This is a genomic window from Anaerococcus sp. AGMB09787 (assembly GCF_022808955.1).
Taxonomy (GTDB): domain Bacteria; phylum Bacillota; class Clostridia; order Tissierellales; family Peptoniphilaceae; genus Anaerococcus.
In genome coordinates, this window is record NZ_JAKZEY010000003.1 from 1 (window position 1) to 54,571 (window position 54,571).

41 protein-coding genes, 2 pseudogenes and 1 riboswitch are annotated in these 54,571 nt (G+C 35.9%); of the genes and pseudogenes, 7 read left to right on the forward strand and 36 right to left on the reverse strand.

The annotated features are described in order from the left end of the window. The coding region (locus MUN42_RS01495) for a hypothetical protein (protein ID WP_243342511.1) at positions 1 to 4,161 on the reverse strand (4,161 nt) is incomplete at its 3' end. Between the two features lie 227 nt (positions 4,162 to 4,388). Here MUN42_RS01495 and MUN42_RS01500 point away from each other — a divergent pair. Continuing rightward, on the forward strand, positions 4,389 to 5,096 hold the full coding sequence (locus MUN42_RS01500; protein ID WP_243342512.1) for a GntR family transcriptional regulator: 708 nt from the start codon (positions 4,389 to 4,391) through the stop codon (positions 5,094 to 5,096). A gap of 16 nt (positions 5,097 to 5,112) precedes the next feature. Here MUN42_RS01500 and MUN42_RS01505 read toward each other — a convergent pair whose 3' ends face one another. The 20 genes and pseudogenes from MUN42_RS01505 to dpaL all read right to left on the reverse strand — a co-directional run bounded on the left by MUN42_RS01505 (position 5,113) and on the right by dpaL (position 32,575). After that, positions 5,113 to 6,282: a M20 family metallopeptidase gene (locus MUN42_RS01505; RefSeq protein ID WP_243342513.1), complete on the reverse strand. Its 1,170-nt coding sequence runs from the start codon at positions 6,280 to 6,282 to the stop codon at positions 5,113 to 5,115. Between the two features lie 10 nt (positions 6,283 to 6,292). After that, positions 6,293 to 7,276 (reverse strand): molybdopterin-binding protein, encoded by a 984-nt coding sequence (locus MUN42_RS01510; protein ID WP_243342514.1) that lies wholly within the window; start codon positions 7,274 to 7,276, stop codon positions 6,293 to 6,295. Further along, positions 7,269 to 8,054: an XdhC/CoxI family protein gene (locus tag MUN42_RS01515; protein ID WP_243342515.1), complete on the reverse strand. Its 786-nt coding sequence runs from the start codon at positions 8,052 to 8,054 to the stop codon at positions 7,269 to 7,271. The genes MUN42_RS01510 and MUN42_RS01515 overlap by 8 nt, the downstream gene beginning before the upstream one ends. Next, positions 8,032 to 8,850 (reverse strand): selenium-dependent molybdenum cofactor biosynthesis protein YqeB, encoded by an 819-nt coding sequence (yqeB, locus tag MUN42_RS01520; RefSeq protein ID WP_243342516.1) that lies wholly within the window; start codon positions 8,848 to 8,850, stop codon positions 8,032 to 8,034. The genes MUN42_RS01515 and yqeB overlap by 23 nt, the downstream gene beginning before the upstream one ends. Continuing rightward, positions 8,843 to 9,415 (reverse strand): nucleotidyltransferase family protein, encoded by a 573-nt coding sequence (locus tag MUN42_RS01525; RefSeq protein WP_243342517.1) that lies wholly within the window; start codon positions 9,413 to 9,415, stop codon positions 8,843 to 8,845. Before MUN42_RS01525 ends, yqeB begins: the two co-directional genes overlap by 8 nt. 26 nt (positions 9,416 to 9,441) lie before the next feature. Then, complete coding sequence (gene yqeC / locus MUN42_RS01530) at positions 9,442 to 10,140, reverse strand: selenium cofactor biosynthesis protein YqeC (protein WP_243342518.1); 699 nt, start codon at positions 10,138 to 10,140, stop codon at positions 9,442 to 9,444. A gap of 48 nt (positions 10,141 to 10,188) precedes the next feature. Beyond that, positions 10,189 to 12,810, reverse strand: coding sequence for a selenium-dependent xanthine dehydrogenase (gene xdh, locus MUN42_RS01535; protein ID WP_243342519.1), 2,622 nt, complete (start codon positions 12,808 to 12,810; stop codon positions 10,189 to 10,191). A 15-nt stretch (positions 12,811 to 12,825) separates the two neighbouring features. Continuing rightward, the gene (hydA, locus tag MUN42_RS01540) at positions 12,826 to 14,199 is read right to left on the reverse strand and encodes a dihydropyrimidinase (protein WP_243342520.1); all 1,374 of its coding nucleotides are present in this window, start codon (positions 14,197 to 14,199) and stop codon (positions 12,826 to 12,828) included. A gap of 4 nt (positions 14,200 to 14,203) precedes the next feature. Next, positions 14,204 to 15,916 carry an adenine deaminase gene (gene ade, locus MUN42_RS01545; RefSeq protein ID WP_243342521.1) on the reverse strand — a complete coding sequence of 571 codons (1,713 nt, stop codon included), beginning with the start codon at positions 15,914 to 15,916 and terminating at the stop codon, positions 14,204 to 14,206. A 165-nt stretch (positions 15,917 to 16,081) separates the two neighbouring features. Continuing rightward, the gene (xdhC, locus tag MUN42_RS01550; protein WP_243342522.1) at positions 16,082 to 16,681 is read right to left on the reverse strand and encodes a xanthine dehydrogenase subunit XdhC; all 600 of its coding nucleotides are present in this window, start codon (positions 16,679 to 16,681) and stop codon (positions 16,082 to 16,084) included. Beyond that, entirely contained in the window at positions 16,671 to 17,558 is an 888-nt protein-coding gene (gene xdhB, locus MUN42_RS01555) for a xanthine dehydrogenase subunit XdhB (RefSeq protein WP_243342523.1), read from the reverse strand. Before xdhB ends, xdhC begins: the two co-directional genes overlap by 11 nt. 14 nt (positions 17,559 to 17,572) lie before the next feature. Continuing rightward, positions 17,573 to 19,864 carry a xanthine dehydrogenase subunit XdhA gene (xdhA, locus tag MUN42_RS01560; protein WP_243342524.1) on the reverse strand — a complete coding sequence of 764 codons (2,292 nt, stop codon included), beginning with the start codon at positions 19,862 to 19,864 and terminating at the stop codon, positions 17,573 to 17,575. Positions 19,865 to 20,093: 229 nt separating this feature from the next. Further along, positions 20,094 to 21,497 (reverse strand): annotated as a pseudogene (locus tag MUN42_RS01565) (nucleobase:cation symporter-2 family protein). Positions 21,498 to 21,900: 403 nt separating this feature from the next. Continuing rightward, a complete protein-coding gene (locus MUN42_RS01570; RefSeq protein WP_243342525.1) occupies positions 21,901 to 23,277 on the reverse strand; it encodes a nucleobase:cation symporter-2 family protein in 1,377 nt (458 codons plus the stop codon). A 17-nt stretch (positions 23,278 to 23,294) separates the two neighbouring features. Then, entirely contained in the window at positions 23,295 to 24,620 is a 1,326-nt protein-coding gene (gene ssnA, locus MUN42_RS01575) for a putative aminohydrolase SsnA (protein ID WP_243342526.1), read from the reverse strand. Positions 24,621 to 24,636: 16 nt separating this feature from the next. Beyond that, a complete protein-coding gene (gene ygfK / locus MUN42_RS01580; RefSeq protein WP_243342527.1) occupies positions 24,637 to 27,675 on the reverse strand; it encodes a putative selenate reductase subunit YgfK in 3,039 nt (1,012 codons plus the stop codon). 101 nt (positions 27,676 to 27,776) lie between these two features. After that, the gene (gene arcC, locus MUN42_RS01585; RefSeq protein WP_243342528.1) at positions 27,777 to 28,709 is read right to left on the reverse strand and encodes a carbamate kinase; all 933 of its coding nucleotides are present in this window, start codon (positions 28,707 to 28,709) and stop codon (positions 27,777 to 27,779) included. Positions 28,710 to 28,773: 64 nt separating this feature from the next. Then, positions 28,774 to 30,093, reverse strand: coding sequence for a YgeY family selenium metabolism-linked hydrolase (locus MUN42_RS01590; protein ID WP_243342529.1), 1,320 nt, complete (start codon positions 30,091 to 30,093; stop codon positions 28,774 to 28,776). 30 nt (positions 30,094 to 30,123) lie between these two features. Then, the gene (gene ygeW / locus MUN42_RS01595) at positions 30,124 to 31,323 is read right to left on the reverse strand and encodes a knotted carbamoyltransferase YgeW (RefSeq protein ID WP_243342530.1); all 1,200 of its coding nucleotides are present in this window, start codon (positions 31,321 to 31,323) and stop codon (positions 30,124 to 30,126) included. Between the two features lie 10 nt (positions 31,324 to 31,333). Beyond that, the gene (dpaL, locus tag MUN42_RS01600) at positions 31,334 to 32,575 is read right to left on the reverse strand and encodes a diaminopropionate ammonia-lyase (RefSeq protein ID WP_243342531.1); all 1,242 of its coding nucleotides are present in this window, start codon (positions 32,573 to 32,575) and stop codon (positions 31,334 to 31,336) included. Between the two features lie 315 nt (positions 32,576 to 32,890). On the opposite strand from dpaL, the gene selD reads away from it, so the two are divergent. Genes selD through MUN42_RS01620 form a run of 4 tightly spaced genes read left to right on the forward strand, consistent with a single transcriptional unit; the run spans position 32,891 to position 35,901 of the window. Continuing rightward, positions 32,891 to 33,910 carry a selenide, water dikinase SelD gene (gene selD / locus MUN42_RS01605; protein ID WP_243342532.1) on the forward strand — a complete coding sequence of 340 codons (1,020 nt, stop codon included), beginning with the start codon at positions 32,891 to 32,893 and terminating at the stop codon, positions 33,908 to 33,910. 8 nt (positions 33,911 to 33,918) lie between these two features. Beyond that, positions 33,919 to 34,512 carry a sulfurtransferase-like selenium metabolism protein YedF gene (gene yedF, locus MUN42_RS01610; protein ID WP_243342533.1) on the forward strand — a complete coding sequence of 198 codons (594 nt, stop codon included), beginning with the start codon at positions 33,919 to 33,921 and terminating at the stop codon, positions 34,510 to 34,512. Beyond that, positions 34,512 to 34,784, forward strand: a complete 273-nt coding sequence (locus tag MUN42_RS01615) for a DUF3343 domain-containing protein (RefSeq protein ID WP_243342534.1) — start codon at positions 34,512 to 34,514, stop codon at positions 34,782 to 34,784. The genes yedF and MUN42_RS01615 overlap by 1 nt, the downstream gene beginning before the upstream one ends. After that, on the forward strand, positions 34,771 to 35,901 hold the full coding sequence (locus tag MUN42_RS01620) for an aminotransferase class V-fold PLP-dependent enzyme (RefSeq protein ID WP_243342535.1): 1,131 nt from the start codon (positions 34,771 to 34,773) through the stop codon (positions 35,899 to 35,901). The genes MUN42_RS01615 and MUN42_RS01620 overlap by 14 nt, the downstream gene beginning before the upstream one ends. A gap of 51 nt (positions 35,902 to 35,952) precedes the next feature. On the opposite strand, the gene MUN42_RS01625 is transcribed toward MUN42_RS01620, so the two are convergent. From MUN42_RS01625 to MUN42_RS01695, 15 genes are all read right to left on the reverse strand, one after another. Then, the gene (locus MUN42_RS01625) at positions 35,953 to 36,993 is read right to left on the reverse strand and encodes an ATP-binding cassette domain-containing protein (RefSeq protein ID WP_243342536.1); all 1,041 of its coding nucleotides are present in this window, start codon (positions 36,991 to 36,993) and stop codon (positions 35,953 to 35,955) included. Continuing rightward, positions 36,986 to 37,648, reverse strand: a complete 663-nt coding sequence (gene modB, locus MUN42_RS01630; protein ID WP_243342551.1) for a molybdate ABC transporter permease subunit — start codon at positions 37,646 to 37,648, stop codon at positions 36,986 to 36,988. The genes MUN42_RS01625 and modB overlap by 8 nt, the downstream gene beginning before the upstream one ends. Positions 37,649 to 37,656: 8 nt before the next feature. Beyond that, entirely contained in the window at positions 37,657 to 38,472 is an 816-nt protein-coding gene (gene modA / locus MUN42_RS01635) for a molybdate ABC transporter substrate-binding protein (protein ID WP_243342537.1), read from the reverse strand. Positions 38,473 to 38,558: 86 nt separating this feature from the next. Beyond that, a complete protein-coding gene (locus tag MUN42_RS01640) occupies positions 38,559 to 39,830 on the reverse strand; it encodes an amidohydrolase family protein (protein WP_243342538.1) in 1,272 nt (423 codons plus the stop codon). Between the two features lie 11 nt (positions 39,831 to 39,841). After that, a complete protein-coding gene (locus MUN42_RS01645) occupies positions 39,842 to 41,275 on the reverse strand; it encodes an NCS2 family permease (protein ID WP_243342539.1) in 1,434 nt (477 codons plus the stop codon). A gap of 92 nt (positions 41,276 to 41,367) precedes the next feature. Further along, a riboswitch (purine riboswitch) is annotated at positions 41,368 to 41,463 on the reverse strand. Positions 41,464 to 41,632: 169 nt separating this feature from the next. After that, on the reverse strand, positions 41,633 to 42,064 hold the full coding sequence (locus tag MUN42_RS01650) for an MOSC domain-containing protein (RefSeq protein WP_243342540.1): 432 nt from the start codon (positions 42,062 to 42,064) through the stop codon (positions 41,633 to 41,635). After that, the gene (moaCB, locus tag MUN42_RS01655) at positions 42,064 to 43,017 is read right to left on the reverse strand and encodes a bifunctional molybdenum cofactor biosynthesis protein MoaC/MoaB (RefSeq protein ID WP_243342541.1); all 954 of its coding nucleotides are present in this window, start codon (positions 43,015 to 43,017) and stop codon (positions 42,064 to 42,066) included. The genes MUN42_RS01650 and moaCB overlap by 1 nt, the downstream gene beginning before the upstream one ends. Beyond that, positions 43,018 to 43,965 (reverse strand): GTP 3',8-cyclase MoaA, encoded by a 948-nt coding sequence (gene moaA, locus MUN42_RS01660; RefSeq protein WP_243342542.1) that lies wholly within the window; start codon positions 43,963 to 43,965, stop codon positions 43,018 to 43,020. Positions 43,966 to 44,043: 78 nt separating this feature from the next. Then, the gene (locus tag MUN42_RS01665) at positions 44,044 to 44,268 is read right to left on the reverse strand and encodes a PC4/YdbC family ssDNA-binding protein (protein ID WP_243342543.1); all 225 of its coding nucleotides are present in this window, start codon (positions 44,266 to 44,268) and stop codon (positions 44,044 to 44,046) included. Between the two features lie 78 nt (positions 44,269 to 44,346). After that, entirely contained in the window at positions 44,347 to 45,411 is a 1,065-nt protein-coding gene (locus MUN42_RS01670; protein ID WP_243342544.1) for a GH25 family lysozyme, read from the reverse strand. A gap of 104 nt (positions 45,412 to 45,515) precedes the next feature. Further along, positions 45,516 to 46,040 (reverse strand): DUF308 domain-containing protein, encoded by a 525-nt coding sequence (locus MUN42_RS01675; RefSeq protein WP_243342545.1) that lies wholly within the window; start codon positions 46,038 to 46,040, stop codon positions 45,516 to 45,518. A 124-nt stretch (positions 46,041 to 46,164) separates the two neighbouring features. Beyond that, a complete protein-coding gene (locus tag MUN42_RS01680) occupies positions 46,165 to 47,346 on the reverse strand; it encodes an NADP-dependent malic enzyme (RefSeq protein WP_243342546.1) in 1,182 nt (393 codons plus the stop codon). 8 nt (positions 47,347 to 47,354) lie between these two features. Next, positions 47,355 to 48,719, reverse strand: coding sequence for a class II fumarate hydratase (locus tag MUN42_RS01685; RefSeq protein WP_243342547.1), 1,365 nt, complete (start codon positions 48,717 to 48,719; stop codon positions 47,355 to 47,357). Next, complete coding sequence (locus MUN42_RS01690; RefSeq protein ID WP_243342548.1) at positions 48,709 to 49,653, reverse strand: LysR family transcriptional regulator; 945 nt, start codon at positions 49,651 to 49,653, stop codon at positions 48,709 to 48,711. The genes MUN42_RS01685 and MUN42_RS01690 overlap by 11 nt, the downstream gene beginning before the upstream one ends. Before the next feature lie 107 nt (positions 49,654 to 49,760). Further along, a complete protein-coding gene (locus MUN42_RS01695; protein ID WP_243342549.1) occupies positions 49,761 to 51,191 on the reverse strand; it encodes an aspartate ammonia-lyase in 1,431 nt (476 codons plus the stop codon). Positions 51,192 to 51,563: 372 nt separating this feature from the next. On the opposite strand from MUN42_RS01695, the pseudogene MUN42_RS01700 reads away from it, so the two are divergent. After that, positions 51,564 to 53,080, forward strand: a pseudogene (locus MUN42_RS01700) (YfcC family protein). 10 nt (positions 53,081 to 53,090) lie between these two features. Next, entirely contained in the window at positions 53,091 to 54,293 is a 1,203-nt protein-coding gene (pepT, locus tag MUN42_RS01705; RefSeq protein WP_243342550.1) for a peptidase T, read from the forward strand. Positions 54,294 to 54,571: the final 278 nt, after the last annotated feature.

Below are 54,571 nucleotides of genomic sequence, written 5' to 3' on the forward strand. Positions count from 1 at the left end.
TGCTATAACTTTATCTGCTTTTCCTTCATTTGTTTTTTCTGACCAGCTAAAGTCATTTTCGTCTTTATCTGCTTCAATTGCTATAACTTTATCTGCTTTTCCTTCATTTGTTTTTTCTGACCAGCTAAAGTCATTTTCGTCTTTATCTGCTTCAATTGCTATAACTTTGTCCACTTTTCCTGCATGTGTTTTTTCTGACCAGCTAAAGTCATTTTCGTCTTTGTCTGCCTCAACTACTAAATCGCTATCTTTTATCTTTTCTAAATCTGATAATTCTAGTACTTCTAATTCATCATACGCTAAAGCCTTATTTAGGATTTGGAATTTACCAAATCTACCATCGAAATTATCGTCAAAAAGTTTAACGTTGGATAAAGATATATTATCATAAATTTTGTTTTCATCATAAGTTGAAGCTACTAGTTCATTATCTAGATAAATCTTTAGTAATCCATTAAGTTCTCTTACTAAATAAACCATATGGTTATTACCATCATTCACTACACCCAAAATTTCTTCATTAGTTGAAGTTGGTACATATTCATCACTATTAAATTTGCCATAAGCTTTTTCATTAACTGTAGTTACTTTATGTTTTGATGAGATGTTTTGACCGTTAAAATTAACATTTAAGAATCCATTTTCATCAACTCTTATATTTAGATTACCTGAGTCACTTTTGCCATCAAAAATATTAAAATCATTTGAATTAGTATTTATAGCAAAGCCTATAGTAAAATCTCCACTGGTTAAATAAGTTTGATCATTTAATGTTTCTAATTGTCTATTTTTTAGATCAAACCAGTACATTCCATCATTATTTTTATCTTTTAAAAGTGTAATATTGTTTTTATTATTTATAGAATCATAATCTTCTAATTCAGAGATACTTTCAACAACATCTTCAAATATAGAATCTAAATTTATATTTAATTCTGAATTATTACCATAAGAATCAGAAATATTTAAACTTAGTATTCCATCAGCTATTTTATCTTCATTATTTATAATTAAGGTTCTATAATCTTCTTTAACTTCCCAATTAACATCTTTTCCATTTATAGTTATTTTAGGAGTTGTTACTCTTTCATCAAATACAACTTTTATTTGATTACCTTCAACAAACTTAGCACTTATAAGTTTTGGATTGGTTTGATCTTTTGATCCAAAGTGATAGATTATTGTTTGATGTGGTTGTAAATCAACAGATATAGTATCTCCATAAGAGATTGGATTTAAATCACTATCTTCATAAGGCAATATTTTTACAGATGTTAAGTTAGATATACCATTTGTAACACCTACAATATCATTGAAAGTAAATTCATAAGTTTGTTCTTCATCTAAAGGATTTGTAAATGATACAATTCCTTCACCATCATTCCAAGAAGAGTATCCATATACTCCTGATTTAGGATCATTACCAAACATTTTTGCATTTTTAAGAATTTCTTTATTATTTTCAGCAAAATCTAAAGCATCTTTTGTAACTTTCCATTTTTCATCATTCATAATACTTGGTGAGAAATATAATTCCCAGAAATATGTTCCTCTTACTGCATTTGCAAATAAAAATTCACGAAATACTTCTGTACTTGCATCTGAATTATCACTCACTCCATATATCGGATCATGATTATAGATATTTTTTAGTGGAAATTGGAGTTTGTTTTGATTTAACATCTTATAATAGACATTATCTCTATAATAAATTTTTTGTTGGTGTCTTTCGCCAGTTCCCAATTGTCCTGTATCACCGGAATCTTGTAACCAAATTGTATTTACCCATTGAAGAAGCCATGGACTTAAATTTACATAGCAAGTTGCATTTATAAATAATCCTTTACCCTCTTCTGCTCTTTGTTTCCTTGCACTTTCAAATAGATCAATCCAAGCTTCCCAAAGATCTGATGTATAATATATATCATTATATCCACCAATCATATGATTATTATCAGGATCTTGATTTGGTCTTAGTGCAAAACCATCCCATTTCCAATAGTCTATATCGAATCTATTTTGAAAATCTAAAACCATAGTTTCAAAGTTATTTAAGTAATTTCTATCAGCTACATCTATAGCATCCCAATATCCTGAGTTATCACTTACTGATCCTGTTCCCATACTTTCCATATACTTTGCAAATCCTGTAAAATAATTGTAACCACCTTGTGGTCCTATCCATAGACCAAAATTAGAATTAAGATTTTTAGCAAGTTCTTCAGATGTATAAAGTTCATTAGGGAACTTATGATTAAATTCCCAGAATCCTGTTCTATTAGGTTCTCTTCCTGATTGTTCATTTGAAGGGTTAAATTTGCCATCGTAGTAATTTATCCAACCATCATCCATTACATAAGTATCTAGAGGTCTTACTCCATTTTGACTTAAACCTTTCTCAGATCCGATAAATGATTTTTTAATACTTTCATCAGTTATGTTTAACATATTATCATACCATGAATTATAGTTAAGTCTGAAATCAGTAGGAGTTGAAATATCTTCAATATATTCAAAGAAGCTTGTTTGAACTACTTCTGGATCTTTTCCTTTAGCTGTTCCAACCACATTATTCCAAGTTGTGAAAACTCCATCTTTTAATTGGTTATCTTTATCTAACTTTTCAAAAGATTTACCAGAATAATATCTTACTTGAATTCTATTGTCTTTTATTCTTGTATCTGTTGCAGGAAATTCTGAACCAAAGAACATACCTTCAGCATATACAGGTTGACCAAGCAATAATTCATAAGGTCTTATCCACATAGATGAAGCTTCATTTTCTTCAGGATGAGTCCATTTTCCTTCAACATCTTCGTTTAAAACAAAACTATCCATTTCTATATAATCGATTATAGCTTTTTCAGGATCATCAGTAGAAATTTCCAAGAATTGTTTCATATACTGACTTCTATTTTCAAGTTCATAAATACTAGAAATATGAAAGCTTACTTCTTGAGTAGTTGTATATGGTTTATAATTTATTCTTAGCCTTTTTCCATTTTCAAAAGATTCTTCTATATAACTATCAAATTCTAAATCATTTGATGAAATTTTTTCATAATTTTCATCTGTATTAATCTTATTAGGGTCAATATTATAATCAGTCCCTACATATTCATCCTTATATACATTAAATTCAGCAGAAGTAAATTCATTAGCAGAGCTTAATGCCGGACTTAATTGAATTAGAAATAAATGTCTAGCAAGTATAGGTTCATAAAAGTTTGCATAGACAGTATCTCCTACATTAAATAAATTTCCTTCTTCATGTAAATTATAAGCTTCCTTAGTAAAATTTCCCTTTGCGGCAAGGATAGGTGCTTGATCTGTATCAGTAGAATAATAAAGTTCATACTCACCTAAAGTTCCATTAATACCATAAGCCTTATCTGAATATCCTGGCCTTTTATTTATGGAGAATGATTTCAAATTATATTCATCACCCATATCAATTTCTACTACAAAAGGTCCTTGTTTTGTATAATCATCTGGATAGGTTTCTAAATCTCCATCAATTAATTTTTTTGACATCTCATCAGAAAACTTATCACCAGATATTGTACTTATACTAATATTCCAATTACTTTTGTCTATCTTTTGAGTTGGTTCTATAACTTCTGTTATTTCTTCATCTTTTTCTTCTTCTTGTTGAGCCTCTTTATACTTAATAGTATTTATAACAAAATCGCTACTTCCCTCACCAGGTTTTATAGAAGTGTTTATTTCTTTATTATTTATTTCTGTAGTGGTTATTTTTCCATCTACAATTTCGAAATCTCTCTCTATAAAATCATTTCCAATGCTTATATGATCATCTTCTACATTTATTGTAACTTGATCATTACTTTCGTGATCGTCTTCTACATTCTCTGCTTTTTCTGTATCACCATCATAATTTTCAATATTATTAAAGCTATCATCCTTAACACTATTATTTGCTGAAACTTCTGGTGATATATCATCTGAATTTAATTTATAAGATGAATTATTTTTTGTAGAAGAGTCGTCTAACGAATGAGAGTAAGTTTGAATATCGTTTTCATATGTGGTTTCGTAGATTTCTTCTATATCTGTACTAGCGAAAGAAATCTGACTAGGAAACAGAAATATAGATGGTATCAAAATTAAAGACCACAGCCGTTTTCTCGTAAATTTCAAATTAAAACTCCTTTCTATTATATCATTATTTGTTTTACTTATTTACATATAACTATGCAGAAAATCCTTTACCTCCTTTGTAATATTATAGCATATATTTAATAGTTTGCAATATATTGCAAGTGAAATTCAAATTAAGAAACCATTATAATATACTATAACTTTTAAAAAGATGATTTTTATGATATAATCATTAAATATAGATATAAAAAAGGATATTAGGAAGTATGAACAAAGATGAATTAAATACTAGTAAGATTAAAAGAGTATTCATAAAAGATGAAGCTTATGAAAGATTAAATAAGTTAATTATTACAGGAGAACTTGCTCCTATGGAAAAAATAAATATTAAAAAACTATCAGAAAAGCTTGGCATATCTAGAACTCCTCTCAGGGAAGCCCTACTTAGACTAGAAAATGATGGACTAATAATCTCCAAGGCGAATAGGTGGACTATGGTTGCTCCTATCAATATCAAACAGGCCTTAGATATTTACCCAATGATAGCGTCCCTAGAATGCTTGGCCCTTAGACATGCTTTTGATAATATGAGTGATGCAGATATCGATGAGCTAGATGATATAAATGAGCATATCAATGCTATAGATACCCACAAGGACTTATTAGAAAAAATCCAACTAGACAATATTTTTCATAAAAAGATAATCGATATGTCAAAAAACAACGAGATTTATCCAGTCATAGAAAATCTAAAAACCAAGGTTCAAAGGATGGAAATTTTCTATTATGCTCAAATCCAAGAAAACTCAAGAACCTACGATGCCCATAAGCTTATAATAGAAAATCTAAGAAAAAAGGACTTGAGAGCAAGCATTGACGCCTTGTTAGCAAATTGGAAAGATACCCTAGAAATATTTAAGAAAATATACAAGGACGAAAAATTAAGAAGTGAAGATAAAAATGAAACGAACTAGATGGCTAGCTCGTTTTTTATTTACCTTGTAAACCAAGAACAGCATTTACCAAGACTTGAGCAGAGGACTTGATAGCCTTATCTGATGCATAAAATTTCTTGGTATGGAGAGGATTCTTAGAAAAACCATCTCCACTACTACCAAACCAATACATAAATGAAGGAACTCTTTGCATATAAAGTGAAAAATCCTCACTTGCCATAGTAGCTTCTATATCAACTAGCTTATCCCTTCCTACTATCTCTTCTGCAAAGCCCCTGGCAAGCTCATACATATCTTCACTATTGTAAACTAAATCTATATCATCAGTATAGGTAATTTTTACCTCACAAGAGAAAGCCTTGGCTATATTTCTAATTAATTCCTTTGCCCTCTGTCTAGCTATGGCAAAGTTTTTCTTATCAAGGCTCCTAATAGTCGCAGTCATCTTGCAAGTATCAACTAGTAAATTATCTTCGCTTCCACCCCTTATGGAATTGATAGAAAGAAGGATAGGGGCCTTGGGATCTGTGTTTCTGCTTATAACTGTTTGGAGGCCAGTTATGATATGGCCAGCACAAACTATAGGATCTATATTTAGGTGGGGATCTGATCCATGACCTCCCCTACCAATAACTTCTATTATAAAATTGGTCTTGGCAGCCATAAGGGCTCCCTTTTTTACAATAACCTTACCTGCATCTACTAGGGGCCAATTGTGATAGCCTAAGAAGTAGTCAATATTAACCTTATCAAAGAGACCCTTATCAATTAATTCCTTGGCTCCCTTAGTAGTTTCTTCAGAATTTTGGAAGACAAATACTACATCTCCCCTTAGCCTATCCCGATTTTTGCTAAGGATATTCATACATGCCATAAGGATACTTATATGCAGGTCGTGGCCACAGGCATGCATTATGCCTGGACACTTTGACTTATAGGGAATATCCAAGTCTTCTTGCTGGCTTATAGCATCTATATCAGACCTTATGGCTATAGTTTTGCCTCCCTTATCACTCTTTAATCTAAAGACTGCTCCACTAGCTATAGGTATAGATACTTCTTCTATATGGTCTAGGGATTTTGCAAAATCCTTTATAAGTTCTGTAGTCCTAATTTCTTTACCAGATATCTCAGGATGAGCATGGATATCATGTCTTATATTTATAATTTCTTCTAAGTCTTTATCTTCTATCTCTAAGATCATATCATTTTCCTTATCTTTTTAATAAGCCTCCCTCACCCATCTCGGTAAAGTCTGATTTTTTTAGCTCTATCCCTGCAAATATCCTAGGCAGAAATATATCAAAGCTTGTAAATTTGGCATGGATAGATGCTCCTGGTACTCCTACTAGGTAGGCCTTATTTGCCCTTCCTACTGTGAGCATATTGCCTGGTTGGACTGGAAGACCTTGGATAATGAAGTCATCGCTGAGTTTCTTTATGACAGATGGAGTTAGGTCGTCTGGGTCTACACTCATACCCCCTGAAAACACAAGGAGATCGCAACCCTTATCCAAAAGGTCTCTGGCCTTGGCTTCTAGTATATTAATATCGTCAGGGCTTTTGGTAATTTCTAATAATTCGTGGTCATAGTCCTTTAGTTTTTCCCTAATAACTGGCTCGAACATATCCTTGATTCTTCCATAGTAGATTTCATTGCCAGTTATTATGACTCCAACCCTTAGGTTTTTATATGCCCTCACCCTAAAGCATGGGCCATATTCCTTGCTAATGGCATTTATATATGCTACTTCATTCTCACTTGTGTAGAGAGGAACAATCCTCCCTCCTGCCAATATCTCACCTTTCTTGACCTGGGTGTAGGACTTGAGACTAGCAAAGGTGTAGATTCCTCTTTCGTTTAGTTTATTAAGTTCTTCCCTATTTATTTCAAAGAGTCCATCTATATCACTAATAAAGGAAATCTTCCCTTCAGATACTCCACTCAAAGATACATTTTCTCCAGCCAAGTCATGAGCCACTTCTCCTATAGCATCTTCTTCATGGACTAGACCCTTATCAAGGCTACCTACATAGATATTATCCTTACCTATATCCTTTAGCCTTTCTATGTCATCTTCTCCTATGACATGGCCTCTCTTAAACAAGACTCCCTTGAAGCCATCTTTCTTTATGGCTGTTATATCGTGGAGGAGGGGCTTACCTATGGCATCTTCTACTCTTACTTTTTTAATCATGGCTTACTCTTTCATACTTTCCATTTTTTACAGCTAGGATTTCTGACATAATTGATATGGCAATCTCTTCGACACTTCCATCATCTATGTCTAGGCCCACTGGACTATGGATGGCATCAAAAGTTTTATCCTCTACTCCCTTTTCCCTTAGCTTATCAAATACGATTTTTATCTTTGCCCTTGATCCTATCATTCCTAGGTATTTGTAAGGCATATTTAGGATGTTTTCTAGGACTTCAAGGTCACTATTTGGTGTGCATACTACTATATAGGTGTCATCATTAGAAAAATTTATTTCTTCCTTGGCCTTTTTTATATCTGTATAGAAATTTTTTATTCCTTCGAAATCTTCCCTATCTTTGAAGTCTTCCCTAGGGTCAATGACACTTACATCAAAATTAGTCCTTACTGCAATCCTTGCAAGTTTTGCCCCTACGTGGCCTGCCCCAAAGATTAAGAGCCTTGCCTTAGGATAAAAGACCTTGATATAGCCTTTGTTGGTCCCACCACATACCATATTTAGGTCAGATTTTTCAATTAGCTTATGCTCAAAGGTCATATCTTCTCCCTTTTCTATAGCCTCTAGGGCTTGTTTGGTAACCTCATATTCTACTGGCCCTCCTCCTATGGTTCCAAAGCTTGTCTTATCAGGAAAGACTGCCATCATGGAGTTTTTAGCCCCTGGAGTAGACCCCTTGGCTTCTGTTATAAATACTAGAGCTGCCCTGCCACCTTCTTCTATCCTTTCTATTACCTTAGTTAAGATTTCTGTCTGCATTATCTAGTCTCCTTTTTAAAATTAGAAGGGCTTCTAAGCATCCCCCACCTATGGCACGAGCCTTATCTGATATAGTAATAGCGTTAGTCTTTATAACCCTTGGGTCAACATCACCAATTTTGAGACCCTCGAAGACTTCACTGCCATCTGCTATCATGCCACGAACCATGCCAGTAAGGCCTGACTTAACCTCACTATCACCAACTATTGCAAGAACTTCGCCTTCTTCTACCCTAGATCCTATATCCTTTAATATATGGATTTGACCACTAGCAGGAGCCCTTAGGATTCTTTGGCTGGTGTAGCCTTGAATATTGCCAGGAATCCCGGTATTTTCGCTAGGTCTTCCATCAAATATAACCCTCGCCAAGTCATGACCCCTATTGGTCTCAATTACTGCATCGACATCATTTCCTGCCTCAAAGCCTGGTCCAAGTCCTATAGTTATCGGTGCCATAGACCTACTAGTGCCGAGATTTTTCTTAGCAAGTATTCCATCTATTACAGCCAAGGGTTTGAGTTTCTTTATATAAGCCCCCTCTTCATCAACTACTATAGGAACTTCTCCTGCCTGTAACGCTTCCTCTATTTCTTCCATATTTTCTGCCCTTCTTATCCTAAGATCTTCTATCTCGGCGTAGCCTTCAGATATTGCCCTAGCTGCTGATACATACCTTCTGATACATAGGGGCTTGGCCTTTTCTAATATTAAAACCTTAAAGCCAACCCTATGAATTTTTTGGATAGAACCTGTTGCCACATCTCCTCCACCCCTAAAGATTACTAGATTATTCATATTTTTCTCTAATCTCCTCAAGGTTATTGTAGGTATCTACATCCCAAAGTTCAGAAACATCTTCTATATATACTTCGTTTTTGTCTTCTCCTCCTACAAGCTTCATACCACCCTCGTCATACTTAAGTCCGAGTAGACCTTCCCTATATGAGTTTGGGAAGATAACAGGTGCTCCCCTTCTCTTATCTGTCCTTGGGTAGGTAATGATAGGGTTTTTCTCATAGGCATCTATTAGCTTATTTACTGTATCCGCTGTGAGGAGGGGTTGGTCTGCCACAAAGAACATCATTGCATTTTCTCCATCTACTGCATCGACCCCAAGTTTAATAGATGCGGACTTACCAACTTGGTTATTGTCATTAAAAATAGCCTTAAATCCTCTATTCTTAGCATCTTCTAGGATTTCCTCATAAGAACTTACTATAATCACTTCATCAAAGGCAACTTCTTCTAAGAGGTCAAAAGTCCATTGGTAAAGCTGTTTGCCCTTTAAGTCCATCAAAAGTTTATTGGTCCCCATCCTTTCAGATAGGCCACTTGCCATTACTATTGCACTAATTTTCATAGTCTTCCTCCTTTTATTTTTCTAACTTACTTTAATAGTGATCCTGATAAAAATTCTATTCCCTCAGTCTTATCTCTTAAATAAGTAATAACTTTATCACTATCCATTTTTTCTTCAAAGGATTCTACCTGGTTGAAAAATACATACCTATCGCCTCCAAAATCCCCAAAGGGACCCGGCTTACTTCTAATTAGTTTTAGAAATACTTCTTCGTCTACATAATCTCTCTTTATTAATTTTTTGAAGTCTTCATAGTTATAGATAAAATCTTCTTCTACTTTTCTTCCTATTACCTTCGCAGAAAAAACACAAATTACCTTACTACTTATATTATATATGACTGGCTCATGTGATTTCCACATTTTTAATGGTAAATTCCTACACCCGTCTGCTTCTATAATTATATAGTCAAAGTCATCCCTGATTAATTCGATTTGCTCTTGGCTTATGGCATGGAACTTATTGGTATTCTTGTCTAGTTCGCCCATAGCTACGAGAACCTTGTCTTCTTTTATTTGCTTGTATTCTCCAAAAGAATCAAAAATATAGTCTATATGTTCATTTTGGGGTCTTCTTATTTTGGTAGATGAAGTTATCAGTACTCTCCCGTAATTTTTCAACTCTTCTCCCAAACTTTCCATTAGAGTAGTTTTTCCACCTGAGCCTGTAATAGAGATTATATCAGATTTTTTTATTGAAAATTTTTTACTTAAGTCTTTACTCATATTTATCCAAAATAGGCTGTTGCAAGAAAATTACAACAGCCACGATTTTTATTTTTTTAAGGCCTTTTTAGGCTTATTATAGAAGGTATCTTCCATAGGAAGTTGTCTTCTTAGCTTTTTATCTAAGTTATAGTAGGCGCCTTGGACTGCTGGAGCTATTGGAATGGTAGAGATTTCCCCTATCCCCTTGGCCCCATAGGCTATATCTAGCAAGTCATCTTTTTCTATTAGGATAGGATGAATATTTGGTACATCAGGAGATCTAAATAACCCAATTGTACCGTATTTTGCCTTGATAACTGAGTCTTTTATCTTGAGGTCTTCTGTAAGGGCATAGCCTAGTCCCATCACTACTCCACCTTCTATTTGCCCTTCTATGGTAGTTGGATTAACAACCTTACCTGAGTCATGGGCAGCATAGACATCTTTTATTTTGCCATCATCATCCAAGATAACAAGGTGGGTTGCAAAGCCGTAGGCTATATGAGACACTGGATTTTCTTTTGTTGATGTAATAGGATCTGTTGGGTCAAAGTACTCATAGAAGTATTCCTTGCCTTCAAGCTCTTCTAGAGATTTTTCCTTTAGGTCAGCTCCGAGTTGTTCTGCTGCCCTTCTTACGGCTTCACCACTTATCAAGGTTTGCCTTGATCCAGATGTTGTTCCTGAGTCAGGTGATGTTTCTGAATTTGGGTTCATAATTTTAATCTTATCATAAGGAAGCTTAGTTGCTTCTCCTGCTATTTGTAGGAGAACTGTTCCTACTCCCTGACCAATACCAGATGCTGCACAGTATATCTTGCAGAAGCCATCTTTTATGATTATCTTTGCTCGACCCTTATCGGGTAAGCCTACACCAACTCCTGCATTTTTCATAGCACAGGCAATACCTGCCCTATCCTTGTTGGCTTCGTAGATATCCTTTACTGCTTCCAAGGTTTCTACTAGGGCTGTTGAGCAATCTGCTATTTGACCATTAGGTAGGACTTGACCTGGTTTTATGGCATTTCTATACCTGATTTCCCAAGGTGAAATTCCTACCTTTTCAGCTAGTAGGTTTATATTTGATTCCATGGCAAAGTTTGATTGGCAAACTCCAAATCCCCTGAAGGCTCCTGCTGGTGGGTTATTTGTATAGTAGCCATAGCCATGTATTTCTGTATTTTGGTAATTATAAGGACCTACTGAATGAGTACAGGCTCTTTCTAGGACTGGGCCACAAAGTGAAGCATAGGCACCAGTATCAAAGTATATTTCTGCTTCCATAGCTTTGAATATACCGTTTTCATCACAGCCAATAGTAAAAGTTCCCTCCATATAGTGGCGTTTTGGATGCCATCTCAATGATTCATCCCTTGTAAATTTATGTTTAACTGGTCTTTTGTAGAGGTAGGCTGCAAGGGCTGCTGGAGGTTGGACAGACATGTCTTCTTTTCCACCAAAACCTCCTCCTACCAGAGCGTTTTCTACAACTATTTTTTCTGGAGTATCTTGCCAATTAAACATTATAGCAAGTTCTTTTCTTGTATCATAGACACTTTGATCAGATGAGAAGACCTTTATCCCATCCTTATATGGCATAGCCACACAACACTCAGGTTCCAAGAAGGCATGTTCTGAAAATGGTGTTATATATGTTTCTTTTACTACATACTTACATTCTTCTAGGGCTTTTTTGGCATTACCACGACTTACGTGTCTTTGTTGGCATAGGTTGCCACTTGGGTGAATTTGTGGAGCATCTTCTTTCATAGCCTCTGCAATGGATGTAACTGGCTTTAGCTCTTCAAGGTCGACTTTTACAAGTTTTTTAGCCTCTTCAAGGATTTCTGTACTCTCTGCTACTACAAAACAAAGGGCATCTCCAAGAGACCTTGTTTCTGAGCCTTTTTCAATAAAAACATCCCAGTCTTGTTGGATATGGCCGACCTTGTTGTTTGGAACGTCTTCTGCTGTCAAAACTCCAACTACCCCATCAAGCTCAAGGGCTTCACTATAGTCTATATCTATAAACTTAGCCCTAGGATACTTGGTTCTAACACAAGATCCATAGAGCATGCCTTCCATCTCTATATCATCTGCATATATTCCAGTACCCAGGATCTTTTCTTCAGCATCTATCCTATCTGCTCTAGCTCCTACCTTAGCTTCTGACTCTGTATTATTTATAGCCATATCGCCTCTCAAGATAGCAGCTGCCATTTCAATACCCTCTACTATTTTCTTGTAACCTGTACAACGGCAGATATTTCCCTTAATACCCTTTCTAATCTCTTCCTCACTAGGATTAGGATTTTTTCTAATCACAGCTAGACCACTCATAACCATACCAGGAGTACAGAAGCCACATTGGACAGCTCCTGCCTTGGTAAAGGCATAGGTAAAGGCTGTTTTCTCTTCCTCACTCAAGCCTTCATTAGTGAGAACTTCTGTACCATTAAGTTTTGATAGCTTAACTACACAAGACCTTTTATTTTCTTCTCCTACTAGTACAGTACAGGTACCACAAGCTCCCTGTGAACATCCGTCTTTCACTGATTTTATTTTAAGATCATCCCTCAAAAACCTAAGCAGACTCTTATCTTTATAGGTTTCATAAGTTTTCCCATTAACTTTTACTATATAAGGATTTGCATTTTCAATTTTCTGGCCTATTAAAATATTTTCCATCTTCTACTCCAATTTTTAAAATTTTCTATAAATAAATTTTCCTCGTCCTTCTTTAGCTGAGTACTTGCCATTAGTGAGTATTAACTCTCCCCTAGAGATAACTGTATGAACCTTATAATTGCTCACAAAACCCTCGTATGATGTATAGTCGCAATTTGAATGTCTATTTTCTTGACTAATAGTGTAAGGGTTATTGGCAAGTATTACGATGTCTGCATCAAAACCCTCTTTTATTTGTCCCTTTATATGACCCATTCCAAATATTTTTGCTGGATTGTAAGATAAGAGGTCTATAAGCTTTGCTAGGGGGATATTTCTCTTTAATCCTTCACTTATGACTACTTCCATTCGCTCTTCTACTCCAGGACCCCCACCAGGGCAGTCTAGGAAGTTATCCTTATAGGGACTTTTGTCCCTACCATAGTAGAATGGACAATGATCTGTTGCTATAACATCTACATCCCCATCAATTATTCCCTGCCACAAGGCTTCTATATCTTCTGTTTTTCTTAGGGGTGGAGCCATGATATACTTGATTCCTTCTGCATTACCATCTTTGTAGTAGTAAGACTCATCCAATGTTAAATATTGGGTGCAGGTCTCACAATAAAGGTTTTTGACCCCTCTTTTTCTTGCAAGTTTGATCTCTTCTAAGCCTTCCTTGGTAGAAGTATGGACTATATATAACTTAGGATATCCTGCTAGCTCACTAAGGTAGGCTAGTCTATTAATGGCTTCTGCCTCTGTAGCAGGGGGTCTAGTCTTTGCATGATAGATTGGATCTAGGTTCCCTTGCTCCTTTGCTTCTTTTCTAAGCTCCTCTATAGACTTATCGTTTTCACAATGGACGCATACTACTGTTCCAGTTTCCTTTGCCTTTTTTAGTACCCTAAGTATTTCATCATCATCAAGTTTTCCAGAATAAGTTGTGTAGATCTTAACAGATACAACTCCCTCATCCCGATAAAGACCAGCAATCTCGTCTATAAGCTCATCACTTACTTCATATAAGGCTCCATGAAAGGAATAGTCTATTACAGCCCTCCCATCAGCCAAATCATGGTAGTGGTCTATCATTTTTTTTAGGGAAGCTCCTTTTTCTAAGGCCCCTATATGGTCTACTATAGTTGTAGTTCCCCCATAACTTGCAGCTAGGCTGCCACTATAAAAATCATCAATAGATACATACTTTCCAAGATCGAGGTTCATATGGGTATGAACATCAACTCCGCCTGGTATAACAAGTTTATCTTTAGCATCAATAATTTCGTCTGCTGGATAGTCTATATTTTCATCAACTTCTTTTATTTTTTCATCTTCTATTAAAATATCACTTTTTTTAACTTGACCACCTGTAAGAACTTGGCCATTTCTAATTAAACAATGCATATATTTAAGCCTCTATATCAATAAATTCATAGTTTTCGACATCAAAAAGTCCCTTATCGGTTAGCTTTATTTGAGGTATAACTGGTAGGGACATAAAACCTAGGGTTATAATAGGATCTAGTCCATCATCTCTTAATCCCAAGTTGACCCTGGCTGCTTCTAGGATTTCCCTTATATTTAAAGAAGTTTCATACAGGGAAGAGTTAGTCATAAGTCCAGCTATTTCTAGTGGTAAAGATTTAAGGATCTTTTCGCCTTGGACTACAACTATCCCACCATTCATCTTTTCAATCTCTTTCATAGCAAAATAAATATCCCTATCATTATCTCCTATAATTATAATATTATGGGAATCGTGGGCTATGGTGGATCCTATAGCACCATTTTTTAATCCAAAACCCTTAACAATGGCCTTACCCATAGTATTAAGTCCCCTATGCCTCTCAATTACACAAAGTTTTTGATAGGTTTCATCAGCCACAAAGATACCATCTTCTACCCTAACTTCTTCAACCAATTTTTTAGTTAGTAGCTCATTAGGTAAAATTTCAATAATATTTGCCTTATTTGACTCTAGTCTTATTTTAAAATCTTCCAATTTCCTGTCAAAAACCTTTACATTACCAAAAGATTCTTTTCTAGTATTACTACCAATATCTACTAAAAGCTTATCCTTCTTAGAATATTGTTTGCCCTTTATATAAACGCTATCTATGGTGAAGTTATTAAGATCATCTAGGACTATAAAGGAAGCTTCGTAGCCTGGAGCTAGGGCAGCCTTGTTTTTTAAGCCGTAGCAAGTTGCTGCATTTATACTACCAATCCTTATCGCATCTATTGGGTCTACTCCATTTTTTATAGCTATTCTTATATTTTCATTTATAGATCCATCTCTTAGTAGATCTTCTGGATGTTTATCATCAGTACAAAATAAGATCCTTGATAAGTTATCCTTGGTAATTCCCTTAGTTAAGGCTTTAGCATTCTTAGCTGAAGTTCCCTGTCTAATTTGAACATAAAAACCTCTCGCTATTCTATCATTCATCTCACTAATAGTAACACATTCATGGTCTGTAACAACGTTTGCAAGACGGTAAGCATTAAGACCCTTTCCACTTAATCCTGGTGCATGGCCATCTATGATCTTATCTTCAAAGCCCTTAATCTTATCTAATACTTCCTTGTTGGTATTTATTAGACCCACATAGTTCATCATCTCTCCAAGTCCAAGTACTCTTTGATCATCCTTTAATTCTACTAGGTCTTCATAGAGAAGTTTGGCTCCAGAGTCTTCGAAATCTGTAGAAGGTACACATGAAGGAAGCATAATTCTTACATCTATAGGCAAATCTTTGGAAGCATTAAGGATATACTTAACCCCATCCATCCCCATAACATTAGCTATTTCATGAGGATCTGCTATTATGGTACTTACTCCATTTACAAGAAGAACCTTAGATAGTTCTGCCGGTGTAACCATAGATGATTCAATATGTACATGGCTATCTATCAAAGTCGGAGATATAAATTTCCCTCCTAAGTCTATTTCTTCTCTACCCTCATAAGTGCCTATGCCTAGAATAATTCCATCTGCAAGAGCTAGATCACCTTCAATTAGACTTCCAGAAAATACATCAACAATCCTTGCATTTTTAAATACTAAGTCTGCCTTCTCTCTTCCGCTGGCTTTGAGTATTTTTTCTTCTAGATTTTTCATAAAATCTCCTTATAATAAAGAGACTGTACTTAGCAAATTTATTATCCTTAGACCAAGTATCAAAATCTTGCCATGACTTTTAGATTTATTAACCTGTAAATTAGCCTTCTAATGAATATAAATTTGTATTATAGTACAGTCCCTTATCATTTATAATTTATAATATTAAATATAGTCTTTAATATTATCTTTGTTGATTCTATTTACTTTATGGTCAGCTTCTAGTTCAAATCCATTGGCTATATTGTTCGCCTTTTGAACTGCTATTAGTATATTTTCATATCCGGTACACCTACACATATGGTTGGATAACTCTTTACGTAATTCATCTATAGTGTAGTATTTTTTTCTTGATATTATCTCAGTTGCACCAACTATAAATCCTGGTGTACAAAAACCACATTGAACTGCAGCTTCATCTACAAAAGCTTCTTGTATTATTGAAAGGCTTCCATCTCTTAGGCTCAAGCCTTCGGTTGTCCATATATCCTTACCCTCTGCCCAGATAGCAAGATATATACAAGAATTGAACTCTACTCCATCTATAAGGACTGCACATGCTCCACACTCTCCGACCTCACATCCTTTTTTAACAGATGTTAGTGAAAAATCATTTCTCAAAAAGTCAGTAAGTGAAGCTCTCATATCTACCATCTTGGCAACAGGAACGCCATTTACCCTACACTTTAAGAATTTGTATTGAGGTTCATAGTGTAAAACCGCTTCTTCCCTATCACCATAAGGACCATGTTCATTAGTGTGCATTTTGACCTCCTTCAAATTTTTCTTTGATGCTCTTTAGACTTCTATAGGCTATTTCATATAATAATTGGATTCTAAATTCCTTAGATGCTCTCCAAGAATCACGTGGTGAAAGTTCTTCCAGGGCTTTTTTAGCAAATTCTTTCATATTATCATCACTAAATTCTTTGCCCTTGAACCATTCTTCTGCCTTAAAAACTCTAAGAGGGGTAGGACCTGCAACACCGTAGGCTACTCTAATATCTTCAACTATATTTCCATCTTTAAGCTTAACATTAGCTGAACATGATGAAGTTGCTATATCCATAGCGTTTCTCATAGCATATTTGAAATAATGCCCCTTATATCCTTCATAAGATTCTTTTCTTATTTTGACTGCTGTAACAATTTCTGTATCTCTAATATCTACCTTGCCAAATCCTAGGTTAAAGTCGCGAGCCTTAACTTCACGAACTCCACCTTCACCTTGTAGTTCAATAATTGCATCATAGGCTTGGATGCTTGTAGCTGAATCTGCTGAAGGAACACCGTTGCTTATGTTTCCTCCGATTGTTGCTATATTTCTTAATTGAGGTCCCCCTGCTGTATCTACAGCTTCACCTAGGGTTGGGCAATATTTTTGAACAAGGTCGTTGTTAGTAATATCTGTAAAGGAAGTGAGTGATCCAATTCTTAGGGTTCCATCATCTTCTAGGCTTATGCCTCTGAGGTCATCACAAAGATAGATTGAAATAAGCTCACAGCCTGCCATGCTTCCATCACGGATACTAATCAATACATCTGAACCTCCACCTATAATATGGGCTTCAGGATGTTCTTTTCTTAATTTTATAGCTTCTTCTATAGTATAAGCTTCATAAATTGCTTTTATATCATACATAATCTTCCACCTTTTTATAGATCATTATCGATTAGTCCTGCTTCCTTAAATAGAGGGAACAAGACATGTGGGGTCATAGGAGCTTTATTTGCTGCAACTCCTGTTGCATTTAGGATAGCATTTCTAATTGCTGGAGCCGGTGAGCAAGTAGGAGGTTCTCCCAAAGACTTAGTATGGAATGGTGAAGTTGGCTCTGGATTTTCGATAAAGTAAACTTCAAATCTTGGATGATCCATAGTAGTGCTTAGTTTGTAGTCTAACAAGTTATCATTTAGGATCCTACCATACTTATCATATTTCAGTTCTTCAGAAAGTGCATAACCTACTGCCATAGACATACCTCCGTGGACTTGAGCTTCTGCAAGTCTTGGGTTTATTAGCTCTCCACAGTCATGAACATTTACTAGTCTCAAAATATTAACCTTACCTAGGTTAATATCGACTTCTACTTCAGCGAATGAGCAGCCAAATGAATAAGCATTATTTCTTATAGTATAGGTTGCTTCTGCAGTAAAATGCTCACTATCATTATTATCATAAAGAGATTTAGTAGCTAAGTCTGCTAGGGAAATTAGAATCCTACCATCGACTTTTCTAACTATATTTCCAGCTATCAAATCTAGATTAACTGGGCTTTGCTCCATATATTTTGCTGCCCTATAAAGTATCTTTTCTCTTAAGATATTGGCAGTTTTTGTTATAGAGAAACTTGCCATATAAGTTTGTCTAGAAGCATAAGCACCAAGTCCAAATGGTGTTACGTCTGTATCTTGTTGGCTAATAATATGAACATCTTTGAGGTCAACACCAACTGCATCAGCTGCCATTTGTGAGAAGGCTGTATCCCCACCTTGACCAATTTCTGTTTCCCCTAATTGAACTTGTAAGGAACCATCTTGGTTAACAACCATCCTACATGATGATGTTTCAAGTGATATAGGATAAACTCCTGTATTATACCAGAAAGTAGCAGCTCCTATTCCCCTTCTAATTTGACCAGATTGGTTTTTATATTCTTCACGTTTTTTATCATAGTCGATTGCTTTTCTTCCTACAGCTAGACATTCCCTATAGGTATCATAGTAGTTTTCATTGTGAGAGAATCCATCGACATATCCCTTTGGCATGATGTATTTCATTCTATATTCCAAAGGATCAAAGCCAAGAGCTGTACATATATCTTCTATATGGCTTTCACCAGCAAACATGGCTTGAGGTATACCATATCCCCTCATAGCACCTGATACTGGTAGGTTGGTATATACTGTATAGGCATCAGCTTCTACATTATCGCAAGGATATTGTTGGTGGAAACAGTTCATAGCTTTTGATGCTATAGAGTGTCCATGGGAAGCATAGCCCCCATTACCAGCGAAAACTTCTATCTTTCTTGCAGCAAAGGAACCATCTTTTCTAACATGAGATATTATATGTATCTTCATAGGGTGGCGAGTTCTATTTGATGTAAAGGTCTCTTCTCTAGAAGTATCTAGTTTGACTGGGTGACCTCCAACTTGGGTTGTTAAGTAGGCACATAGAGGTTCATATAGGGCATCTTGCTTATTACCAAAACCTCCACCTATATATGGTTTTATAATTCTAATGTCTCCCCAAGGAATTCCTAGGGCTTGACCACAAACACGTCTAACAATATGAGGTATTTGAGTAGAAGCTACAACTACTACCTTACCAGCCTCTTGGTAGGCACATGCTATACCATTTTCTATATGAGCGTGTTGTACCATAGGGGTTTCATACCAACCTTCTACCCTAGTAAGGCCCTCTTCCTTGATTGCCTCTTGGTAGTCACCTTTATAATTAGTAGTGTGTCCCAAGATATTATCTGGGCATTCCTCATGAATTGGAACTTTAGTTCCATTTATAGACTCTATTGGATCCAGTGCATATTCATATTCTTCATATTCCACTTGTATTTTTGATAAGGCCTCACTACATACCACCTCATCACTACCAATAACTACAGCTACATCATCACCGTAGTATCTTACGTGGGTATTTAATAACCTTCTATCAGCCTTGTCTTGGTGGCTTGGATCTAATGACCAAGGGTGCCCTGCTGTAGGGAAACCCCATTCAGGAACATCAAAACAAGTAATAATCTTTATTACTCCATCAATTTTTTCGGCTTCAGATGTATCAATTGAAACAACTCTACCGTGTGCTATAGTTGAGTGTAAAATTTTTGCAACATATGCATTATGGGGTATCATGTCTTCTGTGTACTTGGCTCTACCAGTTACTTTGTCATACGCATCTACCCTATTAACGTTTTTTCCAACATACATAGTTAACCTCCTAACTCTTAATTAACCTACAAGTTTTTAAGCTAATTATTGTTTAATATATAATATATCACTCAAAAGTAAAGACAATCCTTAGCTAGTTCCTATGTAATAAATATCTATTTCCTTACTTTATATAATACCATTAAAAAGGAGAAAGCAAAAGGATTATTTATACCTAATTTACTATAATATCAACTATTTTTATATTTATTTTTAGATGAAATCTAAATTAATTCTCTATTTCTTCGTATACTTCTTCTAATTTACTATCTATAGCCTTATCTTCTTCTTTTTCAGGAATTAATTTATTCATAAGAACAGCGAAGATTGCCGCTAGGACTACTGGAGATGATCCTATAGCTATAGCAAGTTCTTGTGGCATAAATACTACCCCTGCATTAGCAGCGGCTTCTGCTACTGAAGTAAAACCGATACCAATAGCAACTGAAATTCCTACTATAGAAGCATTCCTAGATGTAAGTGGTTGGGAAGTAATCATCCTTATGCCATTCATTGTTATAGCTGCAAATACTGAAAGAGTTGCACCACCTAAAACAGGATAAGGGATTGTTGTTAATATTGATGATAGCTTTGGAAATAGTCCAGCAACCAAAATAATTATTGATGCTTGAACAAATACTTTCCTATTAACTACTTTGTTGGTTGATACAATACCAGCATTTTGAGAGAAAGTTGCTGTTGGCATACAATTTAGCAAGGCTCCAAAGATGTTTGCTATTCCGTAGCCTACTATTCCTCCCTTTAATTCTTCATCACTAGGTACCCTATCCATACCACCGACTGTTGTAGATGTCATATCCCCTATGGCCTCTATTGCAGTTACTATAAAGATAATTCCTATAGAAACTACAGCAGATAAGTCAAACTTTATTCCAAAGTGTAGAGGTTTTATCAAGGTAAACCAAGTAGCATCACTCACAGGAGATAGGTCTATCATACCAAAGAAAAAGGCTAAAATATATCCACATACCATAGAGAATAATACACTAGATAAGCTTATCATTCCCTTACCGAAGTTTGAAGCTATAATACCTATGACCAGGGTTATTCCACCGACCTAGAAATTTTGCCAGCTTCCCCATCCTGCCATAGTAACATCTCCACCTCCACCTATATAGTTCATAGCAACTGGATATAATGAAAGTCCTATTACTAGAACAACTGTACCAGAAACAAGAGGTGGGAATAAAGGTAATATGTATTTTAGAGACATACCAAAAAATACTGATAGGAGGGCTCCAACTATCTGTGCACCAAATATTATTGCTATAATATCTTTAGGATCGAGGCTATTAAATTGGCCTGCTATAGCTATCATTGATGGCACATAGGCAAATGAAACCCCAAATATAATCGGTAACTTAGCTCCAATTTTCTTGATTGGATATAACATTATTAAGGTTGTAAGTGCTGATCCAACCAAGGACATTTGCACAAGGATGATCAAATCTTCAGGAGAAAGTCCTGCTGCTGATCCAACCAAAATAGCTGGACTTATACAACCTGCAACCATGGCAATAACGTGCTGGATTGCAAGAGGTAGGGATTCGTTTAGACTAACTTTAGCATAAAAGTCGAAAAGCCCCTTATGTTTTTGATTATTTTCTGTCATATTATTTTCCTTTTTTTAATTGATATTATAATAAATTATTTACTTTACTTATATTTTGAGGTAATCAGCTTTGTACTTAAGGTCAATGTCTGTTATTATTTTAATTATTATGAAATCCTTATCAATAAAAAGCTGAATGGTTAAATTTTTAACTTTTCCTTATATAGTTATAGATCTACAAGGATTATTAGCTTGGCCAAAGTTAAAATAGGATATACCTTATACTAATAAAAGCCTGCTAATTTTTCTAACAGACTTTTATTTTAGAATTAATTTATATATAAGTAGCACTTTAAACAAAGTCGATCATAGAAAGATAGGTCTTATATGCTTGTACTTTGGTGTTTCTAATTTTAAATCTTGTCTAGGTATTAATAATAAGCTAGATTATTAAGGTTAGACATTACTCATTTTCCATCATTTTTCTTTCAGCTTCTTCTTCTGCCACAGTTTTTTTAGGTACGATTAGGTTTAGTAAGAATACTACAACAGTAGCAAGAACAACAGGTGATGATGTGAACACCATTCTGAACCATTCAGGGAATTGCGCCACTGCTTGATCACCAAGTTGAACTATTCCCATACCCAAGGCTATTCCTAGGCCGACAATAGTTACATTTCTACTAGACATTTCATCTGATGTTATTAGTTTCATACCAGACATGGTTATTTGAGCAAATACCGTAATTGTTGCTCCTCCTATAACTGCTTGAGGTACTGATAGCATTATAGCACCGAATTTAGGGATGAAGCCTGAGATTAGGATTAGGATGGCCGTAAACTTAAATACATGTTTGGTAACAACTTTTGTAAGTGAAACTATTCCTACGTTTTGGCTGTATGTTGCTGTTGGAAGCCCACCTATAACCGATCCAATAATTGAAGCCACACCATTAGCCTTTATTCCACCCTCTAGCTCCTCACCAGTTGGAGTTCTATTAAATCCACCAGCTGTAGTAGATGATAAGTCCCCTACTGCTTGTATGGAGTTTACTACAAACATTACAGACATTGTAATAACGGCATCTATAGGAAATTCTAATTTGAATGGCATAATCCTTGGTATGCTAATCCAAGCTGCATCAGATATTCCGCCCAAGTCTACAAGTCCCATAGCTAGGGAAGCAATATAGCCAACAACTATACCTATAAGGATTGCTGCTAGTTTTAATAGTCCCTTAGTAAACATATTACAGAAAAGAACTACAAGTAGAGTTAGTACGGCTACTGCCCAATATCTTATATCCCCTTGCATAGGGTTTCCATTACCACCAGCCATATAATTTAGGGCTACTGGATAAAGGGATAGGCCTATTGTCAAGACTACAGTTCCTGTAACCATTGGTGGGAAGTACTTATAAATCCTTTTTATGTTCATACCTACTATAAAGGCAACAATACCTCCTACTAATTGGGATCCATATACTGCTCCAATTCCATACTTGACTCCAATACTGGTAAGAACTGGTATGTAGGCAAATGATACTCCCATTATTACTGGAAGCTTTGCTCCGACTTTCATAACCGGATAAATTTGTAGGAAAGTAGCAATAGCTGCTATAAACATACCTGCCTGAATCAAATACAGTGATTCTTCAGGGCTTAGGGCATATTGAGTATTTGCAAGTTGTCCTGTAAGTACGATAGCTGGTAGGGTATTACCAACTATCATTGCTAACAGGTGTTGCAAGGCTATGGGCATCGATTTCTTAAAGCCTGGATCTCCTTCAAAATCAAATAATGATTTGCTTGCGCTTTTACTTTGTGGTTTTGTTTCCATCTTCACCTCTTATTATTTTATACATTTTTCCAAATTTCTTTGGCCCTTTCAATTGACTTAGCGTGAATTTCGTGTTGATCGACCTTTAAGATTATCTTATCTTTCATAACAAATTCACCATTTATTATTGTATCATTAACGAGTCTTCCTGTCAGTCCAAATAAGGCATGACCACCCCAATTATCTTTGTTGAGTGGTGTATATGGATCATAATTAAAGGTTATTAGGTCAGCATAGGCTCCCTTTTCTAAAACTCCGATTTTCTTATCGAAATATTTGGAAACAATTTGTGGAGTATTTGTAAATTGAATTTCTAGTGCTTCTCCAAAGCCCTTGGTAGGGTCACAGGCATTGTGGGAGAGTAGGACGTTGGCTACTTTTAGTGAGTCAAACATATCGTTGGTATAAGCATCTGTACCCATACCTACCTTGATTCCCTTCTCCATTGCCCTTATGATTGGAGGACATCCTACGGCATTGTTCATATTTGATTCAGGGTTAAAGATTAGTGGAGTATTGTGTTTCTTTAATATATCCATTTCTCTTTCGCTCATATGAACTCCATGGATTGCCAAGGTGTTTTCTGTAATCATTCCAAAGTCATCTAGTCTTTCTACAACTCTTTTTCCATGTTTTCTAATGGTTTCCCACTCATCCTCTATACCTTCAGCTATATGAACATGGTATCCATCATAGACTTCTTCCATGGCTTCCCTTGCCTTATCAAGAGTTTCATCTGATAAGGTAAAGGATGCGTGGAGGCCAAATAGGCCCTTTAACATATCTCCGTTATCATCTTTTTGGCAGGCTTTGATCCAGTCAATATTCTCTTTTATTTCCTTATCTCTAATTTCTTTGCCATCCCTATCTGATAGTTCATAGCAAAGAGAGGTTCTTATACCTAGCTCTTTTGCAGCTTCACCTATAGCAAATAGGGATCCTTCTACTGAGTTTGGACCTGAATGGTGGTCTACTAGGGTTGTAACTCCATTTTGGATAGATTCCATATAGGTTGTTAGAGCATTTAGCTTAACGTCTTCTAGGCTTAGATTTCTATCTAGGGTCCACCATTGGTTTTCTAAAACATTAAAGAAGTTATCGGTTGGTTTTGATACGCTCATGCCCCTAGCATAGGCAGAGTAGATATGTGAGTGAGCACATATCATACCTGGCATTACTAGTTTTCCTTTTAGATCGACTTTTTCTTCCTTAGGATATTTTTCTAAAATATCTGACCTATCTCCTATATCAGCAATTACATTACCATCTATATAGATAGCTCCATCTTCATAGAAGTTGTTCTTGTCATCATTGGTTATAATTACACAATTTGTTAAGATCATATATTCTCCTTGAATATTACTTTAGGTTAAAGGCTGGCTCTAGATAATGGCTATAATTTTTTTCTATAGCTTCTATAAGGTTGATCATATTCTCTGATAGGTCAACTCTTATGTCAGATGTTTTGATTACCTTGCCATTTTCAAGTCTAACCTTATAAGATCCATCTTCATTCTTTAAGATTCCTGTATTTGTTGAGTCTTCAAAATCTTCTTCAGTCCAGAATACTGTGAATTTATCCTTGTAAGGGTTGCCTGCATGAGGACAGAATACTCCACAGTTACCACATTCGTTACACATACCATCAATATGGATTATTTGGTTGAGGTTGTCATAGCCTTCAACTTTTATAGCAACATTTGCTCTATTTGGACAAACTTCGGTACAAACTTCGCAAATTTGATCGCATTTTAGACATCTTTGGCCTTCTGCCCTGCCTTCTTTGATATCTTCTAATAAGCCTCTCTTAGCGTAAATTTGTTCCTTATCTTCTTCTACTTCGAATTTTTTGAAATCATTGTCAAGATTTTCTTTTGCTAAGATATCTAGGCAAACTTTCTTAGCATCCCCCATAGCCTTAACTATTGTTGATGCACCAAGTCTACAATCTCCTACCACATATACATTTTCAACATTTGTTTCTAAATTATCTAAGGTCTTAACCCTATTTCTATCATCTAGGTTAATTCCATTTTCCTCAAAGGCCTTAGTATCAACTCTAGCACCTGTTGCACCTATTACAGTATCAAATTCAAGAGCAATATCTTCTCCTGTTTCTTCAATTGATCTTCTCTTGCTTTGGTCAAAATCTCCAAGTTGCATTTTTTTGCACTTGAGTGTTTGGCCATCGTATGAATATGGAGCAAGAAGTTCATAAATCTTGTGTCCTTCTGCCTTAACATCATTTACTTCTTCTTGGGTGGCTGGCATGTAGGCTTCTGTTCTCCTATAAACTAGGCTTACTTCTTCAACCCCTTCTTGTCTTGCTGCAGTTCTTACACAGTCCATAGCAACATCTCCAGCACCTACAACTGCTACCCTCTTGCCAAGTCTTGCTTCATTGTTATTTCTAACGTTCCACAAGAATTCTAAAGAATCTAGGATATTTTCGCTACCTTCTTTTACAGGAGATATGCCCTTCTTCCAAGCGCCTGTAGCAACAATTATATAATCAAAGCTATTCTTTAACTCTTCATAAAACCCCGTAACTTCACTATTAAACTCAAATTTGACACCAGTTTTGACTGCAATCTTGTAATCTCTCTCTATATCAGCATCTGAAATTCTAAATTCTGGTATAACATGACTAACTATTCCATAAGGTTTAGCTAATTTTTCCCTAACCACTACATCCATACCATTTCTTCTTAGGTAAGTTGCAGCTGCGATTCCACCAGGTCCCGCTCCTATAACTAGGACTTTCTTGTCAGATCTAATTTTGCTTTCACTAATCTTATCTAGGTAAGCTTCTTGAGCCTCATTAGCTGCTATTAGTTTCATATCCCTAATTTGTAGGCTCTTTTCGTAGTCAACCCTTGTACAATGCTCTTGGCAGTGGTGGGCACAGATCTTACCCAAAATTGTTGGTGCTGTATTATCATTAGCTATAACTTCAATAGCTTCATCATATCTTTCTTCTGCAACTAACTTTAGATATTCTGGGATTTGTTGGTTAATTGGACATCCACCATCCTTACATGGTGCCTTGAAACAATCCACTAGAGGTAGGTCAGAGGCAGTCTTTCTTGAGCCAACCTTTTCTCTATAGAGCTTATTATTATCCCAATCAGCTATGATAGCATCTCTAAGTTTAATAATCTTTTCAACATCGATTCCCCTATATTCTCTATCAAGAAGATCTTCAGTTAAATTAGCTAGTTGGTTAAACCTTTCATATCCACCTGGTTTAAGAATTGTAGTAGCTACTGTAATTGGTTGGCCGATTGCATCAAAGATCTCTCTTATATTTCCTGCATCTGCACCACCAGAATAAGATAATGGAAGTTTACCATCAAACTCTTCAGAAAGCTTAGCAGCCATAGAAATTGTTAGTGGAAGAAGGGATCTTCCTGACATATACATCTCTTCTGATGGTAGCTCATCTCTCTTAACATCCACTGGGAAAGTATTTGACAACTTCAAGCCAAACTTAAGCTCATTTTCTTCAGCAAGTTTCAATAACTTATCAAACATTACAATAGCATCTTCATATTGGAGGTCATCCTTAAAGTGGAAATCTGTAAAGGCAATATAGTCAAATCCCATCTTGTCAAGAGTTTCTCTAGCGTACTCATAACCTAATATAGTAGGATTACACTTAATAAAAGTATTTAACTTCTTCTCTGTCAAAAGATATCTTGCAATAGCTTCTATTTCATCAGCAGGACAACCATGTAGGGTTGATAGGGTTATAGAATTACAAACTTTAGGATCAATATTTCCTAAGTCTTCTTCATTAAAGCTATCAAACCTATCTAAATTATCCTCTAAATAAGCCTTGCATTCCTTGAAAACATCAGTATTAGAAGCATCCTTTAGGTTTTCGATATAGGTGTCGACCTTTTTAGATTTGATACCTTCAAGATCATATCCACAAGACATATTGTAAGCAAAGTCCTTACCTTCAGCTAGGGAAAACTCCTTAGCTAGAACATGGATTAGGAAATATGCCTTAATATATTCATCAAAAGCTTCTTCTACTGTAAGCTCTGTTGACCATTCACAGTTATAACACTCATCCTCGGCATTGATACAAGGTTTATTAACAGCCTTTTGGATCTCCTCACCATCCATAACTTGAACAGTCTTAAGCTCAATAAACCTTGCTCCTGCGAGATAAGCAGTTACAATATTTTGAGCAAGTTGTGATTGTGGACCGGCAGCAGGTCCCACACATGAAGAAATCTCATCTCCAAAAATAGTCCTTAATTTTGTATTAGATTCATTCTTATAAAAAGCTTCTTTTCTAAGTCCAAAAACCTTGCCCTCATTCTTATACTCTTCCATAGCCCAATTCAGTAAGTCAGCAAAGGCTATAGGTCTCATAAATTCACTCATATTTCCTCCCCATTATAATAAAAGCAAATTACAAATTAACAATATCATTATTAAATTTAGTTTTAAATCCAATCTAACTTAACCTAAGAAAGATTGATCTATTATTCTATCCAAGTTCCAGTCTCTCCTGCCAAGGCATCATCTGCTTTTTCTAGTGATGTTATTAAGGCTTTTCTGCCTGCTTTTGATTTTACAAATTTCATTGCAGCTTCTACTTTTGGAAGCATGGATCCTTTGGCAAAATGTCCTTCTTCTATGTATCTTTCACAATCATCGATTGTCATTTTTGATAACCATTCTTCATTTTCTTTTCCAAAGTTAATTGCTACTTTTTCTACTGCTGTAAGTATTACTAGGATGTCTGCATCCATTAGTTCTGCCATTTTTGCACATGAGAAGTCTTTATCTATTACGGCTGGCACTCCAATGTATTGACCGTCTTCTTCTATTACTGGAATTCCACCGCCACCACAGGCTATGATAACGTTTTTTGCATCATATAAGTTATTTAGTGATTCTTTTTCGATTATATCTAATGGTTTTGGACTAGCAACGACTCTCCTATATCCCCTACCAGCATCTTCTTTAAATTCATAGCCTGTTTGTAAAGCTATTGCTTCAGCTTGTTCTTTTGTGTAGAATGATCCTATTGGTTTTGTAGGGTTTGAGAAGGCCTCGTCATTTTTGTCAACTAGGACTTGTGTTATTACTGTAACTACAGGTACCTGCCTACCTACTAGTTTGAATTCATGTCTTATGGCATTTTGTAGGTGGTAGCCTATATATCCTTGGCTCATAGCTCCACATTCTGGAAATGGCATTAGAGGAATTGAAGGATCTGCTTGGTGTCCCTTTTCCATAGCAAGGTTTATCATTCCTACTTGAGGTCCGTTTCCATGACCAACTATAATTTTGTTGCCATCTTGGACTAGTTTAACTAGACTTTTTGCTGTTGTTTTTACAGCTTCTTTTTGTTCTTCAGGAGTATTGCCTAGTGCATTGCCTCCCAAAGCAATTACAATTTTATTACCCATTGGTTTTCCCTCACTTTATTTAATACCAAGAAAAGCTCTAAGGCCTTTCTTGATATTTAGTTTTTTATTTTGTATATTCTAATGGTAGTAAAGCATATGTTGCAGCACATGTTACTAGGTCTTGTTTGAATGTTACTTCGTTTGGTGCGTGTGCTTGGTCTTCTGCTCCTGGTCCAAAGCCTATAACTGGGATATTATGTCTTCCCATTATAGCAACCCCATTTGTTGAGAATGTCCATTTGTCAACAAGAGGAAGATCTTTTCTCTTTTGGATTTCTTTTTCTACATTTGGTGCTATTCTCTTATCTCCATAAAGTGAAGTATAAGCTCTTTCTAAAGCCTTTGTTACAGGATGATCTTCAGAAATTACCCAAGTTGGGAAATAAGCTTCTTGCTTATAAGCAAGTCCTCTCCAAGATTCTCTTTCGTAATCATACATTGTTACTTTGGCATTGTATTTTTTAGCTGATGGTAGGTTTTCTATTTCTTCTATACAAGATTCCCATGTTTCACCAGCTGTCATCCTTCTATCAAGTGAGATTGCACATGAGTCTGCTACTGCACATCTTGATGGTGATGTGAAGAATATTTGTGAAGTTGTTACTGTTCCTCTGCCCAAGAAATTAGCTTCTTTATATTCAGGATTGTATTTTTCATCTAGCATCTTAACTAATCCTTTGATTTCTACTGAGTCGTCTGCAGGATTTTCGTTAAGTTGTTCGATTTCATTTAAGATTTTTGCCATTTTATAAATAGCATTATCTCCTCTTTCTGGAGCTGAACCATGACTTGAGATTCCATCAACTTCAACTCTAATCTCCATACGACCTCTTTGGCCCCTATAGATTCCACCATCTGTTGGTTCTGTTGATACGACGAATTCTGGTTTGATTCCTTCTTGTTCAATCATATATAACCAGCAGTTTCCATCACAGTCTTCTTCTTGAACTGTTCCTGTTACTAGGACTCTGTATTTATCATTTAGGAAGCCTAGTTCTTTCATAATCTTAGCTCCGTATACAGCAGAAACTATTCCACCTAGTTGGTCAGAACCACCACGTCCACCGATGAAGTTTTCGTCTTCAAAGCCTTCGTATGGATCAAATTTCCAATTATCTATATTTCCTATTCCCACTGTATCAATATGAGCGTCAAAACCGATTTGTTTTTCACCTGTTCCCATCTCACCAAGAACATTTCCTTGTTTGTCTATCCAAGCCTTGTTAAATCCAACTTTTTCCATTTCTTCCTTTATTCTATTAGCCTTGTCACCCTCTTCAGATGATTCACCCTTTAGTAGGATTAGGTCTCTTAAGAAAGCATTCATAGCTTCTGAATAACTTTGAGCTGTTTCTTTAACTAAATCGTAATTAATTTCTACCACTGTGTCCTCCTCATTTTTTATTTATATATATTATTTATCGTTTACTCTTGGTTGGTCCTTATTCCATAGCTCTTCTAATTTAGCCTTTGGATCTGCTACTCTTTGTAGGAAGATCATAGCTGCAATTATATATGGTTTGAAGCTTGCTTCTTTGTATAGGTCTTTTCTATATCTATCAAATACAGATGCTTCTACTTCTCCATGTTCACAAGATACTCCTGTGATATCTGCTGGTAGTGGGTGGCAGTATAGAGCCTTGCCGTCTTTTGTAGTAGCCATAAGTTCTTCTGTTACTGTCCAGTCCATGTGTTCTTTGTTTTGTTCTAGAAGTTCTTTTTCTAGTTTATCTATACCATCAAAGTCGCCTTCTGAGTAAAGTTTTGTTCTTTTTTCCATAGCTGCAAAAGGAGCCCATGATTTTGGATAAACTATATCAGCATCCTTGAAGGCTTCAGCTATATCATTTGTTACTGTAAATGATCCACCTGATTCTTCTGCTTGTTTCTTAGACATTTCGACAATGTCTTCCATTACTTCGTATCCTTCTGGGTGAGCTAGGACTACATCCATACCAAGTCTTGTCCATAGTCCTATACCACCTTGTGGACATGATAGAGGTTTACCATAAGAAGGTGAGTAAGCCCATGTTAGAGCAACTTTTTTGCCCTTTAGAGATTCAACTCCATCAAAGTAATGGTTAAAGTGTGCTGTATCGGCCATCATTTGTGTTGGGTGATCCCTATCACATTGGAGAGAAACAAGAGTTGGTCTTTGTTCTAGAGTTCCATCTTCATATCCTCTTTGAACTGATTTAGAGAATTCTTCTTGGTATTCGTGACCTTTTCCGATGTACATATCATCTCTTATACCTACAACATCTGCCATAAATGAAACCATGTTAGCTGTTTCTAGTAGTGTTTCTCCGTGGGCTACTTGAGATTTCTTTTCATCTAAGTCTTGAACTTCAAGTCCTAATAAGTTACAAGCTGAAGCAAAGGAAAATCTTGTTCTTGTTGAGTTGTCTCTAAAGATAGAGATTCCAAGTCCTGAATCAAATATCTTAGCTGACTTATTATTCTCTCTTAGTTCTCTAATAGCATCTGCTACTGCCCAAACTGCCTTTAATTCATCTTCACTCTTATCCCATGTTAATAGGAAGTCATCTTGGTATAATTTTTTGAAATCTAAATTATCTAATTGGTTAATTATATCTTGGAATTTATCGCTCATATTTATCTCCTTATCTCATTATTTTATATTGATAGTCTTCATCATTTGTGTAGTAGCCGTCCCACACAACTTTTCTATAGTGGGCAAAGTCTGTATCTCCCTCAGTTGATATAAGTAAAATCACTGAATTTTCATCTAAGTGAAGTTTATTTTTAATCTCTTCCAAATCTTTTCTTTGAAGAATCTCACTTAAAGCTCCCATTGTAGCTGCTCCAGATTCTCCAGAGATTATCCTTGTATCATCCTTTAGAGGGTTACCGTAAATTCTCATTCCTCTTGCTGCTGCGCTATCTGGTATTGATAAGAAAGCATCAGCATAAGATTTAAGTACTGGCCAACCTACTGTAACAGGCTCTCCACAAGCAAGCCCTGCCATTATAGTATCCATCTTGCCTGTTACATTATGTATCTTTCCATCATTAGCTTCTGCGGTTATGAAATTGCAATTTGCTTTTTCAGGTTCTACCAAGCCCATAAATGGCTTTTTGTCACCTTTGTAGCTTGAAGCAAAGTATCCAGTTACCCCTGTTGCAAAAGATCCAACTCCTGCTTGAAGGAAAATATGAGTAGGAAGTTGATTTTTATCTTCCAATTGTTCCTTCGCTTCCTTAGCTAGGGTAGAGTATCCTTGAATAATCCATGTAGGAATTTCTTCATATCCATCCCAAGCTGTATCTTGAACCATGACCCAATCGTTTTCTTCTGCGTATTTATTAGCAAGTCTAACACATTCATCATAGTTTAGATCATCCATTATATCACATTTAGCACCCAAGGCCCTAATATTATCACGCCTTTCTAAGGCTGATCCACTTGGCATGATAACCACACAATTTTGTTGAAGTTCATGGGCTGCCCAAGCTACTCCTCTACCATGGTTACCATCTGTTGCTGTAATAAAAGTTATATCGCCTAGCTTATCCTTTACTTCTTTAGAAATTAATTTTTCGTAAGGAAGATCGTCTATATCAAGACCTAGTTTTTCGGCTATATATTTTCCAATAGCAAAAGATCCTCCTAAAACCTTGAAAGCATTTAGTCCAAACCTATAAGATTCATCCTTTACAAAAATATCCTTTACCCCAAACATAGTCGCTAAATTCTTTAACTCAACTAGTGGTGTGGGATTGTATTGAGGAAAACTAGAGTGAAATTTGTAAGCCTTTTCTGTAACTTCTTCATTAATAAAATCCAAATCTACTTTTTCTTCGTCATTAGTAGAATTTGTAACTATTTTATATGACTCTGTCATTTAAACTCCTTTCCGTCTTAATACCCCTTGCCTGGTATTTAATGTAACATATCACTAATTTTAGTGTAACATATTACTCCACATATGTAAAGCTTTTTTAATTACTTTTTTTATACTCTTAGTATTGTTTTTGATATAGATGGCTATTTAATTTAAAAGCTTTTCATAGTTATCGTATGTAACATATTACTACTTCCAGTTTAGCATATAAATTTGAATATGTAAAGACTTATTTATATTTTTTATTACTTGCTTACTTTAAGTTAGGAACTAATATGTGATATAATAGCTTTAGAAAATAATTTAGGAGGTAATATGACAGATTTTGAATTAGAAGTCTGCGGTGGTTGCAATGCCAAGATTCCTGCAGGGAGTTTGGATGAGATCTTGGAAGCTATTCCAAAATTTAAGAGGGATGATATCCTTGTTGGGTTTGATTCCAAGGATGACAGCGCAGTTATAAAAATAAGTGATGATGTAGCTATCATATCTAGCCTTGATTTCTTCCCTCCTATGGTTAGTGATCCCTATGTTTTTGGTCAAATAGCAGCAGCCAATGCCCTATCTGACATCTATGCTATGGGAGCAGATCCAATATGTGCTCTTAATATAGTAGCCTTTCCAGAAGAAGGTAAGATAAGTAGTCTTGAGAAAATTCTTCAGGGTGGAGCTAGCAAGGTTAATGAAGCTCACGCATCCCTGGTTGGAGGTCATTCTATCCACGATCCTAAGGTAAAATATGGACTTAGTGTAATAGGCAAGGCCAATCCAAAAAAGATTTGGCAAAATTCTACCCCAAGGGTTGGAGATAAGTTAATCCTAACAAAGCCCCTTGGAGTAACCCTGGTAGTCAATGCCTATAATGTAAAGCTTGCAAGTCTTGAGCAATTTAATAAGGCGATTTCTTCTATGATTAGCTTAAATAAGTATGCCAAGGATATTTTAATCGACTATGATATTTCTTCTGCTACAGATATAACTGGCTTTTCTCTCATGGGTCATCTGGGAGAGATGGTAGCAGATAAGTATACAGCAATCTTAAAGGCAGATGAGATCCCTATCTTAGATGGAGCCAAGGAGGCTGCGAGCGAATTTGTCTTTACAAAGGGTGGTCAAAGAAATAGGATGTTTATGGAGGGCAAGGTAGAATTCCAAGTTGATGATTTTGCCTTGGAAGAAGTCCTCTACGACCCACAGACATCAGGTGGCCTCTTGGTCGCCATAGATCCAAATGAAGCTACCGAAGCCCTAGCTAGGTTAGTAGAAGAAGGCCTTGAGGCTAGGATAATAGGTGAAGTTCACAAGAAATTTGATAAAGCAATATTTATAATATAGGAGGAAGTATGAAAGAAGTAGATGCCAGAGGAATAGAATGTCCAATGCCAGTTATTATGGCAAAAAGAGTAGTAAATGAAGGCGAGAAGGAATTTAGAGTCCTGGTTAGTGAAGAAATAGCTGTAAATAACCTAAAGAAGATGGCAAGCCAAGTAGGTTTTAAGATAAGTGTAAGTGAAAATGATGGTGAATATGAAGTAATTTTCAATAAGGAAGATGATTTGATGGCAGATAATAAGACAGACCTCCCTTCATCTTGTGAAAACCCAAATGACTATGTGGTAGTCTTTGATGATGACAAAATTGGTGATGGGGATATTGGCTTCTCTCAAAAACTAATCGAAAGCTTCATCCTTGCCCTAAGTGAGCAAGAAGTCCTACCAAAATATGTTATCTGCTACAACAAGGGAGTTCTCTTGACAAGTCAAAGGGAAAATACTGTAGAAGATTTGAAAAAACTAGAAGATGCTGGTGTTAAAATCTTCTCCTGTGGCCTTTGCCTAGACTTCTATGGAGTAAAAAAAGAACTCAAGGTTGGAACAGTTACCAATATGTATGAAATAATTAATATGATGAGATCACATAGGGTGGTTAGACCTTAATGGATGAGTATTTACTTATAACTTTTGACTCCACAACTGATGCCATGGTCAGTGAAACAAAGGTAAATGAGGCTGGGATTAAGGCTAGGCTTGTCCCACTCCTTCCTGAAATTGATGCAGGCTGTGGTCTTGCTCTAAGGGTCAAAAGAGATGAGGATGAGAGGCTAATGGAGATCTTAAGGGGAAAAGACCTTCCCTTCAAAGACTGCTATATCCTAATTTATAGGAAAAATGAAAGACATCCCGAGGTCAAAGCCTATGATTTACCTTGATAATGCCGCAACAAGTATAGATAAAGAAGAAAGGGTGGCAGATGCAATTTACCATGTCCTTATGGATAAGTCTTATGCCAACCCATCCCGCTCTTCCCACAAATTAAGTATAAATGCCTTAAGAAAGGTCCTAGAAATAAGGGAAAATATTGGTGAATTTTTTGATTTTCATGATCCAAGTAGGGTAATCCTCACACCCAATATTACCTATGCCCTAAATTATATTATAAAGTCCTTGTTTAAGGAAAATGACCATATCATTACAAGCCTTAGTGAGCATAACTCAGTCCTAAGGCCCCTTTATGATTATAGAAATCATGGTGGCAAGGTCTCCTTTATAGGAATAGACGATAACTTTAACCTAAGGCTTGATGAGATTGAGCCATTAATAAACAATTCCACAAGGGCCGTTATAATTACAGGAGCTAGTAATATTTCTGGCAAGGTAACAGACCTTAAGAAAATCCATTCCATCTGCAAAAAGCACGGACTAAGCCTCATCATAGATGGGGCCCAACTAGCAGGGTGCGTGCCTTTTTCTATGAAAGATTTTGACAATACTATCTTTGCCTTCACAGGCCACAAGGGCCTCCACGGCCCCCAAGGAAGTGGTGGATTTATAGTAAATGGGAACTTTGACTTTAAGCAGGTCTTTTCTGGTGGATCAGGTTTTTCTTCATTTTTGGAAAGTCAGCCTAATAACCTCCCCGACCTATTTGAGGTCGGCACAATGAACCTGCCTTCCTTTGTAGGATTAAGTGAATCCGTCAAATTTTTAAAGGACAATCCACCCTACCAAAGGCTCGATTACCTAACAAGGTATATGTATAAGAAACTCAAAGAAAATGATAGACTAGAATTTTACACTAAACTTGAGGAGACCAATGCCCCTATAGTTTCCTTTAATATCAAAGGCTATGATGCTGATACAGTAGGCTACATCCTAGATGATAAGTACGATATATGTGTAAGGACAGGTGCCCACTGTGCTCCCCTCTTCCACAAGAGATTTAAAACAGAGAAAAGATCCATAGTAAGGGCCTCCTTATCAACCTACACTACAATAGAAGAAATTGATAAGTTTGTTGAAGCAATAGATCAAATATCACAAAAATAAACCGTCTATCCACTAAGACTATTTCTATGATTAGTTTTAGTAGGTTACGGTTTACTTTTTTAGATATAATAAGTCTTTCTCATCTATATGAAAGTATAGATTTTCTTTGCCTTTTAATCTATTCCATTCATCTTTGTCTATATCTACCCTAAGACTTCCTTGGTGGTTAGAATTTTTGGGTCTAACTATTAGGGAATACTTATAGATCTCCTCTATTTCCTTGATTAGGTCTAAGGGGTAGGTGTTTTCTCTGCTATTCTCTTCTACTATTCTAATCGAATGGCTTCTTATTCCAAGAAAATCACTCTTCCTATAAGCCCCTATATCAAGATCAATCCCCCAATCACAAGCACGATATTTGCCTTCCCATTCTTCTATCCTTGAGAAGTTCCTACAGCCAGATATTTCCGCAGCTGAAAGAGTTTCGGGATTGGTAAAGAGATCCTTGGTCTTCTTGATGGCTTCTCCCTTCCCCTTATTTATAGTAACTAGGCTATCACACATCCTATAGACTTCATCCATATTGTGGGATACAAAGAGGGTGGGTATCTTATATTTTTCTATAGTTTCCTTAATATCAACTTCTATTTTCCACCTCAAGTATTCATCAATAGCAGAATAGGGTTCGTCTAGCAAGAGAAGGTCAGCATCATTTACTAAGATTCTAGCTAGGGCTGTCCTCTGTTTTTCTCCACCAGATATTTCGCTAGGCTTTTTGTTCCTAATATGACTAAGGCCTAGCTCTTCAAGTTTTTTATTGATGATTGCCTTATGGTTAGCCTTCTTATCTCTAATCCCTGCCCTTATGTTGTCATAGACACTCATATTAGGAAAGAGAGCATAGTCTTGGAAGAAGTAGCCTATCCTTCTATCTTGGGCTTTTAGATTTATATTTTTCTTAGAGTCAAAGACTACTCTATCATTTATAACAATCCTTCCCCTATCAGGCTTTATTATTCCTGCTAGGCACTTTAGGGTAAGGCTCTTGCCCGATCCAGATGGGCCAAGGATCCCAACTACCTGATCCGAGCTAGTAAAAGCAATATCTAATTTAAAACTTCCAAAGTCTTTATAAATATCTAAATCAATCATGAGTTTTTCTTCCTTCAATAAGGTTAATTAGTAAAAGTATGGCAAGAGATAGACCTATATTAATAAGGACCCACTTATAAGCCAAATCGTCTTGACCTATTCTCCAAAATTGATAAACACTAGTGGAAATTGTAGCGGTCTTTCCTGGTATATAGCCACTTACCATAGAGGTCGCTCCATATTCTCCAAGGGCCCTAGCAAATGTTAGGATGAAGCCGGCTATAATTCCTTTCTTGCAATTGGGTAAGACTATCCTCCAAAAGATCCAACTATCAGACTTACCCAAGGTCTCTCCTGCATATTTTAAGTTCATATCAAAGGCCTCAAAGGCCCCCCTGCTTGTTCTATACATAAGAGGAAAGGTCACGATAGATGTTGCGATTATTGATGAGTACCACTTCATCATTAGGGAAATATCAAAGATGTCTACAAGCTTTGATCCTATTAAACTATTGGGCCCCAGGGTTTTTATTATAAAAAATCCTATGACTGTTGGTGGTAGGACCAAGGGCAGGGTCAACACCACATCCCATATTCCCTTAAAGAGGGGTTTTAATTTTTTTACTTGGTAGGCAAAAAATATCCCAGTAAAAAATGTTATAAGAGACGATATGGCTGCTACTCTTATGGAATTATAGAGGGGAAATAGATCGATATTCATGGCTAGCTAAGGGGACTAAAGCCAAATTTTTTCAAAATCTCCGAAGACTTCTCCCCTTGTAAGAAATCTAGAAATTTTTGGCCCTGATCTTTCTTTTTACTATCAGCAAGGAGTCCACCTGGATAGATAATCTTGTTATCAAGTATAGAATCATCAGCCTCATCGACTACTTCTAAGTCAAATATCTTTGCATCTGTTGCATAGATTATTCCAGCATCCACAAGGCCTTCATCAACCCAAGAAGTAACTTCCCTTACATTAGATCCGAGGCTTAGTTTATCTTTGATGTCTTCATAAATTCCCAGGTTATTCAGGATTTCTAGAGAATATTGGCCTACTGGTACATCTTCGTTTCCTATAGCGAGGCTCTTTACCTTACCACTTACTATGTCTTCAAATTTTGAGATTTTATTTTTATTGCCTTCTCCTACGACTAGAGTCACTTTATTTTCAAGCAAGTCTCTTCTTGAATCTTTTTCTATAGAAACACTACCCTTATAGGCTTCATTGGATGGGTCTAGCTCATTCATTTGCTTTTGTGCCGCTGAAATAAAGACATCACACTCTGCCCCCTCTATGATTTGACTTTTTAAGGTTCCTGATGAATCAAAGTTATATAAAAGGTTTATTTCAGGATTTTCCTTCTCATAACTTATCTTAATTTCTTCTAAAACATCAGTCATGGATGCAGCCGCAAATACTACTAGGTCTTCTTTTTGATTGACTTTAACTTCCCCATTTTCCTTCCCCCCACAAGCTCTAAGACCTGCAATTAATGAAAGTGAAGCTAAAGCTAAAATAATTTTTTGAAATTTCATAAGAATAAACCCTCCTCATTAAACTTTATTAAGCCATCAATATTATTCAACTATAGCATATTTAGTGAATTTTTTCAAAATAAGAACTAAAATATTTCCTTACCACTAACCCATTTATGTCTAACATGCCTAGGCTCTGACATATAAATAGTCCTCTCCAGTCTCTCCTCAATACTTAGATTTTCATTCTTATAATCAGCATCATCAATTACCAGTGCATCAAATTCGTAACCCTTATCTAAGGATCCCACCTTACCAAAAAACTTGCCACCACCAAGAGTTGCTAGGTAGAAGCCCTCTTCTATGCTAAGAGGCTTACATCTTTGATCAATATACCTCCAGTACATCTTAGATACTTGGATGGCATCTGATACTTGTCTAAAAATCGATAGGTGACTGCCTGCTGCTATATCACTGCCTAGACCTATATTTTGTCCTTGGTCAAGATACTTTCTAATAGGCGCTATACCCGAAGCTAGGTTGAGATTTGAATTTGGGCAGTGGGCAATAAAGACTCCCCTATCCTTAAGGAGCCTTTGCTCTCTCTCATCTGACCAAACACAATGGGCCATTATAGTTTTAGTTAAACTTCCAAATAACTTATACCTATCATAGCTATCTCCATAACACTTGGCCCACGGACATAATTCTTTAACCCATTCGATTTCACCTGGATTTTCTGATAGGTGGGATTGGACAGGAAGGCAATATTCCTCGACCATACCTCCAAGACCCTCCATCAATTCATCACTACATGATGGGGTAAACCTAGGAGTTATAATAGGAAAAGTCCTTTTGTAGGTATCTTTTATAGAATCTAGCCAGGCCCTAGTGGCACTTAGGCTCTCCTTAGCATCATCTTCCTCTAAATCTTCTATGGCATTCCTATCCATATTAACTTTTCCAACGTAGCTAATAAGACCAGACTTCTCTAATAGATTCATCAATAGGATAGTAGAATCTACGTGGAGGCTAGCGAAGACACAGGCTCTAGTAGTTGAACTATACTTAAGGTCCTCTACAAATCTTTCATAGGCCCTGCTGGCATAGCTAAGGTCCTTATACTTAGACTCTTCTGGGAAGGTGTAGGTATTTAACCAGTCCAAGAGTTCTAAATCCATCCCCATACCCCTAAAAGTATATTGGGGAGCATGGACATGAAGGTCGATTAGACCAGGCAAAATTAGCTTACCTGAGTAATCATAAAGCTTAAAATCCTTGTAGGATTCAGGGATTTTATCATACACACCTCTAGAATATCCATCTTCACATACCAGGTACTTATCCTTACCTGTTATCAACTCATCCTTATTTTTGCTATAGCAAATATCTCCTTTAATTATAAAATTATAAGTCATCTTATCCCTCCTTAACCTGTAGTTATACAAAAATATCTTAACACAAAGATCATGGCAATTATAGCTGTAAGTGGACTAATTTCTTTTACCTTGCCAGAAAATGCTTTCAATAAACAATAGCTTATAAGCCCCATAGCAATACCATTTGCTATAGAATATGTAAATGGCATAAAGGTTATAGTTATAAATGCTGGTATCACATCAGTAGGATTAGAAAAATCTACGTCTTTAATATTTGACATCATAAGGATTCCAACATAAATCAAAGCTGGTGCTGTAGCTGCCAAGGGTATTATATTTACAAATGGAGCAAATACCAATGCCAATAAAAATAACATAGCTGTGGTAAATGAAGTTAGTCCGCTTCTACCTCCCTCTGCAATTCCAGCACTCGACTCTACAACTGTCGTAACTGTGGAAGTTCCTATCAAGGCGCCAATACTTGTAGCGATAGCATCCGACATCAAAGCCTTTCTTAAGTTTTTAACATTTCCATTTTCATCTAACATATTTCCTTGCTTAGAAGCTCCGAGTAAGGTTCCTAAAGAATCAAACATATGAACCAAAGAAAAACTAATTACAAGCATGAAAATCGTAAAGAGATTTCTAAAAATATCTCCCCCACTAAACAAGGATCTAAAATCCAGGTTAAAAAATGATACATCAAAGAAATCTTTAAATTTAACCTCAATATTAAAGTCAAAAGCCTCTATATTAGTAAGACCTAAAGGAATTCCTATAATAGTTGTAATAACTATACCAATTAGGATAGATCCCCTAATATTCTTATAGTTTAGAACTCCGATTATTATTAGTCCAATAAAAGCTATCAGGGCAGACTTAACTAAGGTAGTATCTATATTTGGATCAGACCATTTTGAAAAGTCGACCATAGCTAGCAAAGTTGCGTCATTACCTACAATTATGCCTGCACTCTTTAAACCTATTATTGTTATGAACAAGCCAATACCTGGAGTCATAGCATTTTTAATTGATGTGGGTATAGCATCTATGATGGCTTCCCTAAGTCCTATTGCTGTCAAAAATATAAATAATATTCCTGAAATAAATACAATAACAAGAGCTTGGTTATAAGTATAACCCATCCCCAAGATTACAGTATAAGCTAAAAAAGCACTAAGTCCCATTCCTGGAGCCAAGGCAAATGGTAGCTTTGCATATATGGATACCAAAAAAGTTCCTACAAAGGCAGCCAGGCATGTTCCTATAAAAGAAGCATTGGCTACTTTTTCTGCCATTGCCCCATCACCCATAATCGCATAGGGTTCAGAAATTGTAAGTGGTATTATTATAAGTATGTAAGCCATGGTTATAAATGTCGTAATACCTGCTATAATTTCTGTCCTAGAGCTAGTCTTACTTGTCATCCCAAATAAATTTTTCATTAATCCCTGTTGTTTTTCACTAAAAATTTTATCTTTCATATTCGCCTCCTTTATTTTTAGAAAAACGCAATTAAAAAACCTACAATCTAGCTAATTCATATACTTCCAAAACTACAGAGATACAGGCATAATAAGTATATGTTTTAATTTATAGCTAGACTATAGGTAGTCAATAGATACGTCCACCCCTTATGTGAACTTATATAAATATTTTACAAAGCGTTTTCCTCTGTTATGTAATATATTACTATATAGATTTTATTCTGTTAAGGTCTATTACCTTATTTTATATTTTTATTTGACTAGATATATTATTGGACAAAAAAAGCTTAATGAACAATATTTATCCATTAAGCTTACTCATTAAAAATGCTTAGTAATTTCTAAGATATGTTTCTATTCTATTATTTCTATCTCATCTCCGACTTTTATTAGGCCACCCTTTTTTACTACTGTAAATATTCCTTCATTGGGCATGATGCATTCTCCTACCTTTTGTTTGATAGCGCATCCCTTGTGGCAGGTTTTGCCTATTTGGCTTACTTCTTGGATGGTTTCTCCTATTTTGAGTCTTGTGCCGACTGGTAGGGTGTAGAGGCTTATGCCTTCTGTTGTTATATTTTCAGCGAAGTCTCCTTCCTTGAGATCTGGGATAGCTTTTTTCATCTTGGCTATGGATTCTTCAGCCAAGAGACTTACTTGCCTATGCCATTTGCCAGCATGGGCATCATCTTTTAGGCCAAAATCCTCTATAAATAATCCTTCTTCTTGGGGGATTTTTACTACCCCCTTGGTATCAGACCTGTTAATTGATGTAACTTTTGCCATTAGTGGTCCCACCTTTCATTTGTTAGCACATCAAGACCATGTCCTAGACTTGTTATGATTGCATAGATGCTTTCTTTAACAGCCTTAGGACTTCCCGGGAGGTTTATTATAAGGCTATCCTTTCTTATGCCAGATGTGGCCCTTGATAGCATCCAAGCATTGGTGATTTCCTTAGAATAAAGTCTTATGGCATCTGATATCGACCTAGCTTCTCTATCAAATACTTCTTTACTTGCTTCAGGTGTTACATCTCTTTTGCTAAAGCCTGTCCCACCGGAGGTAAAGATTAATGGGATTTTCTTATCGGAGAGCCTTATAAGCTCTTCTTTTATTTTTTCTTTGTCATCAGGGACAATATTTGTGTAGACCAAGTTATAGGTATCTGGCATAACTTCCCTAAATACGTCTATGCACTTATCTCGGTTTTCTCCAGAAGACCTGGTGTCGCTAGCTATGACAACTGCATAGTCATAGGTTTTTTCTTCTTTTTTGTCATGGTGGAAGTGGCCAGACTTGCCTCCAGTTTTTTCAACTAGGTGGATATTCTCTATAGTCATTGACCTATCCATAGCCTTACACATGTCATAGACTGTAAGGAGACCTGCACTAACTCCTGTCAAGGCTTCCATCTCAACTCCAGTCTTTCCTTGACACTTTACCTCAACCTCACAATTTAAGAGATTATCTTCAAAATAAAAATTTACATGGATGCCATTTAGCAAGAGTGGGTGGGCCATAGGAATAAGGGTTGAAGTAGATTTAACCCCATTTATGGCTGCTACTTGGGCTATGGCTAGGACATCTCCCTTTTTTATTTTTTCGTTTTTTATTGCTTCTATTGTTTCTTCTTTTAGTCTAATAGCTCCCCTGGCTACAGCCTTTCTAATTGTAACACTTTTTTGTGATATATCTACCATTTGGCCTCTGCCATTTTCATCAAGATGTGTAAACATTTATCCTCCTATTCTATTCATAGATCTTTTTATGCTCTTGCCTTCCAAAAGCTTATGGTCGTAGGGCTTTATCTCCAAGGCCTTTTTTATATAAGGCCTTATATCTTCTCCCCTTCTTAGAGGGGTTTTGATATCAACTTGCTTGTCGCTATGAAGACATGGCTTTAAGTAGCCATCTGCCGTTAGCCTAATCCTATTGCAATCTCCACAAAACTTGTGGGACATGGCCTTTATAAAGCCAATCCTACCCAGACCTCCATCAATTTTATAAAGGTCAGCAGGAGAATTTGGATCATCTTTTTCAGTTTTTCTAAGATCATAGGTCTCTATAATTTCATCACCACTCAAGAACTTATCCCTTGCATAGGACGCTGTTGGCCCTATAGGCATAAGTTCTATAAACCTTATATCTATAGGATACTTCTTGCTTAAGTCAATAAAATCATATATTTCATCATCATTAACGCCCTTAAGGAGAACTGTATTTATCTTTATTCCTAGGCCAGCATCACTTGCTGCCTTTATTCCTTGGATAACATCATCCAAATTTCCACCAGATATTGCCTGAAATTTTTCTTTATCTAGGGTATCTAGAGAAATATTAAGTCTATCAAGACCAGACTTCTTTAGCTTGACTGCCTTATCAGAAAGGAGAGAGGCATTTGTTGTCATGGATAAGTCCTTTACAGATTCAAGCTGACCCAAGGACTCGACTAGGTTTACTAGCCCCTTTCTAAGTAAAGGTTCTCCACCTGTTATCCTTATCTTATCTACCCCTTCTTCTACAAAGATATGGCTAATATAGTATATCTCTTCTAAGCTTAAAAGGTCACTCCTACCCTTTTTGGTAACTCCATCTTCTGGCATACAGTACTTACATCTATAATTGCAAAGATCAGTAACAGATATTCTAAGGTAGTTTATTCTTCTGCCAAAGCTATCTTTCATTATTTCACCTCACCCGCTTAAATAATTTTATAAAAAATCCCCATAGGATAAGTTAATGATCCTACGGGGCAATCATTCCTACTTATTGAATTCGTCAATTAAGATATTTTTCAAAATTTCAGCTTCTTCACTTGTTAGGGTAATACCCTTGCGCATCCTGGAATGATCGTCATTCCAATCACGGATATCATATTTGGGTTCCCTTTCATTCCAAGAAACTAGGTTTAGCTCCTTTGTCCAACCCTTACCATTATCTGATAAGATTCCTAAGTTTTCTACAATTTCATATTTGAATTCTGCCATAACATCTCCTAAAGTATTTGAATTATATTATAAATTGTATAATTTTTATAAAAATATGCAAGTTTAAAATCACCTGTCCTATATTTTATCTGCCTTTACTAACTTATCTACCATAGCTTGGACTATATTGTAGTCATAACCGGCATAGGTTAGAGCCTTTCTTCTAGCCTTACCATTTCCCCACTTGCCTTCTATAACTTCTCTTGCGATTTTTAGGTAGGTATTCTTGCTAGTTCCCTTTATCATCAAAGGATAGTCCCTAAAGAGAATTGACTTGTCAATATCATAGTTATAGCCCTTAATACCACCCTTGGAGCTATATTGCCAGCTATCATATGAAGTTGTATTATAGCTAGGCCTTGGCTCGCCGTTCCAATCAGCTATCCAAAATTCATTTTCCTCTCTGACTTCTTCGCTCAAGTAGGTATCAGCAAACCAAGGATAAGAATATATTCCTCCAACAAAGCCATTTCTTCTCATGGCCATGGAAAAGGTCTTTGCAACTTCGGATATATCTTCCCTTGTAGCCTTGGCCTGTCTATCATTATCCTCTATATCAATATAAACTGGAAGAGATACATTTTTATTTCTAATAATATTTAGGACAAAGTCTGCTTCCTCCAAGGCTTCTAGCCTATTTACAGCCCTTGAATAGTGGTAGAAGCCTATAGGTACATTTCTTTTGTTTAGCTCTTCGTAATGCTTTTCTATTTCCTTATCCTTGCTTAGGGTCGTATCCTTTTCCCTTATGCTAGTCCTAATTATGGCTCCCCCTATTTCAGAAGAGAGGGCATCGTAGTCTATGGCAACAGGATTTTGGTATTCACTTATATCTACTACCTTGTCATATACCTCAACTTTGGGAACTTCATTCACAATTTCTTCCTCTTTATTTTCAAGTACTTCTTTTTCATCATTTAGACTTTCTTTAAGGTTAACCTCATCTTCACCCTCTAATAGTCCTTCCAAGTGTTCTTTTTTTCTTTCTAAAACCTCTGCCCTATCATAGTCCATACCAGCCTCAGTAATCACCTTGTCCAGGTCCTCCATATTATAATAAACTACATCAGAAGATCCATAGGATACACCTGGCAAGAGAAGTCCTCCCACTAGTAGACACAATATTTTTTTCGTATTTTTCATAAGCCTTCCTTTATCTTTATCATTAATTAATTATAAATTAAAAAGCAAAATTTTAAAAGTCCCTATCAAAAAATCCCCCAGCCGTAGCCAAGGGATAAGTCCTTCTAGAATGCAAAGATAATATTTCTAATTCCTGCAAGGAAAAAGTAAAATCCAATTAGTGTTGATATTGTAAAGAATGATGCAAGTGGGTTCTTAATTAATAACATAACTCCTAGGACTATTCCCAAGATATTAAGGATAACTTGAGCCCAGAAAACACCATTTGATACTTCCTTTATTGCAAAAGATCTTATAATTGAAGTAACTGATGTAAAGATAAGATAAATTGCAAAGGCCCAAGGTAGGGCTATTACTGAAGATGTAAAGTTAAATAAGATTAATGCTGCAAGAATCAAGTTTACTATTCCTGTAAATAGCAAAAATCCTCCACCCCTACCGAAATATTTATTAATCCTATTCCTTAGGGCTATTTCAAAAATTCCATCAAAAATTGCTGTCATAACTATAAGTCCAACCAAAAAGGCATTTGATGCTAGGGGATTTCTTATTGACAAGAAGCCTGCAAATAGATACAAGATACCTAATATGAGTGAACCTAGTGAAAATCCGTCATTTGTTTTATTCATTATAACTCCTTCCTTAAATAATATTTATTTTAAATATAATACTATATACATATATATACCCGAATAAGTCTCTAAGAAACAATTTTATAAAAGAAAATCTGCCCCCAAGGACAGATTCTCCATATTAATCACGTGTTAGCTTTTCTTCTTTAGCTTTTTGAGCTACAGCCATTGATACAACATCTGCAACTCTTGGGTCAAATGGTGAAGGGATTACATAATCTTCAGCCAATTCTTCATCTGATATTAGTGAAGCGATGGCAGATGCTGCCGCAAACTTCATTGACTCAGATATTTTCTTTGAATGAACATCCAAGGCACCCTTAAATAATCCTGGAAAGGCAAGGACATTGTTGACTTGGTTAGGAAAATCGCTCCTACCAGTTCCCACAACTCTAGCTCCTGCCTCCTTAGCATCGTCATAGGTTATTTCTGGATCAGGATTTGCCATGGCAAAAATTATAGGGTCAGTTCTCATTGATTTGACCATTTCCTTGGTAATTTTGTTAGGAACGCTTACTCCTACAAATATATCAGCCTTGGTCATAGCTTCTTCTAGGCTAAGATCTTCTGAATCCTTGTTGGTAACCATAGCTAATTCCTTGTAGAGGTCGTTCTTGTATTCGTCCTTGTGGGCCCTATTAATAACTCCCCTAGAGTTAAAGGCATAGATATTATTAATACCTAAGTCATTTAACATATTAATTATAGAAGATCCTGCAGCTCCTGCTCCAGAGATTACTACATTACAATCTTCTGCCTTCTTGCCTACTAGTTTTAGGGAATTGATTAGGGCAGCTATGGTCACTATAGCAGTACCGTGTTGGTCATCATGGAAGACTGGTATGTCAAGCTCTTCCTTGAGTCTTCTTTCGATTTCGATACATTCTGGGGCCTTGATATCTTCTAGGTTAACTCCACCTAATCCAGGAGATACAAGTTTTACAAAATTAATTATTTCATCAACATCCTTAGTATTTATTACTAAAGGAATAGCATTTAATCCACCAAATTTCTTAAAGAGGCAGCATTTACCCTCCATAACTGGAAGAGCTGCTTCTGGGCCAATATCCCCTAGCCCTAAGACTGCTGTACCATTTGATACTACAGCAATAGTATTGGCCTTGCCTGTGTACTTGTAGACATTATCTACATTAGCTGCAATCTTCCTACAAGGCTCAGCAACCCCTGGTGAATATACCAATGATAGGTCTTCCTTTGACTTTAGTTCTGTTTTTAATTCTGTTGATAATTTTCCTTCTAGCTCCTCATGTAATTTAAGAGCTTCTTCAAATACATTTTTCATAATACCTCCTATATCATATCTTCAATTTTCATAAATTTATCAAAGTCTTCCTCTGTTAAATATCCAAGCTCAAGGGTAGATTCCTTGAGGGTCATGTTCTTCTTGTAGGCGTTTTTGGCTATTTGTGAGGCCTTATCGTAGCCTATGTGAGGTGATAGGACTGTTACTAGCATCAAGGACTTCTCCAAATTTTTCTCAATGTTAGTCTTATTTGCCTTTAGGCCCACTAAGAGCTTTTCTGTAAAGCAAACCATGGATTTTGCTAATAATTTAATGGATTGGTCCATCTTGTAAATAATTAGTGGCATATAGACATTTAGTTGCATTTGGCCTTGGGTATTTGCCATTGCTATGGCTAGGTCATTTGCTATGACTTCTATACATACCATTGTCAAAGACTCAACCTGGGTAGGGTTTACCTTACCAGGCATAATTGATGAACCAGGTTCATTAGCTGGAATTGTTAGCTCTCCTATCCCACACCTAGGTCCACAAGATGAAAACCTAATGTCAGATGCGATTTTATAAAGGTCGCTAGCCAATGTCTTGATACTGCTATGGACAATAACCAAGGCAGATTTAGAAGCTAGTTGATAAAATTTGTTAGTATCAGAAGTAAATTCAAGGCCAGTAAATTCACTTAACTTCTCAGCTACCCTACCACCAAAGTCCTTCTCGGTATTAACACCAGTTCCGACAGCAGTGCCTCCTATGGCAAGTCTATGTAGGTGGCTTTCTGCACCTCTTATCATTTCATAGTCCCTCTGAACCATTGTAAGCCAACCAGATATTTCTTGGCCTAAGGTAAGGGGAGTTGCATCTTGAAGGTGGGTCCTACCAGTTTTTATTATATCTCTATTTTCTTTTTCTAGAATTTTAAGTTGGTCTATAAATTTCTCAATTGCCGGATACAATTTTTCTCTAAGATTAATTACAGTGGATATATGCATAGCAGTTGGGAAGGTATCATTTGATGATTGACCCATATTTACGTGGTCATTTGGGTGAAGTAGATTTCCCCCTTGCTTTTTATTTCCTATGTGGGCTATGACTTCATTTACATTCATATTGGTCTGAGTACCAGAGCCTGTTTGCCAGACAGATAGGGGGAATTGATCGTCATACTTACCTGCTAGTATTTCATCAGCTCCATAGACTATTAGATCTCTTCTTTCTTTATCTATTTTATTTAAGTCAAAATTAGTAAGGGCTGCAGCTTTTTTTAATAAAACCAGGGCCTTTATTTGACTATCAGGCATTAGTTCAGAATCTTTTGGGAAATTCTCTAAAGATCTTTGAGTTTGTGCTCCCCAATAGGCCTTACTAGGCACATCTACATAACCCAAAGAGTCTTTTTCCTGTCTATAATCCATTTCTTCCTCCTTTATCAAAATTTTCCTTAGCATAATTTATTAGCATATCAATTAATATTTTGGCTGGCTTTTTGAGCCTTCTTGTAGCATTGTAATGGATCATTATGGTTCTTTTATTTAGTTGAGGTGAGATTTTTACAAAAACACATTCCTCGAGGGTATTATCCCTTGCCATATTGGCAGGAACTAGGGAGATTCCCAGGTCCTCTGCTACAAATTTTTTGGCCAAGTACATAGAATCAGTTTCTAGGATGGTCTCCAAGGTATTGTCTGTGTACTTATTAATTTGGGAGAAAATATAGCGGAGATTTTGCCCCTTCTTGGTCCCTATTATCTTGTTGTATTTTAATTTTTTAGCATCTATAGTTGGTATTCCTACTTGAGGATAGGCTATATCCATGTCAGCTACAGCAGGATTATTGCGATTTAGGGCTACATATACCTCTTCTTCATATAACTTGATATTGGTAAGTTCGTTCTTGGGTGAAGCTGCATAGGAGATAGAGAAATCACACTTACCCACTAGGGCCGCCTGGTTAATCTCTGAGGTCTTACCCTCCAAAAGCTTTATGGATATGCCTGGGTAGGTCTTATTGAAGCCCTTTAGGACCTTGGATAGGAGGCTGTACTCCAAATAATCAGTACAACCTACTACTATCTCACCCTTTTGCAATTTATTTAACTCTTCAATTTGATTCAAGGCTTCTTCTTCAATAGAGGCTATCTCTTCCAAACTCTCATAGAAAATTTCTCCTGCCTCTGTTAGTCTTAGTGGAGAATAATCCCTATCTATAATCTCTATCCCAAATTTTCCTTCAATCCTTTTTATATATTGACTCAAGGCACTTTGTGAAATAAAGAGCTTCTTAGCTGCCTTGGTTATATTTCCTGCCTCAAGTATTGCCGTTATATATTCATAATCAGTATCTGCCATAGATCCCACCCCTACTATTAATTAAGCCTTATATGCTTATACAAATTCTAAATATTATAATCACTTTACTAAAATTATACTCCTAGGAGATTACAATTAATAAGTCTTTATTTTGACCTATCTTTTTTGCTTAAATGCTCCTCATCGATTATGCCAGGCTTAGTCATTTCCTTGAAGTTTAATATCTTATTTAACTCATCTTCACTTAATAAATTCTTCTCAAGAACAAGCTCCCTTACACTCTTGCCAGTCCTTTGGGCTTCGTGGGCTATATATGAACAAGCTTCATAGCCTATGTGAGGAGCTATGGCTGTTACTAATCCAATATTTTGCTCAACTCTCCTTTGCAAGCTTTCCCTATTAGCCTCAATACCATCAAGACAATTAACCCTCAAGGTATAAATAGCTCCTTTTAAGGTTTTAAGTGATTCAAATAACTTATAAAAAATAACTGGCTCGAAGGCGTTAAGCTCCAATTGGCCACCCTCAACTGCAATAGCAACTGTCATATCATTTCCGATAACTGAGAAGGCAACTTGGTTAACTACCTCAGGTATAACAGGATTAACCTTACCTGGCATAATAGAAGATCCTGCTTGCCTAGCTGGAAGCTTGATATCGCCGACACCTGATTGAGGGCCTGATGACATAAGCCTTAAATCATTAGAAATCTTAGATAAGTCTACGGCAAAAGTCTTCAAAATAGAAGATGCATAGACAAAACAATCCAAATTTTGAGTTCCATCTATCAAATCATCATTTTGAACAAGATTTATACCAGTAATCTCACTTAATAAGCCTACAATCTCCTTAACATACCTAATATCCGCATTAAGACCAGTACCAATAGCTGTACCACCGAGATTTACAGAAGATAAGCTCTTAATAGCAAAATCCAATCTATTGATATCCCTCCTAATAACTTGGCTATAGGCCCTAAACTCTTGACCTAGGCTAATAGGAATAGCATCTTGGAGTTGAGTACGGCCCATCTTGATAACATCAGCAAACTCTTCAGCCTTCTTTTCAAAAGAAGCCAGAAGCCTTTCACTTTCAGCCTTCAACTCTTCGAAATATCTAATAAGGGCAATCTTTCCAGAAGTAGGAATAACATCATTGGTAGATTGGCCCTTATTAACATCATCATTAGGATGAACATGGTCATAGACCCCAAGCTCTCCTCCCAAAGACACATTTGCAATATTAGCTAAAATCTCGTTAATATTCATATTAAAAGATGTTCCAGCTCCACCTTGAATAGGATCTACAATAACGTTTTCTATATACTTGCCCTCAAGCATCTCATCACAAGCTTCAACGATAGCATCCTTAGTTTCCTCAGATATAAGTCCCACCTTCTCATTTTCTATAGCACAGGCCTTCTTAACCTCTACAATAGCATCACGGAACTTACTATCCATCTTATAACCAGTAATTCGGAAATTCTCCCTAGCCCTTACAGCATTTGCACCATAATAAGCATCCTTACTAACCTGAATCTCTCCTATACTATCGTGTTCTAATCTATAATCACTCATTACGACTCCTTTGATTTCTATCTATATTAATAATATAAAACAGACCTTATAAAAAGTAAAATAATAAAATTTTATGGTACTTATAAGTTTAGACTTATGTCTTGTTTATTATTAATCTATTTACTTCTTTACTTATTGACTTATTAAATAAAATAACTTATTATACTATATTTTAAGATTTATTTACTATTATATAGCCATTAATTGATAATTAATATCAATATTTGTCAAAATTTTGTTTTTATTATATAATAGACAAGTCTTCAAGGAGGTGAATAAAGACAATAATCTATACAATAATTATCCCAAAAAATCGGATAATTAGCTAAATATAGCATTTAAAATTAAATAATTTATATACAAGGAGGTTATATGAAAAAATCCAAGCAAAAGAAGGGTTTTACTTTCCCTTCAGCATCCACAGTGCTTTTTATAGTTTTAATATTTGCTGCACTATTAACATTTATTATTCCAGCAGGTATTTATAGTCGTCTTACTTATAATGATGATAACACTTTCACTATTGTTGACCATGAGGGAACAGAAACCCAAGTCGATGCTTCAGAGGAATTCCTAAAGGAAAATAATATTTCGATACCCTTAGAGAGTTTTAAGAATGGTTCAATCAAAAAGCCTATTGCTATTCCTAATACTTACGAGAAGATTGAGCAAAATCCTCAAGGACCAAAAGAGATTATTCTAGCGTCTATTCAAGGTGTCGAAGATAGTGTCGATATAATAGTTTTCGTATTAATTATAGGTGGAATTATAGGACTTCTTAATGAAACTGGTACATTAAATGCTGGTATGTCAGCCTTATCTAAAAAGACCAAGGGTAAAGAATTCCTAATGATAGTAGTAGTATTTTCTCTAATAGCTTTGGGTGGTACTACCTATGGACTAGCAGAGGAAAGTATAGCACTATATCCAATTTTATTACCTATCTTCTTACTAGCTGGATATGATGCGATTGTTGTTATAGGAACAATTTATCTAGCATCTTGTATAGGTACCATGTACTCAACTGTAAATCCCTTCTCTGTAGTAATTGCATCAAATGCTGCAGGAATTAGTTTTACATCAGGACAACTTTATAGGGTACTTGGTTTAGTATTAACTTCTGTAGTTGCATTAATCTACATTGGATCATATGCCAAGAAAGTTAAAAAAGATCCGTCTAAATCAATAATTGCAGAAGATATGCCTAGAATTAAAAAGAAATTTTTAACTGACTATGATGATAATTATCAAGAAGACTTTTCACTAAATAAAAAACTTACACTTGTAGTCTTTGTACTAACCTTCGTTGTAATGATTTGGGGAGTTCAAAGTCAAGGTTGGTGGTTTGAAGAAATGAGTGGAATATTCCTACTTACTGCCATTATCATAATGTTCTTATCTGGAATGGGAGAAAAACAAGCTGTCTCAACCTTTATGCAAGGAGCATCAGACTTAGTTAGCGTTGCTTTAATAATAGGACTTGCTAGAGGTATAAACATTATCCTAGATAATGGTTATATATCAGATACCTTGTATACTATGCTACAAATCTAGTATCAGGTATGAGTGGTGTCGTATTTTCATGGGTTCAAATGGCAATCTACTCAGTATTAGGTATTTTCATACCATCATCTTCTGGACTAGCTGCCCTATCAATGCCTATTATGGCACCTCTTGCAGATGCAGTTAATATTGGCCGTGATGTAGTCGTATCAGCATACAACTATGGTCAAGGCTGGATGGCCTTTATTACACCTACAGGATTGATTATTGCAACTCTTGAAATGATAGGAGTAACATATGACAAATGGTTTAAGTGGGTTATCAAACTACTACTCTTAACAATAATCATAAGTTTAGGAGTTTTATCTTTACAAGTTATATTATAAAGGAGTAAAAATGGACATAGTAGAAAGATTTTTAGAATATGTAAAAATAGATACACAATCAGATGACAAAAGCGAAACTACACCATCTACAGATAAACAATTTAACCTTGCTAAGCTTCTAGTAAAGCAACTAGATGAAATGGGAATCAAGGCTGAAATGGATGACAAAGCATATATATACGGTGAAATTCCAGCAAATACCGATAAAGACATACCTACAGTAGGTTTCATAGCTCATATGGATACTGCACTAGAAGTTAGTGGAGCAAATGTAAATCCTCAAATAATAAACTACGAGGGTGGCGACATCAAACTAACAGATCGATATTCAATAAAAGTTGATGATAATCCTGATTTAAAAAATCTAGAAGGTCAAAAAATAATTACGACTGACGGATCTACCTTATTAGGGGCAGATGACAAAGCAGGAATTGCAATAATTATGGATATGGCAGAAAAAATATCTCAAAGTGATATAGAACATGGACCAATCAAAATTGGCTTTACACCAGATGAAGAAATAGGAAGAGGAGCAGATTTCTTTGATGTTAATAAATTTGCTGCTGACTTTGCTTACACTATAGATGGTGGACCAATAGGAGAACTTGAATATGAAAACTTTAACGCTGCTTCTGTTACTATTGATATAGATGGAATCAACGTCCATCCTGGAAGTGCAAAAAATATGATGGTAAATTCCCTACTAATTGCTACAGAATTAGCCAATATGCTCCCACCTAGTCAAAGACCAGAGCATACTGAGGGCTATGAGGGATTTTACCTCTTAGATGAACTTAATGGAAATGTAGAACATAGCCATATTGAGCTTATTATAAGAGAATTCGATAAAAAAGAATTTGAAAACAAAAAAGAATTCATAAAAAGCATAGTAGACTTCTTGAACAAAAAATATGGTAATGCAATTGAGCTTAAAATTGAAGATTCTTACTATAACATGCTAGAAAAATTAGAAGATCATATGGACATAGTAAAACTAGCAAAAAAATCTATGGAAGATATAGGAATCACTCCAAAAGTACAACCAATAAGAGGTGGAACAGATGGAGCCAGATTATCATATATGGGACTTCCTTGCCCTAACCTATTTGCTGGTGGATATAACTTCCACTCAAGGTTAGAATTCATCCCAGTAAATGCTTTATATAAAGGAAGCGACCTACTAGAAAAAATAATAGAAAATCTATCAAAATAAACAAAACATTTTGATTAGAAATTACCTTACCCCCACATATCCGATATAAGTATTCTGGGGGTATTCTTATAATAATTAAACTAAGCTAATACTTAATAAAATCAACAAACAATAAATTAAAATATAAAGACAAAAATAGACATAAAAAAAGACTGATTACCCAGTCTAATCTGTTAATAGCATCCTACTCTGCCTCCGAGTACCATCGGCACTCATAGGCTTAACTTTATAGCCCTATCCAATTTACGTAGTGAATTCTGGAAGGTCTTACTTAGCGC

Coding starts and splice junctions, on each gene's coding strand:
- MUN42_RS01500 (WP_243342512.1), top strand. CDS start 4,389: ATGAACAAAGATGAATTAAATACTAGTAAGATTAAAAGAGTATTCATA.
- MUN42_RS01505 (WP_243342513.1), bottom strand. CDS start 6,282: ATGATCTTAGAGATAGAAGATAAAGACTTAGAAGAAATTATAAATATA.
- MUN42_RS01510 (WP_243342514.1), bottom strand. CDS start 7,276: ATGATTAAAAAAGTAAGAGTAGAAGATGCCATAGGTAAGCCCCTCCTC.
- MUN42_RS01515 (WP_243342515.1), bottom strand. CDS start 8,054: ATGCAGACAGAAATCTTAACTAAGGTAATAGAAAGGATAGAAGAAGGT.
- yqeB (WP_243342516.1), bottom strand. CDS start 8,850: ATGAATAATCTAGTAATCTTTAGGGGTGGAGGAGATGTGGCAACAGGT.
- MUN42_RS01525 (WP_243342517.1), bottom strand. CDS start 9,415: ATGAAAATTAGTGCAATAGTAATGGCAAGTGGCCTATCTGAAAGGATG.
- yqeC (WP_243342518.1), bottom strand. CDS start 10,140: ATGAGTAAAGACTTAAGTAAAAAATTTTCAATAAAAAAATCTGATATA.
- xdh (WP_243342519.1), bottom strand. CDS start 12,810: ATGGAAAATATTTTAATAGGCCAGAAAATTGAAAATGCAAATCCTTAT.
- hydA (WP_243342520.1), bottom strand. CDS start 14,199: ATGCATTGTTTAATTAGAAATGGCCAAGTTCTTACAGGTGGTCAAGTT.
- ade (WP_243342521.1), bottom strand. CDS start 15,916: ATGAAAAATCTAGAAGAAAAAATACTCAAAGCCAGCGGAAGAGAGAAG.
- xdhC (WP_243342522.1), bottom strand. CDS start 16,681: ATGCACACTAATGAACATGGTCCTTATGGTGATAGGGAAGAAGCGGTT.
- xdhB (WP_243342523.1), bottom strand. CDS start 17,558: ATGTATGATATAAAAGCAATTTATGAAGCTTATACTATAGAAGAAGCT.
- xdhA (WP_243342524.1), bottom strand. CDS start 19,864: ATGTATGTTGGAAAAAACGTTAATAGGGTAGATGCGTATGACAAAGTA.
- MUN42_RS01570 (WP_243342525.1), bottom strand. CDS start 23,277: ATGGAAACAAAACCACAAAGTAAAAGCGCAAGCAAATCATTATTTGAT.
- ssnA (WP_243342526.1), bottom strand. CDS start 24,620: ATGATCTTAACAAATTGTGTAATTATAACCAATGATGACAAGAACAAC.
- ygfK (WP_243342527.1), bottom strand. CDS start 27,675: ATGAGTGAATTTATGAGACCTATAGCCTTTGCTGACTTACTGAATTGG.
- arcC (WP_243342528.1), bottom strand. CDS start 28,709: ATGGGTAATAAAATTGTAATTGCTTTGGGAGGCAATGCACTAGGCAAT.
- ygeW (WP_243342530.1), bottom strand. CDS start 31,323: ATGAGCGATAAATTCCAAGATATAATTAACCAATTAGATAATTTAGAT.
- dpaL (WP_243342531.1), bottom strand. CDS start 32,575: ATGACAGAGTCATATAAAATAGTTACAAATTCTACTAATGACGAAGAA.
- selD (WP_243342532.1), top strand. CDS start 32,891: ATGACAGATTTTGAATTAGAAGTCTGCGGTGGTTGCAATGCCAAGATT.
- yedF (WP_243342533.1), top strand. CDS start 33,919: ATGAAAGAAGTAGATGCCAGAGGAATAGAATGTCCAATGCCAGTTATT.
- MUN42_RS01615 (WP_243342534.1), top strand. CDS start 34,512: ATGGATGAGTATTTACTTATAACTTTTGACTCCACAACTGATGCCATG.
- MUN42_RS01620 (WP_243342535.1), top strand. CDS start 34,771: ATGATTTACCTTGATAATGCCGCAACAAGTATAGATAAAGAAGAAAGG.
- MUN42_RS01625 (WP_243342536.1), bottom strand. CDS start 36,993: ATGATTGATTTAGATATTTATAAAGACTTTGGAAGTTTTAAATTAGAT.
- modA (WP_243342537.1), bottom strand. CDS start 38,472: ATGAAATTTCAAAAAATTATTTTAGCTTTAGCTTCACTTTCATTAATT.
- MUN42_RS01640 (WP_243342538.1), bottom strand. CDS start 39,830: ATGACTTATAATTTTATAATTAAAGGAGATATTTGCTATAGCAAAAAT.
- MUN42_RS01645 (WP_243342539.1), bottom strand. CDS start 41,275: ATGAAAGATAAAATTTTTAGTGAAAAACAACAGGGATTAATGAAAAAT.
- MUN42_RS01650 (WP_243342540.1), bottom strand. CDS start 42,064: ATGGCAAAAGTTACATCAATTAACAGGTCTGATACCAAGGGGGTAGTA.
- moaCB (WP_243342541.1), bottom strand. CDS start 43,017: ATGTTTACACATCTTGATGAAAATGGCAGAGGCCAAATGGTAGATATA.
- moaA (WP_243342542.1), bottom strand. CDS start 43,965: ATGAAAGATAGCTTTGGCAGAAGAATAAACTACCTTAGAATATCTGTT.
- MUN42_RS01665 (WP_243342543.1), bottom strand. CDS start 44,268: ATGGCAGAATTCAAATATGAAATTGTAGAAAACTTAGGAATCTTATCA.
- MUN42_RS01670 (WP_243342544.1), bottom strand. CDS start 45,411: ATGAAAAATACGAAAAAAATATTGTGTCTACTAGTGGGAGGACTTCTC.
- MUN42_RS01675 (WP_243342545.1), bottom strand. CDS start 46,040: ATGAATAAAACAAATGACGGATTTTCACTAGGTTCACTCATATTAGGT.
- MUN42_RS01680 (WP_243342546.1), bottom strand. CDS start 47,346: ATGAAAAATGTATTTGAAGAAGCTCTTAAATTACATGAGGAGCTAGAA.
- MUN42_RS01685 (WP_243342547.1), bottom strand. CDS start 48,719: ATGGATTATAGACAGGAAAAAGACTCTTTGGGTTATGTAGATGTGCCT.
- MUN42_RS01690 (WP_243342548.1), bottom strand. CDS start 49,653: ATGGCAGATACTGATTATGAATATATAACGGCAATACTTGAGGCAGGA.
- MUN42_RS01695 (WP_243342549.1), bottom strand. CDS start 51,191: ATGAGTGATTATAGATTAGAACACGATAGTATAGGAGAGATTCAGGTT.
- pepT (WP_243342550.1), top strand. CDS start 53,091: ATGGACATAGTAGAAAGATTTTTAGAATATGTAAAAATAGATACACAA.